Consider the following 57,671-nt stretch of genomic DNA (forward strand, 5'->3'; position numbering starts at 1 on the left):
AAAGCAAATTCCCATAGCATAAACAACACCAACTCTGACACATCGAGCAGGTAGCGGCTCAGTCCAACAAGCGATTATACAACACAAACAGCGTGTCGCATAAATACTAAAATGTTATATTTTCAAACTGATTGGAGTATTAAATGAATTCAGAAGTTAAAATCGATATCCTATTTGCTGGGCTATTATTGATTCCAATATTGATCCTTGCAATTCCTTATCTTAAAAACAAGTTAGTTCTCCTTTCTCGCGGTAAAGCTTTTTCAATTATCTCATTACCAATATCAGCATATTTAATTTATGACATATCAATTGAAAGCAATGTTTTCGGCTTAATCGGTTTGTGTGTAGCGTATATAGTTTTCTTTTCTACTTATGCCGCTTCGATATCACTATTGGCTGTTTCAACAAAAAACGAAAACTTGGCGTAATAAAAATATAACAAGGCACTCAAAAGGACAAAAAACAGTTGGCTTTTTACTCCTTCGTCGCTAATTTTAGCCAACTATTTTTTGCCTCTTAGTGAGGCGTTATAAAGCACGGAAGTTTTGATGAAAGCCTCAACTATTGAGTTCACAAGTTATAGTGGTAATCAAACACATATTGAATCAATCAACTACGATTTAGACTATTTAAAAGTAGTAGTTGTCGCTGATTCTAATTTACGAATTGAAGTATGTTTTCATCAGCCAATCGGATTTAGGTGTCTTGATGAAGGTGATTTATTAGAGTTTTGGGCAAGCAATAAAATAACGAGTAATTGGCTTTTACAAATACATGATTTTGGTTGGTTGGCTCAAGAAAGTAATCGCGCTGGCTTCTTATCCAAAGACACTATGTTAAGTGAGTATTTGATTAAAGGCAGCAATGAGTGTTTAAATGTTCTAAGCACAGATAAGCCAGTAATAAGTTTGGTATAAATGCTTTATAACAAGCTAATAAATAAGGACAAAAATCAGTTGACTGTTTTCGTTCCTCAACATTTTAGCCAACAACTTTTTGCCCATTATTAGGGCGTTATATGTCCAAAGGAAACAAATGAAATTTAATCATTTAGGCATACCAACCAAAGATAGGTTCGAAGGTGAAATTGATCTTCCTCATTTAAAGATGACGGTATCGGATCATGAAAATAATCCTTACGGAATTCAATGGCAACGGTACTGGGAAGGTGCACCATATCCAGATCTTGTTAAAACAGTGCCGCATGTTGCTTTTGTTGTAGATGACCTAAGAAAGGCAATAAAAGGTAAAAATGTAATTATTGAGCCTAATTCACCAAGTAAAGGGCTGATTGTAGCATTTATCGAAGAGAACGGTGCTCCAGTAGAACTAATGGAGTATGAGGATGAAAGCATATAACAAGTTGCTGCACTCGGAAAAATTACTCGCTGCGCTCCTAATTTTCCGGTGAGCAAGGCGTTACCACTGTCTGCTCATGGCACTCAGCCGATAGTCGGTATAGAGTGGTTTAACTTACAGTGTAAAGCAGTTATTTATATCGCTAACGTGGTAAGTTGAGTTGTTTCTGATTAATTCATCATTTTTGTCGGATGGCGTAGCTCCGCCACTTATCCGACCTACGTCAAAATGTAGGTTGGTTAAGCCGAAGGCGCCACCCAACAGGCTTTCAAATTCACTTTTTTCCGCAAATGGCACAAAGCTGGCATTGCTACAAATATACTACATAGATTTCATATAGAAACAAAGAAAAGACATAACTCATTGATTTTATTGGTAGCTCCTGCAACCATCACATTGAACACCTAATAAACTGATTAATAACAAAATAATAAAAACAAAAAGTAAGCAGTGTAACTTACAGTGTAACAAAAACACTTTCTCTGCGTAGATATTAAAATACAAAGTTAAATGTATATAAACCTGTAGGTTCAGATCATAAAATGTACTTTTTTAGTTAACTCAGGATATGTAGTTAACTTTTATAAAATTATATTTAAATGGCACTATTCAATACCTCTCCATTTTAAACTTACTTCGGGTAGACCCATTCTCTATTTTTATTTAGGTCTTTATAAACATCTTGGAAAAATGAGGTGTTTTTGGGTTTAATAGTAAAGGTATTATTTTCTATAATCTTATCCCTGAAAATATCTACTCCTTTACCTATTTGTACAACGTGCTTATCAATACAAAGCATTCGGTCATGTGCTTTTTGTCCAAACAATCGGTCCTTGCAAAGAGAAAAATTAATGTCGATTTTTCCCTCTCGGAAGTATGGCTTTTTTTTCAAGGTATTATCAATAAAGTCTTTTAAATCAGCTGAATTTATTACTGAGTTATACCTATCGCAAGCAGAGAAGATATCTAACTTATAATTTGTTTCATAAGATGCTAATTTTTGAACTAACCACTCAAGTGAAGACTTATTACCGTTTTGAAAATCTTGCATTAAATTTTCGGCTAAGTATCGGTCTATAACAGTTATTGTTTTTGAGTGACGAACAAGACTACAAAACCTAGTATTCCAGACAATATCAATATCATCATTCGCTGTAATGTCACTCTCGCAATACTTTGAACTATTGTTAAAGTTAATCGATTCATTCAGGTTACTAGGCGAGACTATTTCTAATTCATTACCTTCTTTTATTAAGCTTTTTTCTTCATAAATATCAAGGAACTCGCTAGCAATCAAGCCAGTATAAACACGATTTTTGTAAAATTTTCTTTCAAAATCAGTAATACCTTCTAAATCAGACAACCTATTTTTTTCAATATCAATTTTAAATGTTTTAAAACTTGTTAAAGCTATAATCCATTTTTGTTTATACTTCTCTGGAATAACCTTAAGCGCTTCTCTAATCTCTCTCATGCTATCATCAGACATAGCCAGACACCCATAACGCTCCCAAGAATTGAGAATACTTTCACTCATCATAGGGATCTCACGTAAAAGGTTATCTTCAAAAAGCTCTTCATCAAAATAAAATGGGGTAATCATCTACTCTCCAAATATTTCATTGAGTCTTTCTTCAAAAAAGCCTTCAGGCCAAGCTGTTGTAAAATCACCATCGTCATCTAAGCTAATTCGTGTTACTTGTGCGCCGGTTTCACCTACATCAACGTACAAAACAGAGATCATTTCTTTTGAGATTCTTTTTTCTCTGATTCGTCTTTGGATTCGAAGCATTAAGGCTTCGCTATGTGTTTCAACAATCCACTGGTTTTTACCTGATTCAACCGAATCAATAAATAAATCAGCTAAATGGGCTTGTAAACGAGGGTGAAGATGTATTTCTGGCTGCTCGACACATATACTATTTTTATCTGATACAACAGCTTCAAATATTATAGGTAAAACTTGGCCTATCCCAAATCCTACATCTTTAGGTGTTATTACAACGTTATTTCGTAAATCTTTTAATTGTAAGCTAATTAGAGGGCCTGTATTTATATCACCTAAATCTTTAATATCTATTTCATATGGGATATTAAATTCTTTTAAAAATTTATTAATTTTGTCTCGCTTTGAAACACTTAAAGATCTCAACGCCAAACCTAAATTTTGCTTTCCTAATCCCTTTTGATAAACATCAGTTTCACTGGAATAAAACTTCTTAGGAGAGCTTCTTAATGGTCCAAGGTATTTGAGACTATCAAGCACATAACCTATATCATCAGCTACTTTCTCAGTATATTCATATAGTATTGAGCTTGGCTCATTTCGACTTGCTGGTAAGTTATAACGTCCTGAAATATTGAATGGTTTCGTGAGTTCTGTATCCAGCTTTGTATATGAATTACCATCCGTAGATTTTAATTTATAGTTTTGGCTAATAGCATTGCGTAAACTTTTTGCACCATCTAATTTGTATAAAACTTCAGAACCGGCATCTATTGGAGCGCTAACAGTAAAGTTAACCTTTTCAATATTTTTATCCACAACTGAAAAATTAAACTTATTGAGAAAACTATAATTATTAAACGACCGGTATTCAAATTTAACGCTTCTTTTACTCGAATTCGAGAATAGTAAATTATATGAATAAGTATTCTTGAACTCTTCAGCATCATGATCACCATCATAGTGAAGAGAAAATGACATTTTCTTATTATTATCTTGAATATTAACTAATGACTCATAAGTGCCTAGCACAATCGAATCACCAGATGTAATTAACTCTCCTCTTTTAGATTCTGAACATAGAGTTTGTTTTAACATCATCAATGATTGAATTATCGAACTTTTGCCTGATGAGTTAGGACCAAAAATTAAAGTTATCGGCGCAAATGGTAACGATTGCTTACTCGCAAATGATTTAAAGTTTTCAATTTCAAAATTAGTAATCATGATTTTTTACCTTCAAAAACAGCACTTTCAACAATGATGTCGGTTAGGTGGAGCTTAGTGGTTTGTGCATCGGTTAAACGGGCTTTGAGTTGGTCGCAAAGTGCCATTAGTTCATCGACTTTGGTTACGATACGACGTTGCTCTTCTACTGATGGGAGAGGTACTTTTGTAGTTGAAAGTCTGTTAAGAGCCATCTTTTGAACTCCAACTTGTTTGGTCTTATCAAAAAATTGCTCTTGAGCGAAATCACTATCTAAATATTTAAACAAATAATATTTCTCGACCCCTATAAATGGGGTCAATCTAGCCGCATTTTCAGTTAAATTCATGCCGTTGAACCTAATCGGTATTAAGCCACATTTACCGATGGTCGCACCGACAATGGTCATGTATAAATCATCCGTAGTTATTATATAATTGCTGATTTGAGATTGGACATCTTCAGTAATATAGTGAAGATCGTCTTCTCTAATGCTGCCATTTCTCATATCAGATACTCGAATATAGATATAAGGGGTTACTTCCCTAGATAATACTTGCCCTTTAGGTAAACGTTTTCCGCCCCGAATTGTAACTAACTCACCTAGATTAACCCACTCCCAGCCTTTGGGTAACTCAAAGGGTTTTTCTTCGTCGGTAATTTCTGGCAGTGGCTTTTGCTTTTTAATTTTTTTGTCTTTAATCAGTTGGGCTTTTTCTGCTGCTATGCGCTCTAGGAGTTTGGCGGCGGGCTCGTCGGTTGGGTTTTGTGGGACGAGTTTGCCCATTACTGCTAGTTGTAAAATGGTTTGTTTTAGCGTGTCGATGCTGGCGGTGGTGGTAAATAGCGTGTCGAAGTGCTCGCTTAAACGTTGCCAGTTTTGTTGGAACTGTTCAGCTGTTTGTTCCGGTGTTGCGCCTTGCTCTGGTGCTTTCAGCAAGGCCTCTAACAGCACTTCAACTAATGTTTGATGTGCCGCAATACTATTTTCAGTTTGCGTCTCTAGCGCATCACACAAGCCCATTAACTCATCGACTTTACTAGCGATACGATGTTGTTCTTTCAAAGGCGGTATAGCAGTAACTAGCGGGTTTAACTTCTCTAATGAAATATTGGCAATATTCGTTGTTTGGCTAGCACTACCTATTAATTCACTCTTGATTAATGGACAGCGCAGTAAACACATTAAATAGCTAGGACTTAAATTATATGGTCTAATAACACTGAGAAACCCCCCGAATGAGGCTTTTTCTGAGGGGATTGAAGAAACATAAGATACCTTTCCTACTAACTCTCTGCTATTTGCCATAGACATAACAATGTCTCCTAGCTCAAGGTATTGCTCATCTCTTTTTACAAATCTGCTTTCGACAAAGAGCAAATCATCCCACTCTAATTTATCTTGCACGTTAGCTGTTCTCAAACAAGCAACCCTAGTAGGGCTCGCTTCTCTGTATTTTTCGCTGGCAGGAAATGTTATTCCACGGATAATAGATACAACATCGCCTAGTCGTGAATAACTCCAAGTTACTGGCAGTCCATACGGTTTTTCATCTTCGCCAATTTCTGGTAGTGCTTTTGGCTTTTTGATTTTCTTATCTTTTACCAATTGCGCTTTTTCAGCAGCTATACGCTCTAGTAATACTGAAGCGGGTTCGTCATTTGGATCTTGTGGCACTAATTTGCCACGTACTGCGAGATCTAAAATAAGCTCACGCAGTTTTTTAATACCGTGAAGTGAAAATTTTTTAGATGAGCCGCGACCTGATGACGATTTTTGCTCGATGGCCGTTGTCCAAATATCAAGATGTTCGGTTATGAACTGCTCTGCGTTTGTGTTTGGTGTTTTTGACTCAGCCATTACTTGCCCTCAACATCTTTTGAAAGGGCAGCTGACAATATGCCTTTAAGCTGATCGCGCAGGGCTTGTATGTCGGCTTGTTGCTTTGAGTAGTCGGCTAGTAGCTCTTCTAGGTTATGGCTGATTACTTCGCCTACATGTGGGTTTTTAATGTCGAGGTTATAGTTACGAGCAATAATATCGTCGATTGATACTTTCCAGGCCTGCTCTGTCTCAGTACGGCTGGCAAAGCCGTCTGCTTCGTTGCCCCACCATTCGAGCTCCGTTTTGAACTCTTCAAACTTCATTGGTTTGGTTTTGTTGTAGTTTTTAACGCCTGCTGGGTATGGGTGCTCGTAAAACCATACGTCTTTTGTTGGTGTCCCTTTGGTAAAGAATAGTATGTTGGTTTTAATACCGGTATACGGGTTAAACACGCCATTGGGTAAGCGTATTATGGTATGTAAGTTACATTCCTCTACCAATAGTTTTTTAATTTTGGTTTTTACGCCTTCACCAAACAAAGTGCCGTCTGGCAATACAACCGCAGCGCGACCTTTAGTGTTGAGCAGTTCTATAATAAGCTGTAAGAACAAATCGGCTGTTTCGCGAGTTTGCATGTCGCTTGGGAAGTTTTTTTCTATGCCGTCTTCTTCAGTGCCGCCAAATGGTGGGTTGGTGATGATGACATCTACTTGGTCGTCCCAGCTTGAAAGCGGTTTATTTAGTGTATTGCCGTGTTTAACTTGTACCGGTACTTCAATGCCGTGAAGCATCATATTGGTAGTACACAGTAAGTGCGGGAGTTGTTTTTTTTCTACGCCGTGTATTTGCTTTTGCAATATTTGGTGATCGTCGCCCGATTTAACATAGTTTGCTTTTACGTGGTCGAACGCACAGGCTAAAAAGCCACCGGTACCACAGGCAGGGTCCATGATTGACTCGCCTAGTTTTGGGTCGGTTACCGCCACTATAAATTTAGTAATGGCGCGCGGGGTATAAAATTCGCCCGCGTTACCTGCGCTTTGTAAGTCTTTTAGTATTTGCTCGTACAGGTCGCCAAATAAGTGGCGCTCTTTTGAGTCGGTAAAGTCTATTTCGTTAAGTTTGTTTATCACTTGGCGTAGTAGCGTGCCGTTTTTCATGTAGTTAAAGGCATCGCTAAACGCTTGGGTGACTACATAGCCGCGTGGGTTTTTATCTATAGGTGCAGTTAGGTTTTTAAGCTCAGGGAATAGCTTATCGTTTACAAACTCTAGTAGCTCATCGCCCGTTATGCCTTCGTTATCAGCCGCCCAGTTACGCCATAAATACTGCTCGGGGATTGGCTCGCGATAGTCGTCTAGTTCAAGCTCTAGCTCTTCTTCTTGCGCGTCGAATACTTTTAAAAAAAGTAACCACGACATTTGCCCAAGGCGTTGTGCGTCGCCATCGACACCGGCATCTTTACGCATAATATCTTGAATAGACTTAATAGCTGAACTGATAGACATAGTATTCTCTTGTTTGATTATTTTTATAAACAGCGGCTAAAAGCAAATATGAAAGCTGTTTAATTTAAATGGTTTAATGCTTTGCTGACGCTAATACATAGCAACAGCAAACATAAATTTAGGCTGTTTTAGGCGCTGGCATTTGGTAAATTTCGGCCTCGAGCTCTTTAAGTGCTTGCTCGTATTGTGGTTTGCCACCAAAGCCTTTTTTTACTATTTCACTTAGGCTGCCAATTTCGTTAAACGGCGCCACTTTAAGCGCTTGCATAGATTCTATTTCTTGCACGCCTACATCGGCGTATTTTAACAGAAGGTTCTCGAGTACGGTGTGCGCGGTACCCGAATATTTAGTGAAATAGTTACGCTTTTGTACGTTATCTGCGCGCTCTTTACGGGTAAGGGGTGGTTGGTCGTAAACTACATGGCAGATCATATCAAATGGGTCCATGTCTTTGCCGACTTCTTCCTCAAGCGCGGACCAAATAATGCCTTCTTCGGCAAGTTCATCTATTACTGCTTGCTTACGGTCTGACTCATTCCAACGTTTTACAAAGTCATCCAGTGAGCTGTATTGCTTGCTCATGGTTTTACGGGTGTAATCTATAAACGATTCGGTAACGAGTTTACCGTCGGTATCGTAATACTGTACTCGCTCTGCCACTTTATTAACGGTAACACCTGATACGCGGTACTTAACCATTTTGTTAGTTTCGTCGTCCCATTCGCCATCAAGCGTGCCATCGCCTTTGGGGTCGTTAATGGTGTCGTTATTGGCATCGGTTGTATCGTCAGTGGTTGATTGATCATCGAATACGCTATCAGGCTGCTCTTCGGCAGTTGTATCGTCTTGTGACTCAATATCAACGTCTTCGTCTTCAATATCAGTGGGCGTTACTTTAATTACTTTTTCGGGGGTGCCATCAAAGCGTTCATCGGCAAATAACTCGGTGGCTTTTTTAAAGTCGAGTATGGTAAACCACAGCTTGCCGTAGCGGTCATCAATACGGGTACCACGACCAATAATTTGTTTAAACTTGGTCATTGATTGGATGTTTTGATCAAGCACTACTAGCTTACAGGTTTTAGCGTCTACCCCTGTGGTCATAAGCTCTGAGGTGGTAGCAATTACTGGGTAAGGGCGTTTAGGGTTTATAAAGTTGTCGAGCTGGCCTTTGCCTAGTTCGTCATCGCCGGTGATCTTCATCACGTATTTATCGTTTTTAGCCATTTGCTCTGGGTTTAAGTTGGCAATGGCGCGGCGCATACGTTCCGCGTGATCTATGTCGTTACAAAACACGATGGTTTTAGCCATAGGGTCTGTACGTTTTAAATAGTTGGTAATGGTTTCGGCCACTAGTTGTGTACGCTCGTCAATCACCATTGTGCGGTCAAAGTCTTTTTGGTTGTATATGCGGTCTTGTATTACTTCTCCGTTGTTATCAACCTGCCCTTTTGTTGGTCGCCAGCCTTGTAGATCTACATCAAGGTCGACACGTACCACTTTGTATGGTGCTAAAAAGCCATCTTCTATGCCCTCTTTAAGGGAATAGGTATACAAAGCTTTATCAAAATAATCTTCGCTTGAAACTTCTTCAGTTTCTTTGGGGGTTGCGGTTAAGCCTACTTGAGCAGCCCCTTCAAAGTAGTTGAGTATTTCGCGCCATGCGCTATCTTCACTTGCGCTTCCTCGGTGGCACTCGTCAATAATAATGAGGTCAAAAAAGTCTGGCTCTACTTGCCTAAACGCTTTTTGAGATTCTTCTGGCCCTGTTAGCGCTTGGTATAGTGCTAGGTGTATTTCGTAAGCGGGGTCGATTGTTCTGCCGGTAATTTTGGTCATTGAAGTACCAAACGGCTGAAAGTCATTAATACGAGTTTGATCGACCAATATGTTGCGGTCGGCTAAAAACAAGATGCGTTTTTTAGCGCGTGATTTCCATAAGCGCCAAATGATTTGAAACGCAGTATAGGTTTTACCGGTTCCTGTTGCCATAACTAGTAATACACGGTCTTTACCAGACGATATAGCCTCTACTGTTTTATTAATGGCTTGGAGCTGATAGTAACGCGGGTGCTTACCACTACCATCGTCATAATAGGCTTGGTTTATTATAGGAAGTTGCGATTCTGTATAGCCCTTGTAGGCACAATATTTAGCCCAAAGCTCTTGTGGTGATGGGAAGTCTTCTAAGCGTATTTCGGTTTCGAGGTTATTCGCATCAGGCGTGCCTAGCTTAGTTTTATCGTGGAAAATAAAGCCATCGCCATTAGAAGCAAATATAAACGGTACATCAAGCAGCCTGGCGTAATCTAAGCCTTGTTGTAGGCCTTTGCCTACTTCATGCTTATTTGCTTTAGCTTCAATGACAGCAAGCGGCATACTGGGTTTATGGTAAAGGACTATGTCAGCCGATTTAACCGTTTTACGTACACCAAGTTGCCCACGGACTATTACTTTACCGTCACGTAATTTAACTTCTTGGCGTATTTGGGTTATATCATCCCAGCCTGCGGTTTTAACTGCGGGTAGAATAAACTTACTGATTATATCGGTTTCGCTGAGCTTTCTTTTATCCATACTTAAACCATCCCTAAATACTGTGCTACAAGCCAACAAGGCTTTGCGTACAACTCGTTGATTCAACGTGTTTCATGCTGTTTAGTGATGCTATATAAAATACGGTTAATAAGCAAAAATAAAAGGCATACAAAATAATGAGGCCGATAGCTGTATGCGTATATACAGTTCAAATGGTACATAAACATAAAAAGTCAAATCGATTATTTGCTACTTTATTTGTTCCCTACACCAAGTTAACCCATTAACTATCATAAACTTAATAAAATATGTGTTCTCTTATTTGTTCCCTAATGTTCCTTTACTTGTTCCCTTTGGCCATAAACCTATTTTGTTTAATAACTCACTCCTAGTTACGGTTTAAGCAAGCCTCACTTTTGACTACTAATTTATAAAAGTAAAGCTCGCACAAGCTTTATAGGTGTTGAAATGTTTTGGTTTTAAGTAGTTTTTAAATAAATGGGCGAGCAGTCCTTTTAGTGCTAGGTCTTATTAAAACTGCGAGCACTATCGTAATCATCTAGCCATTCATCTACAGTCTGATCCTGTGGCCTTCGTGTATTACCTCCCTTGTATTGCTTTATAGAAGGGGGTATGGCATTACTTGATACCGCACTACCTTGTTTACTTATATCGTAGTTAGGAACACTCGTAGTTTTAGTTGTAAGTGGTTCAAACGACTCGTACTTTACCTCTCCCGTAGTGTGACTAGCTTGTACCCATTGATGTATTTGGGCTAGCTCGTTTTTGCTGCCACCGCTATGCGACACTACTTGTTGCCCCTGAAGGCTGCCACTATTTAGCGCCACCAAGTTGCCACTCCTTTGCCACCTACTTGCCATTGAGTTGCCTTGCTCTAAACCCACAATTATTTGCTGATGAGTGACATTGGCAAAAGATAGCTCATTACCTTCGAGCTTATTTTTATCCCTAAGAGTTGCTTGCCAAAAATACTCACTCATTACATTTATCTTTTTGTAAAGCTCACACGGCCGCCTTGGTTTAGGCATAGCTAACCGGTTCCAAAGTTTCATTAATCCACTTTGCTTTGCTGCTGTAAACTTTTTACCTTTATAGCGTCCAGGTTGTTTTATCCTATTAAGTGACACGTTAAAAATTGTGTAGTAATCAGCATGCGTAGTTAGCTCGTAAAAGCGCAAAGTGATGCCATCATATTGACCTTTTTTATAACCACCTACAGTAAAGTTTGTATAGGCATATATTGGCTGCTGGGTAACTTGACTAATTTGGCTAACTAAGGAGTTAGCATGTTCATTAATCCAATCAGTTGGCACCGCTTCACCGCTTTTTGGAGTTATATTTAATTTACCGTTAGTAATACTTACAACGTCACCTCGGTTAATTAAATATTCAAGCTTAACCATGTACCCTCCTAGCAGCCCATGAGGTTATTAATTGGTTTTAAAAGCTCAGTTTCTTGCTCTGATGTGTATTCAGCTAATTTACGATGAACACGGCTTTTATTTATGGCCTTAATGATATTTTCAGCTATTTCTAAAGAGGAGAAACTGTATTTAAGATAAGTACCGATGCCATCTTTGTTTGGTATTTTTTCACGATTAAATTTAAAAAAATATTCACGTTCAAGATTCGTGAAATAATTTCTTCCGCTTTTTAAATCTACGTTATTCAAAATATCTAACTCAGTCGCGCCAACAGGGTGAGCAAGAATATATAGGGTAGCTCGCTCTTTTTTAGACTGTGGTTTTTTAGAGGCTGGATTGGCGGTTTTACTACCGCATACAGCACTCATTATGCAGCCCCTTTGTGGTGTTTTACACTTGGTAAGTTTTCAAGCCATTGCTTAATATCGCTCTCAAGCCAACCCACCGAGTTTAAACCCAGCTGCTTTCTTTTTGGGAATAAACCTAAACGCTCTTTGCGTCGAATGGTTGATCGGCTTAAGCCTGTAAGCTTGATTACTTCTTTGGTACGTAAAATTTTGTTGTTCATTGAAATCCGCCTTGTTTCTTTATAGGTCAAGGCGGATATTAGAGATTCAAAAAAAAAAGTTCCTGCAAGCTAAAGGTTGGTTTCAGAAACCTAACATAACTTTCTATTTTTTATTTTTTATTTTTAATTTATTAATTAATAATTATTAATTAATAACAGCTTAGTCTTGAACTTTTTTCAACCACTCATTAATTATTTTCGGGATTGTTTCATTTTCAAGTGGTGGCTCATGTGTACTTGGCCAAAATAGCGGTGCTTTATCAATAACAAGCTTTGCTATCTTGGCACCCTTTATTGTGCCTGTCGATGTTACACATTGGTTGCGGTATTGGGCTAAAACGGCTAGTGCCGCTCCAAGAACTTCTTCACGATCCTTGGCATAGACTTCAGCTCTACCTGGGCGCTTTAAAGGATACAAACTATTTCCTGAACAACTTTGATTTTCTGTACTTATCTTAATTTTTTTTAACGCTGAAAAAGCAAAAAAATCATCTCGCTTTATAAATAAATCATTAAACTGAGGATAGAAATATTCAATATAAGTAAATGGTATTTCATCTTTCGGAATATCTTGAGAAATCGAACACATTGCCCAAACTTGCCCATTTTCAGAAACTACTCTCTCAATTGGCTCTGTTACCTCTAGCTCATTACCAGTATTACCTCTGTTTGATAAATTTTTTGCTAGCAGTTCTTTAATTCGAGGATAAGCTTCCATTAAATCTAACTTGTAATAACCAACTAATTTATATACCTCATGCTCTTCGTTGTCATAATAAGGAAAACTATACTTAATACCTATATGCCTATCTTGAAAAAAAATTTTTGACTCCTTATTGTGATAACTATAAGGGCTCTCAACAGAGTGTTCTAAGTACTCACTAGAAGGATTATTTTTTTCGCACTTAAACCCATTTTTATTGTCAAAGTAGACATAAAACGAAAGCTCTTGTTTAAAATAACTCTCAATAAGTTCAATTAATAATGTTTGACTGGTATAGCGTGAGTTATTTTTCAACAACCAAATGGCGTGCTCAAAATCAATAAATTCATCCATAATATTATTTTCCTAAATTGCTTTTAGATGGGCATTTCCAGTAACAGAGTAATTACCCTTACTAGCTTCTTCAATATGATTAGACCACCAGCACATCATTTTTCTTCTGCGTTCTAAGTAATCAGTTCGGTTGTAGGCAGCACGAACTTTATTCTTATCTACATGTGCCAAAGCGGCTTCAATAACATCAGCATCAAAACCTTGCTCATTTAATGTGGTGCTAGCAAGTGCTCTTAACCCATGCGCTGTTTGCTTACCTATTAAACCCATGCGCCTAAGCGCTGCGCCTAAAGTTTCTCGGCTGGCATGCGCTCTAGGGTCTTTATCAGCAGGGAAAATAAATTCTCGATGCGCACTAATAGGTTTTAGGTACTCGAGTATAGCTAATGCCTGCGGTGATAAGGGAACTGTGTGTGGTTTGCGCTTTTTCATTCGCTCAACGGGAATATTCCATAGCTTATTTTCAAAGTCTATTTCATTCCAAGCAGCGCCGGCAGCTTCACCAGGGCGGACCATGGTATGTAGTTGCCATTCAAATAAGCACCGTGTCATCAACTTAATATTAGCGCTATTCACTATGCTAATAAGTTTAGGAAGCTCCTGGGGTGTGAAGCTAGCCATGCTGTTATGCTTGGCAGAATCAAACGCTTTACTTATACCACTTAGGTTATTTGTTTGTATTCGGCCTGTGTTAATAGCAAACTCCATAACCTCATTTACTCTGCGACAAATACGCCCAAGAATATCGAGCTTATCAGCTGCGGCTAGAGGCTTTAATGCCGCAATTGCTTGTTGTGCCGATAACTTGCTAATCGGCACTTTCCCTAAAGAGGGAAACAAGTGGAGCTCAAAACCTCTTCGTAAATTAAAAGCATATCGCGCGCTTACTTTTGGCTCTTTTAAGGCTATCCACTCTTTAACTACGGCTTCAAATGTACTTTTAGCTTCAGCAGCTTTATGGTTTGCAAATGCCTCTTTATGCTCTTTAGGATCTATGTTCTTTGCTAATAAGGCTCTGGCCTCATCTCTGCTCGTGCGAGCATCAGACAAAGTTACATCTGAATACATACCAAAACTAATTTGAGCTCTTTTTTTTGTGTAGGGTTTAGAGTAAGTAAATAACCACATTTTTGAGCCATTTGGCTTAACTCTTAAAGCAAGGCCTTTACCATCAGATAAAAGATATTCCTTTTCTTTTGGCTTCGCTTTTTTTACTTGGGTGTCATTTAATGGGGTAACTAATTTAGGCATTTAACGCTCCACTGTCGAACGGGTAACCAGCGCTTAGAAAACAAAAAAAGTTATAATTTAAATTCTTTCTTTAATTTTCATCTGGTTACGACTTTATGTTACACCAAGTACTGAATATTGGTTCGGTGTAACAAACAGTGTAACTAAAAATTTGAATTATGGCGACACCCTATGAACCAAGGTGAAATGCTAAAACCTTTCATACAAAGGGTCGAAGGGTAATTGTGGTGTGTAGTGAATCACCCTAAATAGTAGTTGTGGTAGCCCCTGCAGGAATCGAACCTGCAACTGCCCCTTAGGAGGGGGCCGTTATATCCATTTAACTAAGAGGCCACATCGAGCTTACAGCTTACAAAAATTATAACGGCATCTGGTTTTTTATATCAAGTATCAAATTAAGTTAATTGCTTGATAAATATATATCTTCTTTATTTAGTACGTAAAGCGGTATAAATGTTCGGCTGCTGGCGGCAAGGCGCTTATTTTCAATATTTATCACGCGAGCATTAATAACAACCCCATCGGCACGGTAAATTAAAGTACCCGATAAAACATGGCTGGCTATATTCGTACCTGCAAGCTTTCGAGTGTCTCGCGTGAATGTAAAGTCACCTTGATTGTTTACGGTAATTAAATTCGCTGTTTTAAAATCAACCGCACTATAACCAAATTTTTGCAGCTGATGTATAAAGGTTTCTGATAACTGATTACCTAACTGGCTTGCTGTAGTTAAACTTGCGTCTAAATCAACGAACGAGGTGACTGCAATCGCTGCATCTTGCGGGGCTACTTGCATAGTGTCGGTTAAATCAAGTGCCATTTGCTCTACGTAGTTAACTAAACTTTTATGATGCTTGTTTGGGTTAAATTGCGTTGTATCGGCGTATTGTTCTTGCTCGTTATTTTGCTGCATTTGCGCCATGATCTGGTTAAAATCAAGATTGCTTACCACTGTTTGCTCAGGCTCAGACTTGGCGGGTTCAGTCATATTAGATTCACCAAGTAAATTACAACCTGAAATAAATATTGATAACGCACTTATGCTAATTAAAGCCGAGCGTTTAGCTAAGTTAACCATGGTAAACCTCACTTACTCGCTTGTTTTAGCATGATGCCATCAGCACTGTTACTGCTATTTAACGCATCAATGACCGATTGCGGAATAAAGCCCTGTGCAGAGCCTACAACCGCTTTACTCGCTAAGCCAACAATTCGTGCATTTACTAATATACCGCCTTGATGGTTTACTAGCGTACCCGCTAATACGTAACTAAAGTTTTGTTCTTGGTTTAGCTCTAAATAATCGCGGCTAAAAACAAAATCGCCACCAGGGGTTACACGCATATAATCGGTGGTTTTAAAATCAATGACCGGCACACCAAAATTATGCAGTTCGTGCATAAAACTCTCTGCGATTTGGTTACCTACTAAATCAGCATTGTTGTAGTCACGGTCTAAAAAAACAAAACTCGATACCGCCAATGGCGTTTTAGTATTTACGTACTGTAAGTTTTCCGCCATGTCTTGCATGATGCCACGCACATAGTGATTAATATTTTTACGTGTTGGTGTATTTACTTGTTTGTTTTTATTCATCACTGCAGCTTTATTTTGATACAGCGAATCTGTATTTGTTGGTGCAGCTACAGGGCGTTGCTCAAAAAACATAGGCGCATCGTCGTTAATTTGCGTGTCACTATGGTTTGTCATTTGTGAACAACCAAAGCCCAGTGGCAAACATAAAGTTAATAGTAGGCGTTTCATGTGTGCTCCTAATTAATATTCACTGCGGTAAATAAAGTCACCGCGCTGCTGTATTTTTTCATTACTCCACATCACATTGATGGGAATTTCAGTGCTTGCGGCAGATACAATTTGATTAGTTTGCATATTTACCATGCGAGCATTAACAATATAAGCATGTTCTTGACGGGTTAGAGTACCGGTGATCACAAAGTCAATAATCTGACGCTGCTTTAAATTACTGGTACTGCGACTTAACACTGAATCAGCGCTCGCTGATAAATTAAGCTGGTTTTCAAGCCGGTATTCAACTGTGTTGTACCCTAACTGAGTAAATTGGGTTATTAAGCTTTCTTGAACTTGCTGACTAAGCCCTGCTCCCTGCCCTTGGGCAATTTGTGAATCCAAAGCATTGGCTAAATAAAAGCTGCTGACCGCAATTGATGCGGTGCTTTTAAAAGGCTCTTTGATATGGCTAAGCTGGGCACTCAAGCTATTCACGTACTGGTCGAGCGTATAAGGTGCCATGACTGCTTTAGGCGCATCAGTGCTTATACTCGGCTTTGGCTGGGGTGTTAAGCTACAGCCCGCTAAATTTAATAATAGTAAGGGTAACAAAAGGCGCATAGTTGCCATCCTCTAAAAACATAATAGTTACAAAGCAATTATTATGCCTAATACCCTAGATACATATTTATTTTAATGGCTGTTGGGTGTAATGGCTCACAATGCAGTTGATTTGGCGCTGTTTAAGTTTATCGCAATCGGCAGCGGCATTGGCTTGATTTTGATAAGCCCCAAGCTTTAAACGGTAGTAAGTCATGCCACTCACGTTAATAGTTTCTACATTCGCCACAAATTCGCCCTGAAATAACGAAGATGCACTGGCCTTTATTTGATTTAAACTTTGGCTAAGTCGCTCTTTGTCGGTAACGGCTGCCACTTGTAAGGCAAATAAGGCTTTAACGGCTTGTTTTTCATCAGCTGTATTCGATGCCACTTTAGCTTTTTGTACAACTTTTGGTGCTACTGTTTCAGCCGAAGTTTTAGCTGTTGGTACTACAGGCGTATTTATTGATGCAGAGCCTTGTTTTGCTACCGCATTTAATTGGCTTATTAATAACTTTAAGTCTTGTTCAATCACTAATAAACGTTCAACACCTGCTTTGGCTGCTTGCCATTGCTGAGACGATGCTTTTAGCTGCGCCAACTCTTCCTCAGAAAGATTGGCACTCGCTTGCATTGGCTGAGGAGATTCTGCAGTTTTGGGGGTGCTGCATCCTGATATAAAAAGAGCAGCAATACAGGCAATTAGTATTGAGTAGCGTTTATATAAATTAGCATATTGCATGGTTAAACCTTATTGTTATTAGTGGCTAATAAGTTGCGCTTGGACTTGGCAGTTCAAGCCTTTTACTTTTAATTCTGCACATACTTGTTCAAGTTCCCCTTGCGCAGACTCGGCATAAGCGACGGCTAAAATATACCGTTTTTGTTTTTCGTCTTTAATATAAAAAGCATCTCGCTTTGATTGCTCATTTAAATGACGTTTAATAAGTTGATAATACGCTTTCATAATTGGCAATGATGAAAACCCACCCGCATTAGCAATATACGCTGGCGTTTGTGTTTTTTCTTTAAGCTCAAAGTCAACGCCCATTACGACTTCGCCTTGCGCTGGTAATTTAACCACCACCTGTTGCGTATCTTTTAAGGATTTACGTTGCTTAAACTCATCATCTATAACCGCTTTATATTCGCCAGGGCGTAAATCGGTAAACAAATAATAGCCATCATAGGCAGCTTGCGTTTGCGCCACTTGCTTACCTTGTTTGTCGAGTAATTTTACGGTAGCAAAAGGCTGTACTTCACTACTGCCTTGCTCATCTTGTTTGTAAACAATTCCCTCTAATTCACTACTGTTATTAAGCGGTATTTCCATATATTCAACAAAGCCGGCACGCGGCGTAATAGAAAAGCCATCGTTGGCGGCAACTAAAAAAGGATCGCTAATACTATCTGGCTCTATCACTATGTCGGTTGTTCTATTTGCTGGCATACCTTTAAGAATCGCTAAACCATTTTCGTTGGTTACAGCTCGGCGATAGTTTTGAACTCCTTTTACCTTAACGCCCTCAATTCCCTTTTCTCCATCATCTTGAATATTGTTATTATTTGAATCAAGAAAGACTCTAACCATTAAAGTGCCAGAGTTTGCGAGGCTTCTTTTACTTAAAAAGTACTCGTCAGTGTTCGTATCAAAACCAATACTAAAGCGACTAAATAAACCTAGTCGCCAATTATCATCATCGTCGTAACTCATTGTGCTATTTAAGCTAAAACTATCGCTTTGCCAATTTAGACCCAACTCCATAGAAACTAAATCATTTATACGGGAGTTTCTTAGTGTGAATTCAGATTGTAAATTCTGAGATAAACTACGGCTTAATTCTGCTTGGTAACCCAGTATAGTTGAACCGGAGTCTGCGCTGTAGTCAACACTAAAACGAGTGTATGTTTTACCAAATCTATGTTGAAGACGCATACTGCCAAGTGTTGTTGCATCATCTAAAGAATCAAACTTTCGCCAAATTAAGTTGTTACTAACAACGGTACCGCCTAAATTATAAGATAAGGTATTATCAACACTTAAATATGAGTCGCTAAACTCTCTGTTGTTATAGGCGAGCGTATTTTGATAACTCAAACTTCCAAATGATTTATCAAACAACTTTCCTGCCGTATATAATCGATAACTTTCAGTTTTCGCTGTTTCTGTATCACCAACTATTTTCTCATTGTTTTGAGACAGACTTAAACGTACCGATTGACCAATTAATTCACCTCTAGCAGCTACCTCTAGCTTATCTTCATCGTTATTATTTTTTTCATAATCTAGATTAAGTAATACTTTATCAAATATACTTAGGTTTGAACCAAAAGCATAATTGTTAACATTATCACCCGAATTGCTATTTAATATTGATGTACCAGCATAAACCGATAAATAATCAGTTAATCCCGTTTCATAACGACCCGCTAGCTGCCAACCTTTGCCCTCTGTCGAATAAAGTGATTGATTAAATAACTGCTCACCTTGCTCAGTAATCGACAACTCATAAAACGATTCATCTGCTGACAAACTATTACCATCTATAAAATATTGCTCTGTTTTTCGCTCTACTTGCCCTTGTGGGCCGTAAAAAATCAGCTCAAAATTATTAGCACCAAACAATAAATCAATATCTTCAAATAAATAACGCCCATCAGCTAAACTAAACTGCTGCGCTAGCAGTACATCATTACGGTATAACTCAACATCCCACCCTGGTTGAATAGCACCCGTTAAATTAATTTGATTACTATTAACCTGTTTAAAAAGTGGTTTGTTATCAACTTTTACTCCTCTGGCGTAACTACTATTAAATTGTTTACCGACTTGAGTTGCTAATACATCTCCAAATTGAACAGTTGTCGCATTTAAGGGACCTAATAACCGTGCATCTTTACTTTGACGGCTAAATGATAATCTTGAATCTGATAGTAAATCTTGTTTTCGCCCTGCAAAAAAATACTGAGCATTAAAATAGGCTAAGTCATTTGACCCTAATACAGAGTACCCTATCGCTGAATCCGTATTACTCTTGGTTGCACTAAGCTGCACATCAGCAAGAGGAGATGAAATTGCACTGTATGGACTGGCCTTCCACTGTAATATAGCTTGACGAGACTCTATATTAGTAACAGTTTCTCGCTGCTCTCTTTCGCGTTTTAATTCTATAGGTAATTTGGTAGGGGAGCTTACATATAGCTCAAGTGCTGAATATTCAATATCAATATCTAACGAAAACCACTGCGCTAGCAAGTTACTATCAACAAACATATCGCCGTTATCAGCATAAGCTTGTTGGCTGTTAAATGAATATCTAGCGCCGTTAATTTGTGCTGTGTTTGTATTTAGGTCTAGATAAAACTGATTATCTTCACGAATAAACCACCCTTGAGCAATAAGGTCATCGCTATTTATATCGATAGCAAAATCCAGGCTTTCTGAAAAACTTAATAAATCTATTAATACACCGGTTTTACTTTTCACCCCGAGCATTTCACCCAGGTAATTTTTTTTCACGAACGATGAAAAAAATAATAACTCACCTTCGGGGATGCCATCACCTTGCTGCACATTAAGCTCAGGCTCTGTTCTTTCATTTAAAGCTTGTTCAGTGTTGTATTGCTGCCATTTTTTATCTATTTTTTTTATGCTAGCAAGAATGGCCTGATTGTCAGGCTCTGCTGCTAATAATGGACCAATTGATAAAAAAATGATCAACAACCACTTTAAGCGTTTAAAGTAATACATCGCCTATTTCAAATTACCGATAATTGCATTATTGATTGGCGCAAACTTTTCACTAAAAATAGTATCGCGATATTCTTTAAGCCCTGTATAAATGACGCGAATTTGGCCATTTTTCGGGATATTTTGATCTGCAAAAATTGGTATCGTCGCCGTTGTTCTTTTTAGTTCTGGGTAAATACTAAAATCGTTTAACATGGCGATCTTTTTCTCTGTATCCGTTCCTTTTTGCTTAAAGAAAACTTCTAGCTTACCAAAAGAACTAAAGTCACCCTCTCGCTTAATTTCAATCTCAAGCGCCTTTTTTTCTGGGCTGTGTATAAGCTGTAAATTACTGATATTTACATTGGGTTTTTCAGCACCTTTTCGCAAAATAACGGGAATCGTGTAGCTTAAGAGTAAGTTTACCTTGATGCCTAGTCTCTGTTGCTGACTTTGAGCTTCATTAGGGAGTGCTTTAAAGGCTAGATGAGAGCGGTATTCCTGCTCTGCTAAACCTTTCGGCTTTCGAATAGCAAGCTTAACTATTTGCCTTTCTCCTGGCGCTAATCTAACTTGCGATGGGCTGATCCTAACCATATTTTTAAGTGAAGATGAACTTTCTTGATCAGCCGCTAAATTAGCATACCCTCCGCCAGCTAGTGCAACTTTGTCTTGCCACTCCAACCTGTAGGTTTTAGGTTCATTAGAGTTATTAACAACAATAACTTTAGCAACACGCTGACGCTCATCAAAATTAACTCTTGTTGGAGAAATAAGTAAGTTTGCATAAGAATGAAAGCTAATTAAAATAAAGCTTACTAAGATAAAAAAAGTTTTTATTATTGTCATTTAATCAATATCTCTAGTTGTCTAATAATTTAACGTCACTTCAATTGTAGTATCAAAGATACCATCTTTATAAGTATTTCCGTCACCTGAGGTACTTAATTGCCCCCCAACTCTCAATAACGCAGTCCCTGTGGTATCGGTTGTAATAGTCGCATTGTATATGAGTTGATTTAAAATAAGTGATGCACCACCGAAAATATTATTTAAAGGTTGGTCGTTTATAAAGTCACTTACATTTACTTGAATGCGAGCTGGATACCCTTCGAGCAACAATTCAGCTGCATGGCCTTTTTCAAGTAAATATATCTTATTGGTTAAGGTATTTGTATTACTAGGCAACAAAGTTATAGAGCTAACACTTTGATTATCACTAATAACAATTTTACCAAAGTTCAATTGCTCAAGTGGTGTTACCTGCGCGTACGAACCTGAAGTTAAGAAAGCTGCTAGAATGAATAAAATTAATTTCATAAAATAGCCTGCTTTACAATAAAGCAGGCTTTGCTCATTAATAGTTTAATTCTAATGTGAATGAGCCACTGTAAGTGCCATCAATGTAGTCACTCGTAGGTGTAGTGGCATCTGTAGTTAATGTAGCACCAACATTAAATGTCGCTTCACCATTTGCGTCTACCTGAATTGTAGTTGTCGCTGCACTGTTAGGCGTCGCGCCAGTTAGCACATAATACGTTGGAGTACCCAAAGTAAATGCTGCAGTACCAGCAGGTGCTGCATCAGGTGAAATAGCAGTTTCTGTCGGATTTGTAATTGTCAGTGAACCGAAAGGTGACACGCCAGAAACAGAAAAAGCGGCTGGTGCACCTGGTACTAAAATTGCGATTTCAGCATCTGCAATCGATGTAGAAGCTGTTGTAGGTGAGGTCGCTGGGTTTGCAGCTAACACAAGGGTAGCTGTTTCAGTTGTTGTTAAATCCGCTGAGGCACGAATTGTTCCAAAATCTAGTGCCGAATCGTTAGTCAAGGTAAAAGCATTTTGAACTGTAACACCTGCTTGAAACGAAACCGATTCAGCTACAGCACCGAAAGAAAGAACTGCCATTGACGCAGCCAACGCTGCTTTAGTAAATATTTTGTTCATAGTTTTCCCTTAGATATAAATTATAAACCTGTCAGTCAGGTTATGTTAAGTATCGGCCAAAATCACTAAAAAGTTAGAAAATATTTACTTTATTTTGATTTATAATAACAGGATGCAGAAATAAACGTTAAAAACCTTAAACACCCTCTGAAAATGCCGCTAAGGTACACTTATTACCTATTTTGTAAAAAAACAAACACAGCTGCGCTGCTTGCTGCTGATTTTTCAAAGGGCCTGCTACAACATCATAAAACGTAGTGGATTCTTTTTGTTGTTCATTAATGCGGTATTTTAAAATACTGTTTAATTGAGGGTATTGCTCTTTTAGTCGCTGCACTTGCCTTTTGGCTCCAGTAGAAATTAAATAGCGACCAATTTGCACACCGTAAATCGCTTTATTTGTACTGGTAGTATTATCAGCTAAAACGGTTTCTGATGAGGGTTGTAAAGGTTGCTTAGAGCCATACTCAACACGTTTAATTTTCTCTTTCATCGGCTCTGGTACGGTATCAATATCTGTTTGTGCAGAAAGTGCTTGAATCAATAACGATAAGTCTTCTTCCATGGTGCTTAAGCGCGCTATTTGCTCTTTGTTGTTATCCCATTGCTCTAGGTAAGGTTTTATATCTTTTTTACTAACAAGATCGTCGCTTTGAGGGTTTGAGAGCATTAGTTGGTTGCTGCACCCAACTAATGCAAATGGTATTAGTAATATTATTAAACGAAGTTTCACTTTAGGCACCTATTACAAAAAACTAGCTATAGCTATTATGCAATAAAAGCGCCAAGTAAATTATTTTATAATCTGATTGGTTTATCCGTGTAATTACTCACAAAGCAATCAACTTTATAAAATTTAAACACTTCACAATCATCCTCGGCGCTCTTAAAGTTATAGTATTCACCTAACTTTAATCGGTAATAGGTTTTATTATTGACCTTGGCTTTTTCCACGTTAGTAGTAATTTTATCTCTGAATAGAGGCGCCGCTTTTCTATTAATTTTCTTCCACTGCTTAGCAACACTCTCTTCTGAATCAAGCGACGCTACCTGCAAAGCAAATACCTTTTTATTAGTATCAACCATTGCCACTTTTGTTGCCTTCGATATTTTAGAAGCGACCTTTTTATTCATCCTTGGATTAATAGCTTTCACTGGCGAACGAACAGAGCGGTTACTGTAGCTTTTTGAAGGGGCTGTAATCATTTTTTTAGGTACACTTGCATAGCGACTGTTATATCGCTGATTTTGTAGATCGTCCCTATTAGTTGGTTTTGCGTAGCGATTACTATATCTTTGCTTTGGGCGCTCAACTTTATCTGACGTGCTTGCGTAGTTATTACCATACCTGAGGTTTGGCGATGTATTAGCCTTAATTGATGAGCGTGCATAGCGATTGCTAACAGCCTGATTTGATTGCGCTATTGCTTTACTATTAATAATATCTAAATTATCAACTAAATATGTAAGCTCGCGTTCTAATTTTAATAGCCGCTCAATACCAGAGCGCGCCTGTTGCCATTGCAAGGCGGCATCTTTTAGCTGTGCAAGCTCAAGTGCGGTAATGGTTACATATTCGGGCGAGTCTTTAACTTGTTCATTTAACGATGTTTTATCAGGCGATATTGTACAGCCACTCCCTATTAACATAAGTAAAGCTATAACTAGATATCGGTGATACTTTATGCTGTATTCACACATTGATTGTTTCTCTTTCAACAGTTTAGACCACTAAATTGAGCCAATTTGCGATTGGCTTAATAAAGCACGTTAACTACAAAACAACTTGGGTTAACATAAAGATTACAACACAAACCCAGATCTGTCTGTATAACTGCAAAAATAGTTATAGTTAAAATTATGTAAAAGTGATTTTACAATCAAAAAAAGCGCCATATAGGCGCTTTAAATAATGATAAGTTTATTTAGATTAATGTTTTAATGAAGGTTTTAAGCTCATCAGCAAATTCATCACGGCGCAAAGCAAATTCTATCGTCGCCTTCAAATAACCAACTTTACTGCCACAGTCATGGCTTCGGCCTTTAATAGCATAAGCGTCTACTTTTTCGTCTTGCATAAGCATCGCAATTGCATCTGTTAGTTGAATCTCATCCCCTGCACCTTGAGGTGTCTTAGCTAATAATGGCCAAATATTTTTGCTCAACACATAACGACCAACCACAGCAAGATTTGAAGGTGCCTCGTCAACGGGAGGCTTTTCTACCATGCTCTTAATGGGTGAGCTTTCACCTTGGTTTAACTCAACATCACCTAAATCAACAACACCAAATTTATCTACGTCATCTTTAGGAACTGGTTCAACCATAATTTGGCTGTGTTTACTTTGCTCAAAACGAGAGATCATCTCTGCTAAGTTATCTTTCGTTAAATCACTTTCTACTTCATCGATAATAACGTCGGGTAAAATAACCACAAAAGGTTCATCCCCTATAATAGGGGCTGCACAGTTAATAGCGTGACCTAACCCTTTTGCCTCACCTTGACGCACATGAATAATTGTCACGTCGTTAGGGCAAATAGACTGTATTTCGGCAAGCAATTGCCGCTTTACACGTTTCTCTAACGTTGCCTCTAATTCAAAGCTAGTATCAAAATGGTTTTCGATTGAGTTTTTACTCGAATGCGTTACTAACACTATCTCTTTAATGCCAGCGGCAACGGCTTCGCTAACAACGTATTGAATGAGTGGACGGTCTACAACTGGCAGCATTTCTTTTGGAATTGCTTTAGTTGCCGGTAACATACGCGTTCCAAGGCCCGCTACAGGGATCACTGCTTTCATTATGCTCTCCTTATTTTTTAAACTGAAAATGGGTACTGAATCGCTTCATGGCATTGATAGCCAACCACCTCAAAGTCATCACGTGTTACCCATGTTTCAATGTCTTCGAGCGACTTAATCTCTGGGTTGATTTTTAATTGGGGAGAAGCAAATGGCTCGCGCTTTAATTGCACATCTCGCATTAAATCAAGCTGGTTCTCATAAATATGAGCATTGGTAATTTTATGATATGCCTTACCCGCTTTATGGCCGGTAATTTGCGCAACTAACGCAAGTAATACAAAGCATTGAATTTGATTGAAATTAAGCCCTAGTGGAACATCACAGCTGCGTTGGTAAGACGTTAAATAAAGGGTATCGCCCAATAACGAAAACGTATGCGTATGCATACATGGACGCAGGCAACCAAGTTCAAATTCACCCGGGTTGTAAAATGTAATAATTTCGCCGCGATCATCTATGCCATTTTTTAAATTATTAATGACTTTTGCCAGTTGATCCAGTGTTGAACCATCAGGGCGTTGCCAACCACGCCCTTGAACACCATAAACTCGCCCCATATCATCCTCACCTTTGCGGTTAGGATTATTGAGCCACGCATTATTTTCATTGGCGTTGGCATCCCAGGTTTTACAGCCTATATTACGAAACTGTTCAGCACTGTCGTACCCTCTTAAATAGCCTAACAATTCGGCAATCGCCGCTTTGTAATAGCTCTTTCGAGTAGTGATCATAGGAAACTGATTATTAGCCACATCGTATTCTAAATCAGCGTTTATAACCGTTAAACAACGCGTACCAGTGCGTTTATTTTCAACCCACTGTCCTTGGTCAACAATGCGCTGACATAATTCTAAATATTGTTTCATCTAACTTCTTCTTTTAAACTTTTGCCGCTGTTTGCGATTGTGGTTGTTTATACGCCCAAATCAGTAAGCCTAACCCGCCAATTATCATCGGTAACGATAGAATTTGCCCCATTGAAATAAAGTCGGCAAATAACCCCAATTGAGCATCGGGTTGGCGAAAATACTCAATACAAAATCTAAATACGCCATAGCCTAATAAAAATACACCCGATACACTTCCTGCAGGGCGTGGGCGTTTAATAAACCATAATAATATGACAAACAATACAAAGCCTTCAAAAAAAGCTTCATAAAGTTGTGATGGGTGACGTGCAAGCGGGCCTCCTGTTGGGAATACCATAGCCCATGGTACATCGGTAGTGCGACCCCATAATTCGCCATTAATAAAGTTACCAATACGCCCGGCAAGTAAACCAACAGGCACTAAAGGTGCTACAAAATCGCCAACTTGTAATAAGGATTTTTTACGTGTCCAAGCAAAAATAGCAACAGCAGTGATCACCCCAAGTGTGCCGCCATGAAACGACATGCCACCTTGGTCGATTCTAAATAAATATAAGGGGTTTTCAATGAAATAGCTAAATTGATAAAACAGAACATAACCAATACGACCACCTAATATAACGCCCAGCATGCCGTAAAAGAGTAAATCACTGACTTCGTCTTTAGTCCAACCCGAACCCGATTTTTTCGCTTGACGATTAGCAAACCACATCGCAAACGCAAAACCAATTAAGTACATTAACCCATACCAACGAACGCTAAGTGGTCCAACAGAAAATATTATTGGATCAATTTGAGGAAACTCCAGTGCCATAAAAATAAACCTTTAGCTAAAAACCATTTTAATAGCGATGAAAACCAGTAACATCGCGAAAACTTTCTTAATTGTATTCACAGGTAAGTAGTGCGTTGCCTTAGCCCCAATAGGCGCTATAAACCATGAGGTAACAACAATCCCAAATAAAGCGGGTAAATATACAAACCCCATAAAACCATGCGCTAAGTCAGTTACTTGCCAACCAGCGCTGATGTAACCAATAGAACCAAAAAAAGCAATTACAATACCACATGCAGCAGCGCAACCAATTGCCTTTTTAATATCAACCGAAAAATAATGCAACATAGGCACAAGTAATGCGCCACCACCAATACCTATCAATCCAGACAAAGCGCCCATTACCGTACTAATACTACCCAGTACAGGGCCTGTGGGCAGAGGATGTTCTGCGCCCACTTTATTACGAGCAGAAAGTACCATTCTCATTGCAATAAAAACCACACTGACCGCAAACACCGTTCTTAACATTTTCTCAGGGATAAAGCTGGCAGCAAAACCACTAACCAATGCGCCAATGGCCACACCCGACATAACCCAGGGGGCAATTTTCCAAGGCACATTATCATTTTTATGATGAGCTAATGCTGAAGAGGTAGAAGTAAATAAAATTGAAGCTAAAGATGTTGCTATGGCAATAACTAACACATGATCAGCAGCGGCTACATCAAAACTAAGCAGCAAACTACTTAGCACTGGCACAATAATTAAACCACCGCCTATACCTAGTAGCCCTGCTAAAAAACCAACAACGCAACCTAATAGCGCACAACTTGCAACTAGAAGTCCTAGTTCATACATAGTTATCTCTAATACATTTAATTATATGTATATTTTAATTGATTATATAAACAATTACAGCTCTATCATTTAGGTGTATAAAATAAATTACCTAGCTGATGCTCTATCATAAAATTACGGGTTAAACGTAGCACTTGTTTAGCGTTAGGCTGTGCTAAACATTCACTTAGTAAATGTTCCATGTCGCTTACATTTAAGCGCCTTAGCACCCACTTTACTTTGTTTAGTGACGATAAGTTCATGCTTAAGCGCCTATACCCCATAGCAATCAGTAATATTGCGCCTTCGGGGTCGCCGCCAAGCTCCCCACATAAACTAAAAGGTAGTTCGTAATGCTCACACTCATTGGCAATATTATTTAGTACGCGCAATACCGCGGGGTGATAAGGATTAAACAAATCGGCTACACGTGCATTTGCCCTGTCTACGGCTAATAAGTATTGAGTTAAGTCGTTACTACCGACTGAGCAAAAATCAACTTTTCTAGACCACTCTGGTAGCATAAATACACTCGAAGGTACCTCAAGCATAATGCCAATATCTGGCTTTTCTATTAGTTGCTCTGGAAATGCTTCGCTTAATTCATAATAAGCTTGATTAAACAGTGCCAGTGACTCTTCAACTTCATCAGTGCCACTGATCATCGGTAACATTATTTTTAAATTACCTAAGCCAATATTGGCTTTTAACATCGCTTTGAGTTGATCTAAAAAAAGCTCGGGGTGGTCTAAGCTAATTCTAATACCACGCCATCCTAAAAATGGGTTTTCTTCGGTGATATTAAAATAATCTAAAACTTTGTCGCCACCAATATCTAAGGTACGCATAACCACCGGATTAGGATAATAGCTGCTAAGTACTTCGCGGTACCACTTTTCCTGTTCTTGTTGCGAAGGAAACTGCCCCTTTTGCATAAACCACGCTTCGGTTCTGTAAAGGCCAACACCATCACAAATATGGGCACTATTTTGTTGGGTATTAAGCTCAAGCCCTGCATTAAGCAATAAACTAATATGCTCGCCGTCTAACGTGATTGCTGGCAGTGCTTGTTCTTCTAAAAATCGATTGTTAAGCAAGTTATCTTGGTATTGTAACTCGGTATACTCATCAATAAGCATTTGCGAAGGCGAAATATATAAACGCCCAGAAAAGGCATCTAAAATCATTTCTTTGCTATCAAACTGCAATAGCGGTAAATCTTCAATACCCCAAATCGCAGGCACACCCATAGCACGAGTTAAAATAGAGGCGTGGCTATTAGCTGAACCATTAATGCTCACAACCCCAGCTAAACGCTCATTGGGCACCTCTGCTAACATCGCAGGGGTTAATGTATGCGCTATTAAAATGGTGTTTTCAGGGTAGTCTTTTATTGCGTGCTCGGTATTCACTAAATGATGCAGCACCCGTAAGCCAATGTCTTTTACATCAACTGCACGCTCTTTAATGTAAGGGTCTTGCATTTCGTTAAACTGCGCAACTAAACGTTCAATCACAATTTTTAATGCACTTTTTGCACACCACCCCTCTTGTAATTGCGCTTCTACATTATGACCTAAGCTTTTAGCATCTAATAATTGCTGATAAACATCAAATACAGCCAGCGCTTCTTGCGGTATGGTGTCGCTTAATGTCATCGATAAGGTACTAAACTCTTTACGGGTTGCAGCAACCGCTTGGGTGAATAAACGCCGCTGTTCATTAACATCGCTATTTTTAGTAAGCTCTATAGACTTAAAGTTAAGTTTAGGAATAACAACAAATGCTTTACCTATGCTGATCCCTGGTGCACTAGAGACGCCTTTTAATACAGACGTTTGATGGGAAGACTCATCTTGGCGCAAAACTTCTTTTATTTCGGCATGGGCTAATTGCGAAGCTAACTGCGCAGAAAGCGTTATTAAAAACGACTCTTCATCTTGAGAAAATACCCGCGCCATTTTTTGTTGGACAACAATAACACCTAAAACTTTTTTTTGATGAACAACAGGCACAGATAAAAAAGCGTTATAGCCTTCTTCGTTAACTTCTGGGGAGAGTTTGAAACGAGGGTGCGATTTTGCAAAAGCAATGTTAATTGCTTCTTCACGTTGAGCAACAAGCCCTACAAGTCCTTCGGTAAAGCCTATCCGAAATTTGCCCACAGCATCAGGGTTTAAACCTTCAGTGGCCATCAATACAAAATTATCTTGGCTGTAATCAGCAAAATAAATGGAGCAGCACTGGGTATTCATGGCATCTTTTACCATTTTCACAAAGCACACTAACGCACTGTCTAAATTCGCTTGTTGCGAAACAGACTCAGCTATCGCTCTGAGTGTTGCCAGCATACACTGCTCCTTTTTATGTAAAACTACCTTTTATTTCGCCAGTGATCTTTTTGTTGCTCTCGCTTATTAAAGGGCATAGCAAAGGGAGCAAACTCCTTCATAACACGTCGATAAACGTCCCGTTTAAACGACACAACCTGTCTAACCGGATACCAATAACTTACCCATCGCCAATCATCAAATTCAGGATGATGGGTTTTCAGTAAGTTAACATCTTCATCTTTACAGCGCAGTTTTAGTAAAAACCATTTTTGTTTTTGCCCAATACACACCGGACTTGAATCGCGGCGGATTAATCGTTTGGGTAATTTATAGCGTAACCAATGTTTTGAGCTTGCAACTATTTCTACATCTTCTGGTCGCAAACCTACTTCTTCGTGTAATTCACGGTACATAGTTTGTTCTGGTGTTTCACCATCATCAACACCACCTTGGGGAAATTGCCAAGAATGTTGACCATAACGTCTGGCCCAAAACACTTGCCCCTGATTATTGCAAATCACAATTCCGACATTGGCACGAAAACCTTCGGCATCAATCACCTTAGTGCCTCATTTGTAAGTCGATTTTTTATGATTGTTCCACATTAGTTGCAATACGGCAAATACTATTACGCGCAAGCCTCGTGAACGCCTTCGCGCAAGGTAAATTAATGACGAAATCCGTTGCATATTAATAACAAACAGCTCTGGCATGAATTAATACATAAAAACCACACTGTTTGTGTTGGTTACTCACAGCTTGTGCATAACTTTCATAAAACACGCTCATTTAGCAAACAAATCCACAATACAAGATCAAAAAAGTGATGTTCTCCACAGAATCTGTGGATAAACATGTTTATACATCTGTATTTATCCTTACAACAATTATAGACCTTAATTAAAACCGAACACTAAAAACAAAAAAAACAATATATTTCAGCTGCTTATCTAAAACTATAGTTTTAAAGCAGTGCATAAAATTGCACCAACCACACCGCGTACAAAAATCAACCAACCGCTAAAGATATCCACTACCAAGCTAATTTGCTATCATGACACTGCTATTTATTCAACTAAATTAACAGTATGCAACCTTTAAAACCTCATTCAATTAATCAACTAATGCAACGTGTCAATAATATTGCAGGGCTTACACTTGGCCAGTTAGCACAGCAGTATCATTTTAAAACACCTGATGATTTGTTACGTGAAAAAGGCTGGACGGGCCAACTGATTGAATATGTATTAGGCGCAACGGCCGGTTCAAAACCGCTCCCCGACTTTGAAGATTTAGGTATAGAGCTCAAAACATTGCCCATTTCATATAAAGGCAAACCATTAGAAACCACGTTTGTGTCGGTTACCCCACTAATGAATGTAACCGGTATGACCTGGCACACAAGTAGCGTACGTAAAAAGTTGAATCATGTTTTATGGCTACCTATTTTAAGTGAGCGCGATATTGCCCCGTTTGATAGAACCATAGGCAGTGGCTTTTTATGGCAACCTAGTGCGGTACAAGATGCACAATTACAGCGTGACTGGGAAGAGCAAATGGAGCTTATAGCCCTTGGCCGGGTAGATGAAATATCAGGACATTTAGGGGATGTAATGCAAATACGACCAAAAGCAGCGAATAGCCATATTGTTACCGACGCTATAGGCCCAAACGGGAAAATAATTAAAACCCTGCCGCGTGGCTTTTATTTAAAAACCAGTTTTACCGGTGAAATTTTAAAGCAGCAATTTCAGCTTTAATTGATGAAAAGTAATTAACGTTTGGCTTGTTTAACTTAGACATTCGCACTGCTTGCTTAACGCCCGTAGCTCGATGCTCGTAGCCCGTTCCTTTGTCTCTTTTTTGCTATTTTTTACAAAAAATCCCCGCCTAAGCGAGGATTTTTATAATCTTAAATATCAGAACCTAAAAAATTACTGACCTTTAACTTCTTTTAAACCATTGTACGGTGCTTTAGCGCCTAATTGCTCTTCAATACGTAGCAATTGGTTGTACTTAGCAACACGATCTGAACGGCTTAATGAACCCGTTTTAATTTGACCTGCAGCAGTACCTACCGCTAAATCTGCAATGGTTGCATCTTCAGTTTCACCTGAACGGTGAGAAATAACCACTGTAAAACCTGCATCTTTTGCCATTTTGATTGCTGCTAACGTCTCTGTTAGTGAACCAATTTGGTTAAATTTAATTAAGATTGAGTTAGCAATACCGTTATCAATACCGCGTTTTAAAATCTTAGTATTGGTTACGAATAAGTCATCACCCACTAATTGAACTTTATCGCCCATTAGTTTAGTTTGGTGTGCAAAGCCATCCCAATCAGACTCATCTAAGCCATCTTCGATTGATACAATTGGGTATTGCTCAGTTAAATCTTTTAAGAAGTGGTTAAACTCTTCAGATGTGAATTGCTTACCTTCACCTTTAAGGTCATAGATATTTGCTTCTTTGTTATAAAACTCAGAGGCCGCACAATCCAGTGCAAGGGTAATATCTTTACCAAGCTCATAACCGGCATTTGCAACAGCCACTTTAATGGCTGCAAGCGCAGCTTCATTTGATGCAAGGTTTGGTGCAAAACCGCCTTCGTCACCTACAGCTGTTGAATGACCATCTGCTTTAAGTACTTTAGCCAGACTATGGAATACTTCAGCACCCATACGTAATGCTTCACGGAAGTTAGTAGCACCCACTGGCTGAACCATAAATTCTTGAATATCCACTGAGTTATCAGCATGCTCACCGCCATTGATGATGTTCATCATTGGTAGTGGCATAGAGTAAACACCTGACGTACCATTTAAGTCAGCAATGTGCTCGTATAGCTCTACTTTTTTAGATTGTGCAGCCGCTTTTGCGTTGGCAAGCGAAACCGCTAAAATAGCATTAGCACCTAGTTTTTCTTTATTTTCAGTACCATCTAAATCAAGCATTACTTGGTCTACATCACTTTGAGCAAGTGCATTTTGACCTTTCAGTGCTGCTGCAATTTCATTATTAATAAAGCCAACCGCTTTTAATACGCCTTTACCTAAGTAACGCGCTTTATCACCATCACGTAATTCTAATGCTTCGCGAGTTCCTGTAGATGCACCTGAAGGTGCAGCAGCACGGCCCCACGAACCATCAGCTAAATATACTTCAGCTTCAACAGTTGGGTTACCACGCGAGTCCATAATTTCACGACCGATTACTTTTACGATTTCTGACATCTTGATTCCTCTATATTCCCAAAATGGTGAGTGCAGCTAACCTGAGTTGGCTAGCCTTAGAAACAAAAAAGGCCGCGCATCATGCACAGCCTTTTTAAATTACGAAGACGCTTTTTGGTAGGTATGAGCCGCAGCTACAAACCCTTCAAATAGCGGGTGACCATCACGTGGTGTTGAAGTGAATTCCGGATGGAATTGCGCCGCAATAAACCAAGGGTGATCTTTGTTCTCAATAATCTCTACTAGTTTTTTATCTTCAGATAAACCAGTAAAGCTTAAACCTGCTTGCTCAAGCTGTGCTACAAAGTTGTTGTTAACTTCATAACGGTGACGATGGCGTTCAACAATCTCGTCGCTACCATACACTTCATGTACTTTAGAGCCAGGTGTTAAATGACACTTTTGTGCGCCTAAACGCATAGTGCCACCTAAATCAGACTTTTCGTCACGTAATTCAACATTACCTTCGGCATCTAACCACTCGGTGATTAAACCAACCACTGGCGACTCTGAGTTTGCGTTAAATTCAGTTGAATTTGCATCAACTAAACCGGCAACATTTCGTGCGTATTCAATAAGCGCAACCTGCATACCTAAACAAATACCTAAGTAAGGCACTTTGTTTTCACGAGCATATTTTGCCGCTAAAATCTTACCTTCAACACCACGACCACCAAAACCACCTGGCACTAAAATAGCATCTAAGCGAGAAAGAACATCCGTTCCTTTGGTTTCTAAGTCTTGTGAATCAACGTATTGAATATTAATAGTTAAACGATTTTTTAATCCTGCATGCTTTAATGCTTCGTTTACTGATTTGTATGCATCTGGTAATTCAATGTATTTACCTACCATACCAATTGTCACTTCACCCGTTGGGTTAGACTCTTGATACAATACTTGTTCCCACTCAGCTAAATCAGCTTCAGGCGCGTCTAAATGAAAACGACGACATACAAAGTTATCTAACTCTTGCGATTTTAATAACGCAGGGATTTTATAAATACTGTCTACATCAGGCAGTGAAATAACTGCTTTTTCTTCAACGTTTGTGAACAATGCAATTTTTGCACGCTCGTTATTTGGCAGCTTACGGTCTGAGCGACAAATAAGAATATCTGGTTGAATACCTACCGAGCGTAACTCTTTAACTGAGTGCTGAGTTGGTTTTGTTTTCACTTCACCGGCAGGGCCTAAGAAAGGCACTAAGGTTAAGTGAATAAAAAGTGCGCGTTCACGACCAATTTCTGTACCCATTTGACGAATTGCTTCGATAAATGGTTGTGATTCAATATCGCCTACCGTACCACCAATTTCAACGATTGCTATATCATGGCCTTCTGCGCCATCATAAACACGTTGCTTAATGTCATTGGTAATATGAGGAATAACCTGAATAGTTGCGCCAAGATATTCACCACGTCTTTCGCGACGTAGTACATCTTCATATACGCGCCCTTGCGTAAAGTTATTACGGCTGGTCATTTTGGTGCGAATAAAACGTTCGTAGTGACCTAAATCAAGGTCCGTTTCTGCGCCGTCTTCGGTAACGTATACTTCACCGTGTTGAATTGGGCTCATTGTGCCTGGGTCAACGTTGATGTAAGGATCCAGCTTTAGAATGGTAACATCTAAGCCACGGGCTTCTAAAATAGCGGCCAATGATGCTGCTGCAATACCTTTACCCAACGAAGAAACAACTCCGCCAGTAACGAAGATAAATTTTGTACTCATGCGAACCCTAGAATATCAGGAATTAAAAGGAATATAATACCCAAACAAGTGATTTTGGAATATAAACAAGACGGGGCGAAATTGTACCAAAACATAGCTGAGCAATCCAGCTATAAATGGCAAATCTGTGCACAAAAAACAGACATTTTTTATGTCCCTATTTATTTAATTTTTTTTATCGCATCCCATGCCGCATCCATTTCTTCTAAAGACGCAGACTCAATACATTTACCCTGGGTAATTAAGTAATTTTGCACCTTTTCAAATCGTGCAGAAAACTTATCGTTGGCACTACGAAGTAATTGCTCCGGATCACGTTTAACATGGCGCGCTACATTCACGGTAGCAAACAACAAATCACCTAGCTCTTCTGCTGTATGCGCTGAGTAAGGGTTATGAGCTAAGGCTTCTTTGACTTCCTCAACCTCTTCACTCACTTTATCTATAGCTCCATGATAAGTAGGCCAATCAAAACCTAAAGCGGCTACACGTTGTTGAATTTTTTTAGCTTTTGTTAAGCTAGGTAAACTGTTTGGTATATCTTGCCATAGTGCTGAGCTTTCATCTTGAGGTTTAGTAGCACGCTCTTGTGCTTTTATTGCTTGCCATTGCGCGGCTAATTCGGCATCAGTTGTGGGTGTGTCTTGCGCTGTAAATACATGCGGATGACGACGCACTAGCTTTTCATTTAACTGGGCCACCACATCATTAAAATTAAATAATTGCTGCTCTTGCGCTAGTTGCGCATAAAACACGATTTGAAATAACAGATCACCTAGCTCACCTTTGAGTTCACTTAAATCGCCGCGCTCAATACAATCAGCCACTTCATAAGCCTCTTCAAGGGTATGAGGTACGATTGACGCAAACGTTTGCTTGAGATCCCAAGGGCATCCGCCCTCAGGGTTTCTTAGTGTTTGCATTATTTCCAGCAGTTGGCTTAAAGCCTCATTATTAGCCTGATTACTGCCCTCGTTTTGCACTGTGTACCCCTTCGATCTGATGTAGCTTAGACAGCACTTTGTTTGTGCCCTGTAAGTCATGTACCTCAATTTGCATCACAAAAATAGCTGTTTGTGTGCTATCAACCGTGTTTACGTTCATATTGAGCACATTAACTTTTTCATTGGCCAGTGCAGAACTGATGTCACGAATTAGCCCAGAACGATCACTGGCTTCAATACGAATAGTTAACGCATAAGAGCTACTAATATCATCTGACCAACTTACTGAAATAACGCGTTCTGGGTGCTTGCTTTTTAAATTACTAAACGAGTCACAATCCTCTCGGTGCACCGCAATACCGCGCCCTTGAGTAATATAACCAATGATTTCATCACCAGGTACTGGGCGACAACAACGAGCAACATGGCTCATTAAACTGCCGACCCCATCAACCACAATACCGTTTTTATCACCGGTCACTTTACTAGGCGATTTGAAACGAATTACCGGCTCATGCTCTGTTCTGTCGGTAATAAAGTTAAGCATTTGGTTAAGGCGAATATCGCCTGCGCCAATGGCGACCATTAAGTCATCAAGTTCTCTAAAATTAAACCGCTTTATAGCGGGGTCTAAATCTTTGTAAGTTAGCTCTAATTTTTGTAACTCATTATCAAGAATCTCTTTACCCGCACTTAAATTTTTATCGCGGTCGAGCTGTTTAAACCAATGGTGGATTTTGGCTCTAGCGCGAGACGATTTAATATAACCCAGCGACGGATTCAACCAATCACGGCTTGGGTTTGGCTGCTTTTGGGTTAGTATTTCAACTTGGTCACCAGTGCTTAACTGATGAGTAAATGGCACTATTTTACCAAATATTTTTGCACCAATACATCTATGCCCTACATTGGAGTGAATGTAGTAAGCAAAATCAAGAGGTGTTGCCCCTAGCGGTAAGTCAAAAATATCTCCACGAGGGGTAAATACATAGACGCGGTCTTCAACCACTTGGTTTTTAAGCTCTTGTGCTAAGTCGCTACCATCGACCACTTCTTCTTGCCATTGCAGTAACTTACGCAACCAGCTAATTTTTTGCTCATAGCCTGAACCACGCCCTGGTAATGCGCCTTCTTTGTACATCCAATGCGCGGCGACACCCAGCTCTGCATCTTGATGCATGTCGTGCGTTCGTATTTGAATTTCAACGGTTTTACCCTCAGGACCAAACACAACCGTATGAATAGATTGATAGCCATTTTGTTTTGGGGTCGCAACGTAATCGTCAAACTCTTTATTTAAATGACGCCAATTAGTGTGCACTATACCTAGAGCACCGTAGCAATCTTGCAATCGTTCAACCACAATTCGCATGGCGCGTATATCAAATAGCTGATCAAACTCGTAGTTCTTTTTAGCCATTTTTTTATAAATACTGTAGATATGTTTTGGCCTGCCGTACACCTCAGCTTTAATACCCGCTTCATGGAGGCGTTGTTTGACCTGTTCAACCATATCAACCATATACGCTTCACGGGCAAGGCGCTTATCATCGAGTTGCTTAGCAATATTTTTATAAATATCGGGGTGCAAATAACGAAAAGCTAAATCCTCAAGCTCCCATTTTAATTGACCAATACCAAGACGATTGGCAAGCGGTGCAAATATATCAGCGGTCTCTTTAGCGGCAACTACTCGCTCTTCTTCTGCGGCATCTTTGACGTTGCGTAAATGGCAAACCTGTTCGGCTAATTTAATCACCACAGCGCGCACATCTTCCACCATGGCAAGCAGCATCCGGCGAATATTATCGACTTGCACAGTGCCGTTGCCTTGATGAGCTAAGGTACTTATGGTAGCCATTTGTGACACACCTGTAAGCAGTACTGCAACATGGTTGCCTAAATGCTCTTCTACCGCATCAATGCTCACTACATCATTTAAATAATAAGGGGTTAAATAGGCGGTGGCTAAAGAGTCAGCATCTAAATTTAACTCAACTAAAATCTCCACCATTTCTATAGCGGTATTTTGTCGCTCGCTGTTATCGCACGTTTGGCAAAGCTGCTGCGCTTTGTTGAGTAAGCTGATTTTTTCTTGAGACAAATCAAGAGATTCTACGCGTGAAAAAAAGTCACCCGCTTTATCATGTTGATGAGATTGACGTGTCGCTACCATAATGCGCTTTACCTCCGTTGAAATAACGCCATAGTTTCGATATGCCCCGTGTGAGGAAACATATTCATTAGCCCTATTTTATTCAACTCAAAGCCGGCTTGCGAAATAATAGCGCTGTCACGGGCTAAAGTAACAGGGTCGCAAGAGACATATAAAATCGCTTTAAACTGCGTTAATGGAAGCTGTTCTAAAACTGCCATAGCACCAGTGCGTGAGGGGTCGAGCACTAAAACATCTAATTCTTTATTAAACCATGGCGCTTTTTTAATGCTAGTGGTTAAATCAAAGCAATGAAACTGAGTATTAGTAATAGAGTTAGTGTGCGCATTTTGCGTTGCTAATGCAACCGCCGAAGCCACGCCTTCAATTCCTGTTACTGTTTTAGCCTGTTTGGCTAGCACTAAAGAGAAGTTACCAATACCACAAAATAAATCCAGAACATTTTCATCGCCTTGAAGTGCTAACCACTTTGCAGCTTGAATTAACATCGCTTGATTTACACTCGCGTTAACCTGGATAAAGTTACTGAGCCCAAACTCAAACGTTATATTTAGCTGTTCAAGCTTATAAAATGGCATAGCTAAATGTGAATGATCAATGGTGTCACTGTCACTTTGCCACACTAATTGCCAATTATGAGCTGCCACACTTTGCTCAACAAACGCTTTATCTGTGGGCGAAATCGCTTTTGTATGACGAATAACAATAAAAGATTGTTCATCAGCGGCACATAACTGTAAATGACTAATACTGTGCAGCGTCTTGTGTTGATTAATGACTTTATCAAATACATTAAATACATCGGCAAATACGTCACTTAATACTGGGCACTGATTAATACTAACAATGCTTTTAGAGCCACGTGCCCTATAGCCTACCCGCATTTTTTTTGCGGCCTTGTCGAACATAACAGCAACCCGAGCACTGCGTCTATAGTGGGTTGCTTGGCTGAGCAGCGGAGCTTGCCAGTTCAAATTAGTTAATTTTGCAAACTTGGCAAATAATTGATTCACCGCCGCCTGCTTTTCAATTACCTGTTGTGTGGCATCTAAATGCTGTAGCTGGCAACCACCGCATTGGCTGTAGTGTTCACAAATAGGCGCTGTACGATATTCACTAGCTTTAATTATTTTAAGCGTATCAGCTTGGCTGTAACGTGCTTTATCATCAACTAACTTGGCTTTTACTCGCTCACCAGGTAATGCTCCACTAACAAAACACACTTTATTATTGTACTTAGCAATACCACGGCCATGGTGATCCATTGCTGTAATATCGAGTTCTAGCGATTGCTGTTGTAGTGGTTTTTTCTTTGCTTTGAATATTTGTGCCATGAGGCATTACCTTAAAGGTTGATGAATTACGTCTCTACTTTGAGAATAGCTATGAGTATGTATATACTCACATTTAATAAAAATGATAATAATGCTCAGATTATGACCAAACTAGGCTTGCGCGATTCTGTTTTAACACTCACCCTGATCCCCACAGTGATCATTGGGCTATTACTAGGTGGTTATTTTACAATAAATCGTTACATTGAGCTTGATGAAATTTTATATCAACAAGGCACAACAATTTCTGAGCCTTTAGCGATTGCTCTTGAACAACCTTTACTGGAAAAAAATAAAAAACTACTTAACCGTGTTATTCGTTATACACACAACAAACACTCACCAGCGGTTAAATCAATTGCTATTTTTAATGATAACAACCAACTTATTATAACCAGTAATTATCATCGCTCGTTCGATACCTTAATTGAGCAAACACAAATTGACAGCTTTAAAGCCACACATGTTCAGCAAACTGAAGAATTAGTGACTTTCTTTACCCCTATCATTAACCATACAACACCCAATAGCGACTGGGATACTTCTGAGTTTCAAACCACATTAGGTACCGTGGTGATCCAACTTAATCGCGACAAGGCCGTTATTGGTCAGCAACGCGCATTATTAGTTAGCGGTATTATTATTATCTTTGCTTTAGTATTAGCTGCTATTTTAGCACTAAAACTTAGTCGTATGTTTATGACACCGCTAAATAAGTTAGTACTTGCTACCGACAGGTTAATTGAAGGGAAAAGACAAACAGGGTTAACTGAGCCCATGAATGGTGAGTTTGAACTATTGCGTGAAGGACTCAATACCATCTCCCACTCTATGGTGATGCAAAAAGACGAAATGCAAAAAAATATTGATCAGGCAACTAGCGATTACCGCGAAACACTTGAACAATACGAAACGCAAAATATACAGCTCACTATGGCTAAAAAAGAAGCCCAAGATGCTAACCGCGTTAAGTCTGACTTTTTAGCAAAAATGAGTCATGAATTGCGTACACCACTTAACGGGGTAATTGGCTTTACTCGCCAGCTTTATAAAACACCGCTAAATAAAAATCAAAAAGATTACCTTGATACCATTGAGCTCTCAGCAAACAGCTTACTGACCATTATTAGTGATATATTAGATTTCTCTAAATTAGAAGCAGGCGCTATGGAGCTTGAATCGATTCAATTTCAATTACGCGACAGCGTAAACGAAGTGATGACATTACTGGCACCTAGCGCTCACGACAAACAACTTGAGCTCTCTATTTATATAAATCCTCAGGTGCCCGATCACTTAACCGGTGACCCCACACGGTTTAAACAAGTGCTTATTAACTTGTTAAGTAACGCGATTAAGTTTACTGAAAAAGGTGCGATTAAAGTCGATATTAGCCATCGTTTATTAGATGAGGAGCGCACGTCCATTTTAGTGTCGGTTGCTGACACCGGGGTGGGCATTCCTGCCGATAAACAAGACGCGTTATTTACCGCCTTTGGTCAAGCCGACTCCAGTATCACCCGCAAATTTGGTGGCACTGGCTTAGGGCTTATTATTACTAAACATATTGTTGAGGCAATGAATGGCCGTATTACCTTAAATTCAGCTCCAGGTAGTGGCACATGCTTTACTTTTAATGGCGTATTTAGATTACCAAACCACGTATTCACCAACGATTTGCCTACCCAGTCATTAATTGGTAAGCGTGTGCTTTACTTAGAGCCACATAAACATACTCATCATGCCGTACTTTCATTATTACAAGAGTGGAAAATCAGCGTCACCCCATGTCATAGCGAAAGTGAATTTTTAGAGTGTATCGAGAAATCAGAGATTAATTTTGATATATGCCTTATTGGTCACATGGCATCGGTTGACGATATGCAGCGCTTAAAAAGCTATGTAAAAGCGGTTAGGGAATCAACCGATTATTTATATTTAATGCTTAATACTGTATCGCATAATATGCGTGAAGCTTTTATAGGCAGCGGCGCAGATGCCTGTTTAAGTAAACCGCTCAACCATCGTAAATTATGTGAGTTATTAGCCGCACCATATCGACTTGATCACCCGGCGCATAACATAGATCAGCATGAACAAACTCTACTGCCATTAAAGGTATTAGTGGTAGATGATAACGACGCTAATTTAAAATTAATATACACCCTACTAAATGAACAGGTTGAATTGATTGATACCGCGCATAATGGTTCACAAGCTTACAGCTTAAGTAAAAGTCATAAATATGATGTGATTTTTATGGATATTCAAATGCCGATAATGGACGGCATTACAGCCTGCAAACTCATTAAAGAGTCATCTTTAAATGAAGATACACCTATTATTGCCGTAACTGCGCATGCACTTAATAGTGAAAAAGAACAATTATTAAAAGATGGTTTTGAAGGCTATTTAACTAAGCCAATTGACGAAGATATGCTCAACCAAATTATTTGCGATCATAGTCCGCAGTTACCTGTAAGCCGTGATAAGTCAAAAAGCACATTTGAACATAGCACCGCGCCTTTTGATAGCACTCGGCTTGATTGGACGTTGGCGCTGCAACGTGCAGGCGGTAAACCCGAATTAGCCAATGAGATGCTTAATATGCTGTTATTAAGCGTGCCCGAAACCCTAAACTTATTAAATCAAGCAATCGTCAGTAATGATTGCCATCAAGTACTCAGCGTGATCCATAAGTTTCATGGAGCGTGTTGCTACACCGGCGTACCAAAGCTAAAAACCTTAGCTGAAACGATCGAAACATCACTAAAAAATGAATGCGTACTTGATAATATAGAGCCCGAACTGTTTGAACTTCAAGACGAGCTGGAAAACTTACTTGTTGATGCCAACATTGATAACAACAATAAAAAAGACGAGCTATAGCTCGTCTTGTCTATTGTTATTTATGATTCTAAGCGCGAGCTTCAAGCATTAAGCGTTTCATGTCACGCACTGCTTTATCTAAACCATCAATCGCTGCACGGGCAATAATAGCGTGACCAATATTAAGCTCGTAAATCTCTGGCATCGCTGCAATTGGCTTCACGTTGTGATAATGCAAACCATGGCCGGCATTAACAATTAAGCCAATACTCGCTGCATACTTAACGCCTTGGCGGATGTGCTCAAGCTCTTTTGCGGTGTCTTCATCATTAGTTGCATCTGCATAGGCCCCAGTATGAATTTCAACATAAGGTGCACCACAGGTTTTTGCCGCGTCTAACTGCGCTTTATCAGCATCTATAAACAGTGATACTTTAATACCGGCTTGCGTTAGGGTTTTAGTCGCTGCGGCTATTTTATCAATATTACCCGCTACATCTAAGCCACCTTCGGTAGTAAGCTCTTCACGTTTTTCTGGTACTAAGCAAACATATTCAGGTTTAACCTCAAGTGCAATCGCAATCATTTCATCGGTTACTGCGGTTTCAAGGTTCATACGTGTTTGAATGGTTTTAGCCATCACATACACGTCGCGATCTTGAATGTGTCTGCGGTCTTCACGTAAATGAATCGTAATGCCATCTGCACCGGCATGTTCTGCAACACTGGCTGCATGGGCTGGATCTGGGTAAGAAGTACCTCGAGCTTGGCGAAGCGTTGCAATATGATCTACGTTCACGCCTAGAAGAATATCTTTCATGTTTGTACCTGTGAAATTTGTTTATTGAGAGCTAATAAATAACTCACGACTTTTTAATGGCTTATTGCCCAATAATGGCTTTAATAAATAACGACTTAATTGCTTTGCCATATATAACACATCCGCTTGGCTAAAGTCATGATTTGCTATGGCATTAAGTTGTGAACCGGTGAATCCAGAACGCGAGTCATGTTGCACTGAAAACCCTACTTCTGCGAAGTAGCTATACGTTTGTGCCTCGTCAATTGGCTCACCGTCAGCGTCAAAACTAAAATCGACTCCATATCCTAGCAGCTCTAACAGTTGAAATTCATAAGAACGCAGTACCGCTTGCATGTCACTACCGCTATTAAGGTTTTCTAGGTGTGTTTTATAAAGTTGAAAAACTTGATCAATGGGCTCATTAATCGGCACAATGCGATTAGTTAGCTCATTTAAATAAAAGCCACAGTAAAGCTTATCACCGGTTAGAAATAACGGGTTGCCGTAGAGCTCAAATTTATTAATATATTTTAAATCGTATTTGCCATTGTAATGGACGAGTAAGGATTGAAATGGTTGTAATTGGGCTTTATGTTTAGTGGCCTGGCGACCACTAACTCGAGCGAGCATTCTAAGCTGACCAACGCCTTCTACCAGCATATCTAACATTACTTGCGAGTCACTGTAGGGACGTCGGTGTAATAAATAGGCTTTGTAAAAGTCGCTGTCCATATTAGGCTATTCGATACTTATTAATCTTCACCGTAGCCTAAGCTTCTTAAGGCACGTTCATCGTCAGCCCAGCCCGATTTTACTTTAACCCATAATTCTAAAAATACTTTATTTTCAAGCATTTCTTCTAGGTCTTTACGCGCTTCACGGCCGATCACTTTTAGCTTTTCGCCTTTGTTACCGATAACCATGCGCTTTTGCGTTTCACGCTCAACCAAAATAAGGCCATTGATGTGCCAAATACCGTTTTCTTGCCATTTAAACTGCTCTATTTCCACAGTCACTGAGTAAGGTAGTTCCTCACCCATAAAGCGCATAAGCTTTTCACGGATCACTTCAGCAGCCATAAAGCGCATTGAGCGGTCAGTAACGTAGTCGTCTGGAAAATAAAATTCGCACGGCGGTAAACGTTTAGTCACTTCATCTTTGATCAGGTTAATGTTTTTACCCTGAGTCGCAGATACAGGCATAATGCCTATAAAATCAAACTTATCGCCTAACCACTTCATATGTGGCAGTACAAGGTCACGATCTTTTACCTGGTCAATTTTGTTAATAACTAACAATACCGGCTTGCCACTTTGGCTCACTTTGTTAAGTACCATCTCGTCATCGGCATTCCAATGAGTGCCTTCAACAACAAAAATAATCAGTTCAACATCGCCAATTGAGCTCGACGCTGCACGGTTCATTAAACGGTTAATGGCGCGTTTTTCTTCAACGTGAAGACCTGGGGTATCTACGTACACCGCTTGGTGTTTACCCTCAGTATGAATACCCATAATACGATGGCGCGTGGTTTGTGGCTTACGTGAGGTAATACTGACTTTTTGCTCAATAATTTCATTAAGCAAGGTTGATTTACCCACATTAGGACGGCCAACAATCGCAACCATGCCACAAAATGTGTCTATTTCGCCTTCATGAGGCTGTATTAAGGTATCAAGATTCATTTTTAAGTATCTTCAATGCTTTTTCGGCCGCTTTTTGTTCGGCTTTACGCCTTGAGCTGCCAACAGAAATAATGCTATCCATTCCATCAACGATACATTCAACCGTGAATGTTTGATTGTGTGCCTGACCTTTAGTATCTACTACAGTATAGCCAGGTAATGATAGCTTACGAGCTTGCAAATACTCTTGCAGCAGGGTCTTAGGATCTTTTTGATTAAGCCCTGGTGAAATAGCATCTAAACGTGATTCATACCACGCTAAAATAAGCTCGCCGCAGCGATCAATGTCTGAATCTAAAAATACAGCACCAATTATGGCTTCAACTGCATCTGCAAGGGTCGACTCGCGTCTAAACCCGCCACTTTTTAGCTCGCCTGGGCCTAAACGTAGGTAATCACCTAGCTCAAACTCAAGGCCAAATTCAGCTAACGTCTGGCCGCGAACTAAAGTCGAACGCATGCGGCTTAAATCGCCTTCACGTGCTTTAGGAAATTTAGCGTACAAGGCATTGGCAATTACAAAGCTCAAAATCGAGTCGCCCAAAAATTCGAGTCGCTCGTTGTGTTGACCTTTATGGCTGCGGTGCGTCATTGCTTGCTCAAGTAGGCCTTGATCAGCAAATGTGTAGCCAATTCTTTTGTATAACTCTGTTACATTTTTTTTCATTGTTACTGAATATTACCTAGGCGTTCAAAACGAACACCAGTTGGAACCCATCCTGGTAAAATGTCATCTGGGCCATTATCAAATTCAAAACTCATCCATATAAAGACAGCTTTACCCACCAAGTTTTCTTTTGGTACAAAGCCCCAAAAGCGACTATCTTGGCTGTTATCGCGATTGTCACCCATCATAAAGTAATGATCAGCAGGCACCACCCATTCATCCGCAGGAGTGCCCAATTGCTGGTAGTAACGCCCTTTTCGTTCAGGCGATTTTGGGTTAATTAAAATATCATGGCTAGACGTAGTTAAATCTTCATTTAAACGCGCTAAAGCCATTGGGCCTTGCATAAATTCATCATCATTAATTAATTTAAAATCAATTTTATTGAATTCGTTGCAAAGAAACGCGCCTTTTTGAACTTCGCCTTCTTCACATTTTGGTTGAATATATAAACGCTTATCGCGGTAAACAATTTTATCGCCAGGTAAGCCTATAGCACGTTTAATATAATCAACTCTTTCATCTAATGGGTATTTAAAAACAACAATATCGCCACGCTCTGGTTCGCTCACATCCACTAACTGGCTGCGCCATACTGGGTCTTTAATTCCATAAGAATACTTTTGCACTAAAATAAAATCGCCTACTAATAAGGTTGGCATCATTGAACCCGATGGGATCTGAAACGGCTCAAAAATAAACGATCTAAAAATAGTGATAGCAGCAATCATCGGAAAAATCGACTTTGCTGTTTCAGTAATGACTGGCTCAGGCGCAATCAATGCTGCTGTTTCTTCATCAAGTTGGCCACCGGCAGAAGTTTGTGCAATTGCCAAACGCTCCTGCCTTTTAGGGGCAAACATTAAGTGATCTATTAACCATATTAGGCCTGAGCCTAAGGTTAATAACACCAATAAAACTGAAAAGTAGCCAGCCATTTATTATCCTTTATTTTTATTTACCAACTTTTAAAATGGCTAAGAACGCTTCTTGAGGCACTTCAACGTTACCAAGTTGCTTCATTCGCTTTTTACCATCTTTTTGTTTTTGAAGTAATTTTTTCTTACGACTCACGTCACCACCGTAACACTTCGCGATTACGTTTTTACGTAGTTGCTTTACAGTTGTACGGGCGATTACATGCTGACCAATTGCTGCCTGAATCGCAATATCAAACATTTGACGCGGTATAAGCTCTTTTAACGCATCAGCAAGCTGACGACCACGAGACTGCGCGCTTTCGCGGTGTACAATAATAGCTAGAGCATCGACGCGCTCGCCATTAATAAGTATATCTACACGTACCATGTCTGAGGTTTGGAAGTGCTTAAAGTTATAATCAAGCGACGCAAAACCACGACTGGTTGATTTTAACTTATCAAAGAAATCCATTACCACTTCAGCCATTGGCAGTTCATACGTTACTGCAACTTGCTTGCCGTGATAGCTCATTTTAGTTTGCATACCGCGCTTATCAACACATAACGTGATTACGCTTCCCAAGTACTCTTGTGGTACTAAAATATTTGCTTCTACTACTGGCTCACGTATTTCTAAAATATCGTTTACGGCTGGTAGGTCAGACGGGTTATCTATTTGTGTAGTGCCCTCTTTAGTCACTACCTCATAAATAACCGTTGGTGCTGTGGTGATTAAGTCAATGTCGTATTCACGCTCTAAACGCTCTTGAATAATTTCCATGTGCAGCATACCTAAGAAGCCACAACGGAAACCAAACCCTAACGCGGTTGAATTTTCTGGTTCAAAGAATAACGACGCATCGTTTAAGCTTAGTTTGTTAAGTGCATCACGGAACGACTCGTAATCATCTGACGCAATTGGGAACATGCCCGCGTAGACTTGTGGTTTAATTTTCTGAAAACCAGGTAAGCGCAGTGGTGCCGCATTTTTTTGATGAGTAATAGTATCGCCTACTGGTGCACCGTGTATTTCTTTAATACCGGCAATAACAAACCCTACTTCACCTGTGCGTAAAACACCGGTGTTAGTTTGTTTAGGCGTAAAAATACCCACATGATCTGCGGTATGTACGTTCTCGTTTGACATGATTTTAATTTTGTCGCCAGCGCGTAATTCACCATGCTTAATACGCACTAGCGATACAACGCCTTGGTATGGGTCAAACCAAGAATCGATAATTAGCGCTTGTAATGGTGCGTCTTTATCACCAACTGGTGGCGGTACATCTTTAACGATCATTTCAAGTACTTCAGCAATACCCACACCTGTTTTGGCGCTACATTGCACGGCATCAAGGGCATCAATACCAATAATGTCTTCAATTTCTTCGGCTACACGTAATGGGTCGGCTTGCGGTAAATCAATTTTATTCAGAACCGGTATAACTTCTAAGTCCATTTCAATGGCGGTGTAACAGTTAGCTAATGTTTGTGCTTCAACACCTTGGCCGGCATCAACAACCAATAATGCGCCTTCACACGCTGCTAGTGAGCGTGATACTTCATAAGTAAAGTCAACGTGCCCAGGAGTGTCGATAAAGTTGAGCTGGTACGTTTCACCATCGTTTGCTTTGTAGTTTAACGTTACACTTTGCGCCTTAATGGTAATGCCACGTTCACGTTCAATATCCATTGAATCTAGAACCTGCTTCTGCATTTCACGGTCGGTTAAACCACCACAAACTTGGATCAAACGGTCAGAAAGGGTCGATTTACCATGGTCAATGTGGGCGATGATCGAAAAATTACGGATATGCTTCATAAACTGGATTCTAAACTTCTATTTTAAAGGACTAAGGTCGCATGCCTAAATAACTTGAAAATACTTGCTGTGCATTTTCAAGTTACTGTGGCATAAAAACGCAATTTTACATTTAATTGGCGTCAATCACCATCTATTTGAGTTAAAGGGAGACTAATTGGATGAATTTTTATCACTTTAATCTCATGTCTAAGTGATTTTACCCATGTTTTAGCAATTAAAAAGCCGGTGATGCCACCCAATATCGCTGCTAAAATTTGCCAGCCTTCGGCCAATAATATTAATTCACTGCTTATTAAGGCGAAGATTAAACTCAAAAACAAGGGCAACATGTAAACGGCAAAGGCATGTTTTACAACATGGCTGTCATCCAGTGACAGGGTCACTTTTTGCCCCACCTCTAATTGCGTTTCAAATTTATAGGGCAAGGTTTTTTTGGCGGTACCAAATAACTTGCTAAACACCTGTGAGCCACAACGTCCATTACAGCCTTCACAGGCCTGTTTTTGTTGGGCTTCTAAATGCGCAACGTGGCCACTAAGGGCCACGACGGTTAACGTTTGTTCTATCATAATTTAGTTTCTATAATGCCCGTGATACCGACTCTGCAATCGCTTTAGCACTCGTTGTTGGGATATTCCCCACCACAGACACATCAAAATTTCCGCCGTTGTGCACATATATAGTGGTTGCACCCGAGGTCAGTGCTCCGCTTAAACGCTTGCCCGGTAGTGGTCGTTGTACAAATACTGATACCTCAACGAATCCATCAGAAAATAAATAGTAGTCTGTTAATTCATTGTTTAAGTCGAGCTTATGTCTATCTGACTTGAGTAGTTCAAACCCTTCAGGTAGCCAACCAATAGTCCAATTCATGGCATTTGCTTTGCTTTGTTCAGCAATTGAATTAGCGGGTAATGGGGTTGGAAAATTACGATTAAGTACTTCTAATAATAAGCTTGCCGGTTGCTCAGTTACACTGATATGGGTAAGTTGTAATTGCTCAAGTGCTTCGCCTTGATGATTAACATAAGCGGCTTTTAATAATAACGAAGACTCAGTATCAATCCAAATCCAATAGTTATATTTGTCATCGTTTTTAGATTCAATTCGAACCAGCTGAGCAGGACGCCCCGCAATACGGCCTTTACCACCAAGCACAAAATCATAATGCGCACTTAGGCGATTAATATCTTTAAATAAAACTTCTGGGATGGGACCTGCAATTGAGTCGGTTGTTAACGAGTAAGGTTCTGATTGTGGCTCAAAGTAGGTAACTTGGTCGTCAATACGGATCATTTCAAGGCCAGCGCCATTGAGCAAACTTAAATGCTCAAGCTCTATATCACCTTGTTTAGCATGCACCCAGCGGTAGGGCTCCATACTTTTACCTTTAACAACAACAAAAGAGGCGTCGAAATTACGAGTGTGAACTGCACTGGCCATTTCAAGCAGTAAATCTTTAGCGGGGTTTGTGTCATTGGCAAAAGTGTTAAAACTTAACACCAATGACATAATAAAAGTGATTACTTTCATCTAATTAGTTTTTTTCCTCTGGCGATGTTTCATCTGTTTTAGCTGTTTTTAACGAATGAGCAACACGCGCTTGACGCTGATGTTCAAGTACTAATGCGCCAATGCGTTGCTGTTGAAGCTCGCGCAAGCCTTGCTCTGCGTTATCAAGTGCTGGTGCTGATGAGTAGCTTACTGGCGACGCCATGCCGGTTAACGGCGTGGTTTGCAGTAAAGGAATTTCATTTTGTGGAGCATCTTCACCTTGCGGTAAGGTGTTCACGCCAACAATAGTAAACATTGCTACACTTGCTGCAATTGCCAATTGGGCAACCGGTTTACGCCAATTAAACGCCACTACTTTGTTGTCTGTTTCGGTGCTTGAAGGGGTTGCCACACTGTCAGACTGGCTAAAGTCTGCATAAACGGGCTCACTCTCAAGTGCTAACGAAATGCGATCGCTAATATCAAAGTCCATATTATTGTTATTTTCTTTAGCTCGCATTGCATCACCGATTAACGCGTAACGGCCAAACGTAGCAACATCATCTGATGCAATAGCGGCATCATTTAAAGTTTGCTCACCGTCAAGTAATGCTGATAACGATTCGTTATCTAAGCGGTTAACGTGTGCTTTTGTCATACTAAGACTCGCCTATCAATGGGTTTAATTTATTATCAATTGCTTCACGGGCACGAAAAATACGCGAACGTACCGTCCCGACTGGGCAATCCATCACCACGGCTATTTCTTCATAGCTCATACCCTCAATTTCTCTAAGAGTAATCGCGGTTTTAAGATCTTCAGGCAAACTATCAATCGTATTAAAAATAACAGCGCGTACTTCTTCGCTTAATAGTAAATTTTCAGGTGACGCGTTAGAACGCATTGAATCTGCACCTTCATAAAACTCGGCATCCTCAGCATCTATATCATTTGCTGGCGGTTTACGCCCTTGAGCCACTAAATAATTTTTAGCACAATTAACGGCGATACGGTAAAGCCAAGTATAAAAAGCACTGTCACCACGAAAGTTTGGAAGGGCACGGTACGCTTTAATAAACGCCTCTTGTGCTACATCAGCAATGTCACCTTGATTTGATACATAACGTGAGATCAAACCGGCAATCTTGTTCTGATACTTCTTAACTAATAGGTTAAAGGCGTTTTTATCTCCCTGCTGAACCCTTTTCACTAACGCTAAATCTAATTCCTGCTCGCTCATTCGAGCCGGTACTCCTCTGATTGATTCTTGCTTATTATTCATAGTGTCGCCATTGTTCACACCTACTCTGACCCTTAGATGAATAAAAAGTTCTGACTCATATTGTTTTTTTATAAAATAGCTACAAATTACGCGTTTATACGCTAAAACCACTTAGTAGTAGTTCAACAAATATGGTACAACTATAAGTATTAAAAATAAATATTGCTCTATCTGAGCATTGTAACCGCAAAGTACCTCACAGATGAACCAAAATAAACATCACATTACCGATGTCGCTATTATTGGTAGCGGCGCAGCAGGCTTATCACTTGCTTTATCTTTGGCTAATTACTGTAACGTTACCGTGATCAGTAAAGGTGAATTAACCGAAGGTTCTACTCTTTATGCCCAAGGCGGAATTGCCGCTGTTTTTGATAAAAAAAATGACAGTATAGAGTCTCACGTTGAAGATACCTTAGATGCAGGTGGCGGTTTGTGTGACAGAGAAGCTGTTCATTACACTGCCAGTAATGCGCATGACTGCCTACAATGGTTGATTGATCAAGGCGTACCTTTTGATATGGAATTTGATAGTAAAGGTAAAGAGCGCTTTCATTTAACCCGCGAAGGGGGTCATAGCCATCGACGCATTTTGCATGCTGCCGATGCCACTGGCAAAGCAGTGCAAACAACGCTGATTAGCCAAGTTCAAGCGCACAACAATATCACCTTGTTAGAGCATTACAATGCGATTGATCTAATTACAGATAAAAATATCGGTAAGACGGGGTCACATGTTCACGGTATGCATGTGTGGAATAAAAAAGCCAAAAAAGTAGAAACTATTGGCGCAAAATTTGTTGCCCTAGCTACGGGTGGCGCAAGTAAAGTGTACCTTTACACCTCTAACCCTGATGTTTCTAGTGGTGATGGCATTGCAATGGCGTGGCGTGCGGGATGTCGCGTTGCTAACATGGAATTTAATCAATTTCATCCAACCAGCCTTTATCATCCAGAATTACAAAACTTTTTAATTACCGAAGCAATGCGTGGGGAAGGTGCCTATTTAAAACGCCCTGATGGCACTCGCTTTATGAAAGAGTTTGATGAACGAGAAGAACTCGCTCCGCGCGATATTGTAGCGCGCGCTATCGACTTTGAAATGAAACGCCTTGGCGCAAATTGCTTATATTTAGATATTAGCCATAAAGACAAAGATTTTATTATTGAACACTTCCCTACTATCTACGCTAAATGCTTGAGTGTAGGGCTTGATATAACCAAAGAGGCAATCCCTGTCGTTCCCGCAGCACATTACACCTGTGGTGGCGTAATGACCGACTTTAACGGCAAAGCGGATTTAGCAAATTTGTACGCTGTGGGTGAAGTGGCTTATACCGGCCTGCATGGTGCTAATCGCATGGCGAGTAACTCGTTATTAGAGTGCATTGTGTTTGCCCATGCAGCAGCAAAAGATATTTTGAGTAAAATAGAGACCGCACCCGCGCTGGTTGATTTACCTAGTTGGGACGAAAGTCGTGTATCTAATTCAGATGAAGAAATTGTCATCACTCACAACTGGCATGAGCTACGATTGTTTATGTGGGATTATGTTGGGATTGTACGCTCAACTAAACGCCTTGAACGTGCGCTTCATCGTGTTGAGTTACTACAACAAGAAATACACGACTATTACGCAAACTTTAGAGTAAGTAATAACTTACTTGAATTACGTAATTTGGTGCAAGTTGCCGAGCTTATAATTAGAAGTGCAATGGAACGTAAAGAAAGTCGTGGACTACACTTTACCATTGATTATCCAGAGCAAAATGAGAACCCAACGCCCACTATTTTGACCCCTCCGCGTAATTAATTGCTTCAAGCGTTGCCCGTTTTAAACGCGCATAACTTTGTTCATCAACACTATTGGCTGAAATAATCAGCCAATAGTTTTTACTAAAACCATTAATATACAACCACACACTCTGACCAAGTAACCGGCTTTGTTTACTAATTACACCTTGAATTTGCCTGCCAGAGCCTTCAAAGCGAAATTGATTCGGCTCTAAAAGTATAATGCCCTGCTGTGGCTGAGCAGCGACGATTTTTCGCCAAACGATAATGCCAGCAACACTATTAAGTGCAATACAAAAAAGAGTTGCCATCACCGAGTTCATAAATAGGCACAACACTAAAGTCAGCACACAACAAAAGACCACAATAGATTTGTGGTCTGTTTTATTATCTGTAACAGTAAATCTATACACGAACTCGGTCTAAAATTAGCTGAACCATGCTGTTTAGCTCTGCGTCTTTACATTCTTCATGGCCCATAAACCAAGCGAATAAATCTGGGTCTTCTTGGGTTAATAGACGCTGAAAAATCGCTTGCTGTTTAGCATCTAACGAATCATAAGCTTCTTCAACAAACGGCATAAACAAAACATCTAGCTCTAACATGCCACGGCGACAAGCCCAACGGATACGTGCTTTACTATGTATTTCAACCATTTTAAACCTCATATTTAATTAACTCGAGTTTACCAAATATGCGTTAATTTAACAGCACTAAGTTATAAAAACATCGTCTGTTAGTCGCTGTACCATACGCTTTAACTACGTTATTATGTGACCTCATTTGTTATTGCAAAGAAGGTGTTTATGTCTCAGGTTTATGCATGTCCTTTATCACATCAGGTTATTAGCCTCTCAGGCGCAGATAAATTATCGTATCTCCACGGACAAATCACTCAAGATCTAAATAAACTTAATAACAGCAACTTTTTGTGGGCAGGTCACTGTAGTGCAAAAGGTAAGTTATGGGGTGTATTTAAGCTATTTTCTTATCAACAAAGTTACTTTTTAACAGGCTCAAGTGCAGAAGTAGAGCACTCTCTTGCTGAATTAAAAAAATATGCTGTATTTGCAAAAGTTGAAATTAATAAAGCCTCAGAGCGATTAATTGGTTTACTTGGTGATGACCTAACAGACTTACTCACACAATTGGATATTCACTTTAGCGATGACGCCACAGCCTGTGACTTCGCCCATGGTAAAGCACTGAAACTGGCACCAAACCGCGTTTTATTGATGGTTGATAGCCAATTTTGCCTACCTGACGACGTGTCAACTCTCGACAACGATGCCCTATGGCAACAAGCGTCTATACTCGCTGGTGAACCGCAATTAAGTGTCGATGCGATTGATGAGTACGTACCGCAAATGGTTAATCTGCAAGCCATTAACGGCATTAGCTTTAAAAAGGGTTGCTACACAGGCCAAGAAACCGTTGCACGTATGAAGTACCTAGGCAAAAACAAACGTGCTATGTATATCGTTTCTGGGCAAAGTGAAGGGTTACTCGAAGCACCCGACATTGAAACTCAATTAGGTGAAAACTGGCGCCGCGCAGGTAAACTTATTGCGCAAAGCTATAATGAACAAACACAGACTTTAACTGGTTTGGTCGTGTTGCCAAACGATACTGATATCGATCAGACTCTTCGTGCAAAACACACCCCTTCGGTAGAGCTAAACATTCTGCCTCTACCTTACTCTCTTGAAGATGAATAATAGGAATGACTATGATCGTTGCAGCAAATAAAGTGGTAAAAATGCATTACTCTGTTTTAGATAATGACGGAAATACCATTGATAACTCATTTGGCGGTGAGCCATTAATTTTTATCGTTGGTACAGGCTACCTGATCTCAGGGCTTGAAAATGCGCTGCAAGGCAAGCAAGCTGGCGATACACTAAGTGTAAAAGTAGAACCAGAAGAAGGTTACGGTGAGCGTCATGATCACTTAATGCAAGCCGTACCAAAATCAATGTTTGAAGGTATGGAAATTGAAGTGGGCATGCAATTTCGTGCAACCACCGATGACGGCGACCAATCAGTAATGATCATCGATATTCAAGATGAAGAAGTCATTGTTGATGGTAACAACCCACTTGCCGGTATTACACTTAACTTTGATGTAGAAATTTTAGAAGTACGCGATGCAACAGCCGAAGAGCTTGAGCATGGCCACGTACATGGCGAAGGCGGTTGTGGTCACGAGCACTAAGCCCTAATTCAGTAATAAAAAAAGCGCCTGAGGCGCTTTTTTTATAGCATATTATTATGCGTACGTAATTTAACTTGAGGCTCTGCTGCTGGTACTTCGCCTGGGGTTATTTTATCTTCAAGCGCAGCAACTAGCCCCTCTTGGTCATTCGTGCCTAAGCGATACTGAGTGCCATCTTTAAGCGTTAATTGCACCGCACTAAAGCCTGATACCGAATAAATCCAACCATCATGTGTAATGCGAATACCAATACCATGACGGTATGAGTTTTGTACTGCCTTTACATCCACTATGTCTTCTAATGCTAATTTTTGGCCGGCAACACCTGGACCAAATGCCCAGCTAACATGGGTATCATCAACTTTAATAGTTAAACCGTGGAACAAAAAACCCACCAGCACTAAAATACCCGCAAATACGATTAATGGGGCATCGGCACCGATTAAGTTCCATGCAAGTACAACAAAACCACTGATCCACGCTAATACTACAAATATAAATACCGCATACTGCTTATGCTGATACATAACACTCTCAATTAAAAAGTTAAAAAAATTAAAAACTGTACACTAAGGTTGCACTGAGCTCTGAATCGTATTTAAGCTTATCTTCCTCAGGCTTAGAATTATAACGGTACATATACGCAAATTTAAGCGATACCGCGCCAACCACTTGGCTAATTAATGCCGTTTCTGACTTTAACCGTGAATTAAGCCCAGACAATGACTGCTCTATACTAATATCCTGATTAAATCGGGTGCGCTTAGATACCAACCGTTCCCACTGCATTGCAATACGAAGTAAATAGCCCATTTTGTCTTTGTCGTCTTCAAGTGCTGTTGACTCATCATCAGCAACTGAGCGGTATAAACCTGGGCCAATATCTATATCTACTTTATTTTTAACCCCTTGATAAACACGTGCACCATAACCAGTTGCTACAGTGCTTTTAAAATCAAGGCCACTAAATTCATCTTCCTCGTAATCCCCATAAATAAAGAATGACGAGTTTTTAACCCCTACTTTATAGTTGCCTTGTGCAGATACAAACACGCGATTAGCAGTCACATCAGACTCACCTGTTTCTTCATTTTCGTCACGTTTGTAGAGGGAGTCTATTTTGAATTGATTTCGCCAGTTTTCAAAATCTTGATAAAGATTCCCTTTAAGCTTAAAACTGGTGGAGTTGGTATTGCCTTTACTTAAAATAAAACCAAATTCGGTATCGCCATACAGTACTTCGCCTTTGTGTAACTCATGAATCTCTTCATCTGAAAGCTGACCATACTGATGAAAATCTTCAAAAGGATCAACAGCCCAGCTAAAGCAGCTAAATAATAAAAGCAGTAATACAAAGGAGTTTCGCAAAATACGTTCTCTTGCAAATGGCAATAACAAAAAAGCGGAGAAATGGTTATTCACTTTCTTTCCACAAAATATGACAAAAAGGTGCATCTTTATCAAGGCTAATTAAAATTTTCGCAAATAATACGTCTTCATTATCAAACTCAAGGCCTACTAATACTTGAATAAAATGCTCAGGTTCAATTTCTAAGGCAACAAAGTCTTGCCACTGTTCATCAGGCTCATCTTCTTCAATAAAGCCTAGCTCTTCACGGTACAGGTTAAATTCTTCAACATCTTTATCGCTTAAATTATTGGGAGCCAGCTCTAAAAAAATATCATAAGCTTGATGAGTTGCTTCTTCTACCGTAAATAAACGTGGACCTGACATGAATGGTTAACCTCTGAGCTTTTAAGTGGGTATCATAATATCAAAAGTTGTTGGAGTTTTGATAAAAAAAACACGTTAAATACTGACTTTTTTATTTATTCCTAATACTTATGGACAGATTAACGATTAGTTAGCGTAAGGCGTTACCCTTAAAAATTAAGTTAATCGTTAAAGATAACAGACCCCATTTACTTAAAAAAATTCAGTTTGTTTTTATTCATCTTCATCCACTTTACTTAACATCAATAAAAACATAAGCTCAAGCAACAGGTCAGAGGAGTGCACAATGATAAAATTAGAAAAAAAACAGGGTATCGCTACGGTTACATTGCATCGCGAAGAAAAACAAAATGCCTTAAGCTTTGCTATGTTTGTTGAGCTTAATAAAGTGATTAAAAATATAAAAAAAGACGCCAGTATTCGTGCGGTTGTATTAACCGGTGAGGGTGAACACTTTTGTGCAGGACTCGATATCAATGCGGTTATGGCCTCACCATTCAACATTATAAAGCTCCTATTTAAATGGCTGCCTGGTAATCAAAACCTAGCACAAAAAGTAGTCTTAGGTTGGCAATCATTGAGTGTGCCTGTAATTGCTAAAATTAACGGAAATTGCCTCGGTGGTGGGCTACAAATAGCGCTCGGGGCTGATTACCGGATTGTTCATCACGATGCCAAACTCGCCATTATGGAAGCGCGCTGGGGGTTATGCCCCGACATGGGCGCTAATGTTATGCTTGCAGGACTAGTAAAACGCGACCAAGCACTTTGGCTAGCAAGCCATGCTGACCCCATTAGTGCTCAACACGCTTTTGAACTCGGTTTAGTAACAAAAACAACCGACGATACAGATAAAGC

55 protein-coding genes and 1 tRNA gene (1 of these 56 only partly in view) are annotated in these 57,671 nt (G+C 39.6%); 9 read left to right on the forward strand and 47 right to left on the reverse strand.

Going from position 1 to position 57,671, the window contains the following annotated elements; genetic code table 11:
* Positions 1 to 143 precede the first annotated feature (143 nt).
* The 3 genes from B1F84_RS11050 to B1F84_RS11060 all read left to right on the forward strand — a co-directional run bounded on the left by B1F84_RS11050 (position 144) and on the right by B1F84_RS11060 (position 1,362).
* Positions 144 to 431, forward strand: a complete 288-nt coding sequence (locus B1F84_RS11050; protein WP_131691426.1) for a hypothetical protein — start codon at positions 144 to 146, stop codon at positions 429 to 431.
* Positions 432 to 551: 120 nt separating this feature from the next.
* Positions 552 to 920: a hypothetical protein gene (locus B1F84_RS11055; RefSeq protein ID WP_099294321.1), complete on the forward strand. Its 369-nt coding sequence runs from the start codon at positions 552 to 554 to the stop codon at positions 918 to 920.
* A 118-nt stretch (positions 921 to 1,038) separates the two neighbouring features.
* A complete protein-coding gene (locus B1F84_RS11060) occupies positions 1,039 to 1,362 on the forward strand; it encodes a hypothetical protein (protein WP_131691427.1) in 324 nt (107 codons plus the stop codon).
* A gap of 631 nt (positions 1,363 to 1,993) precedes the next feature.
* Here B1F84_RS11060 and B1F84_RS11070 read toward each other — a convergent pair.
* The 27 genes from B1F84_RS11070 to rppH form a co-directional block, all read right to left on the reverse strand.
* Positions 1,994 to 2,965, reverse strand: coding sequence for a hypothetical protein (locus B1F84_RS11070; protein ID WP_131691429.1), 972 nt, complete (start codon positions 2,963 to 2,965; stop codon positions 1,994 to 1,996).
* Positions 2,966 to 4,315, reverse strand: coding sequence for an AAA family ATPase (locus B1F84_RS11075; protein ID WP_131691430.1), 1,350 nt, complete (start codon positions 4,313 to 4,315; stop codon positions 2,966 to 2,968).
* On the reverse strand, positions 4,312 to 6,156 hold the full coding sequence (locus B1F84_RS11080; RefSeq protein WP_131691431.1) for a restriction endonuclease subunit S: 1,845 nt from the start codon (positions 6,154 to 6,156) through the stop codon (positions 4,312 to 4,314). The genes B1F84_RS11075 and B1F84_RS11080 overlap by 4 nt, the downstream gene beginning before the upstream one ends.
* Entirely contained in the window at positions 6,156 to 7,628 is a 1,473-nt protein-coding gene (locus tag B1F84_RS11085; RefSeq protein ID WP_131691432.1) for an N-6 DNA methylase, read from the reverse strand. The genes B1F84_RS11080 and B1F84_RS11085 overlap by 1 nt, the downstream gene beginning before the upstream one ends.
* A 118-nt stretch (positions 7,629 to 7,746) precedes the next feature.
* On the reverse strand, positions 7,747 to 10,206 hold the full coding sequence (locus B1F84_RS11090) for a DEAD/DEAH box helicase family protein (RefSeq protein WP_131691433.1): 2,460 nt from the start codon (positions 10,204 to 10,206) through the stop codon (positions 7,747 to 7,749).
* 482 nt (positions 10,207 to 10,688) lie between these two features.
* Positions 10,689 to 11,591 (reverse strand): hypothetical protein, encoded by a 903-nt coding sequence (locus B1F84_RS11095; protein ID WP_131691434.1) that lies wholly within the window; start codon positions 11,589 to 11,591, stop codon positions 10,689 to 10,691.
* 8 nt (positions 11,592 to 11,599) lie between these two features.
* Positions 11,600 to 11,980 carry a hypothetical protein gene (locus B1F84_RS11100; protein WP_131691435.1) on the reverse strand — a complete coding sequence of 127 codons (381 nt, stop codon included), beginning with the start codon at positions 11,978 to 11,980 and terminating at the stop codon, positions 11,600 to 11,602.
* Positions 11,980 to 12,180 (reverse strand): AlpA family phage regulatory protein, encoded by a 201-nt coding sequence (locus B1F84_RS11105; RefSeq protein ID WP_131691436.1) that lies wholly within the window; start codon positions 12,178 to 12,180, stop codon positions 11,980 to 11,982. The genes B1F84_RS11100 and B1F84_RS11105 overlap by 1 nt, the downstream gene beginning before the upstream one ends.
* Positions 12,181 to 12,340: 160 nt before the next feature.
* On the reverse strand, positions 12,341 to 13,237 hold the full coding sequence (locus B1F84_RS11110) for a hypothetical protein (RefSeq protein ID WP_131691437.1): 897 nt from the start codon (positions 13,235 to 13,237) through the stop codon (positions 12,341 to 12,343).
* A 12-nt stretch (positions 13,238 to 13,249) separates the two neighbouring features.
* Positions 13,250 to 14,488 carry an integrase domain-containing protein gene (locus B1F84_RS11115; protein WP_131691438.1) on the reverse strand — a complete coding sequence of 413 codons (1,239 nt, stop codon included), beginning with the start codon at positions 14,486 to 14,488 and terminating at the stop codon, positions 13,250 to 13,252.
* Between the two features lie 258 nt (positions 14,489 to 14,746).
* Positions 14,747 to 14,821: transfer RNA gene (locus B1F84_RS11120), tRNA-Arg, on the reverse strand.
* Between the two features lie 67 nt (positions 14,822 to 14,888).
* Entirely contained in the window at positions 14,889 to 15,566 is a 678-nt protein-coding gene (locus B1F84_RS11125) for a FlgO family outer membrane protein (protein WP_131691439.1), read from the reverse strand.
* 8 nt (positions 15,567 to 15,574) lie between these two features.
* A complete protein-coding gene (locus B1F84_RS11130) occupies positions 15,575 to 16,252 on the reverse strand; it encodes a FlgO family outer membrane protein (RefSeq protein WP_131691440.1) in 678 nt (225 codons plus the stop codon).
* Between the two features lie 12 nt (positions 16,253 to 16,264).
* Positions 16,265 to 16,858 carry a FlgO family outer membrane protein gene (locus tag B1F84_RS11135; protein ID WP_131691441.1) on the reverse strand — a complete coding sequence of 198 codons (594 nt, stop codon included), beginning with the start codon at positions 16,856 to 16,858 and terminating at the stop codon, positions 16,265 to 16,267.
* A gap of 67 nt (positions 16,859 to 16,925) precedes the next feature.
* On the reverse strand, positions 16,926 to 17,582 hold the full coding sequence (locus B1F84_RS11140) for an SPOR domain-containing protein (RefSeq protein WP_131691442.1): 657 nt from the start codon (positions 17,580 to 17,582) through the stop codon (positions 16,926 to 16,928).
* Positions 17,583 to 17,600: 18 nt separating this feature from the next.
* Complete coding sequence (locus tag B1F84_RS11145) at positions 17,601 to 20,561, reverse strand: MSCRAMM family adhesin SdrC (protein ID WP_240701997.1); 2,961 nt, start codon at positions 20,559 to 20,561, stop codon at positions 17,601 to 17,603.
* Positions 20,562 to 20,594: 33 nt separating this feature from the next.
* The gene (locus B1F84_RS11150) at positions 20,595 to 21,419 is read right to left on the reverse strand and encodes a fimbria/pilus periplasmic chaperone (RefSeq protein ID WP_131691444.1); all 825 of its coding nucleotides are present in this window, start codon (positions 21,417 to 21,419) and stop codon (positions 20,595 to 20,597) included.
* Between the two features lie 21 nt (positions 21,420 to 21,440).
* Positions 21,441 to 21,890: a DUF4402 domain-containing protein gene (locus tag B1F84_RS11155; protein ID WP_131691445.1), complete on the reverse strand. Its 450-nt coding sequence runs from the start codon at positions 21,888 to 21,890 to the stop codon at positions 21,441 to 21,443.
* 37 nt (positions 21,891 to 21,927) lie between these two features.
* Positions 21,928 to 22,518 (reverse strand): DUF4402 domain-containing protein, encoded by a 591-nt coding sequence (locus tag B1F84_RS11160; RefSeq protein WP_131691446.1) that lies wholly within the window; start codon positions 22,516 to 22,518, stop codon positions 21,928 to 21,930.
* 136 nt (positions 22,519 to 22,654) lie between these two features.
* Positions 22,655 to 23,188, reverse strand: coding sequence for an SPOR domain-containing protein (locus tag B1F84_RS11165; protein ID WP_240701998.1), 534 nt, complete (start codon positions 23,186 to 23,188; stop codon positions 22,655 to 22,657).
* Between the two features lie 128 nt (positions 23,189 to 23,316).
* Positions 23,317 to 24,168 carry an SPOR domain-containing protein gene (locus tag B1F84_RS11170; protein WP_131691448.1) on the reverse strand — a complete coding sequence of 284 codons (852 nt, stop codon included), beginning with the start codon at positions 24,166 to 24,168 and terminating at the stop codon, positions 23,317 to 23,319.
* Positions 24,169 to 24,443: 275 nt separating this feature from the next.
* The gene (galU, locus tag B1F84_RS11175) at positions 24,444 to 25,322 is read right to left on the reverse strand and encodes a UTP--glucose-1-phosphate uridylyltransferase GalU (protein ID WP_131691449.1); all 879 of its coding nucleotides are present in this window, start codon (positions 25,320 to 25,322) and stop codon (positions 24,444 to 24,446) included.
* 17 nt (positions 25,323 to 25,339) lie between these two features.
* On the reverse strand, positions 25,340 to 26,191 hold the full coding sequence (locus B1F84_RS11180) for a thymidylate synthase (protein WP_008111794.1): 852 nt from the start codon (positions 26,189 to 26,191) through the stop codon (positions 25,340 to 25,342).
* Between the two features lie 13 nt (positions 26,192 to 26,204).
* A complete protein-coding gene (lgt, locus tag B1F84_RS11185) occupies positions 26,205 to 27,008 on the reverse strand; it encodes a prolipoprotein diacylglyceryl transferase (RefSeq protein ID WP_131691450.1) in 804 nt (267 codons plus the stop codon).
* 12 nt (positions 27,009 to 27,020) lie between these two features.
* Positions 27,021 to 27,830 (reverse strand): sulfite exporter TauE/SafE family protein, encoded by an 810-nt coding sequence (locus tag B1F84_RS11190; protein ID WP_131691451.1) that lies wholly within the window; start codon positions 27,828 to 27,830, stop codon positions 27,021 to 27,023.
* 65 nt (positions 27,831 to 27,895) lie between these two features.
* Entirely contained in the window at positions 27,896 to 30,160 is a 2,265-nt protein-coding gene (ptsP, locus tag B1F84_RS11195; protein ID WP_131691452.1) for a phosphoenolpyruvate--protein phosphotransferase, read from the reverse strand.
* 23 nt (positions 30,161 to 30,183) lie between these two features.
* The gene (gene rppH / locus B1F84_RS11200; protein WP_008111786.1) at positions 30,184 to 30,702 is read right to left on the reverse strand and encodes an RNA pyrophosphohydrolase; all 519 of its coding nucleotides are present in this window, start codon (positions 30,700 to 30,702) and stop codon (positions 30,184 to 30,186) included.
* Positions 30,703 to 31,230: 528 nt separating this feature from the next.
* Between rppH and mutH the strand changes: the two genes are divergently transcribed.
* A complete protein-coding gene (mutH, locus tag B1F84_RS11205) occupies positions 31,231 to 31,902 on the forward strand; it encodes a DNA mismatch repair endonuclease MutH (protein WP_131691453.1) in 672 nt (223 codons plus the stop codon).
* A gap of 174 nt (positions 31,903 to 32,076) precedes the next feature.
* On the opposite strand, the gene eno is transcribed toward mutH, so the two are convergent.
* The 5 genes from eno to rlmD form a co-directional block, all read right to left on the reverse strand.
* Positions 32,077 to 33,375: a phosphopyruvate hydratase gene (eno, locus tag B1F84_RS11210; RefSeq protein ID WP_131691454.1), complete on the reverse strand. Its 1,299-nt coding sequence runs from the start codon at positions 33,373 to 33,375 to the stop codon at positions 32,077 to 32,079.
* A 99-nt stretch (positions 33,376 to 33,474) separates the two neighbouring features.
* On the reverse strand, positions 33,475 to 35,109 hold the full coding sequence (locus B1F84_RS11215; RefSeq protein WP_131691455.1) for a CTP synthase: 1,635 nt from the start codon (positions 35,107 to 35,109) through the stop codon (positions 33,475 to 33,477).
* 161 nt (positions 35,110 to 35,270) lie between these two features.
* The gene (gene mazG / locus B1F84_RS11220) at positions 35,271 to 36,092 is read right to left on the reverse strand and encodes a nucleoside triphosphate pyrophosphohydrolase (protein ID WP_131691456.1); all 822 of its coding nucleotides are present in this window, start codon (positions 36,090 to 36,092) and stop codon (positions 35,271 to 35,273) included.
* The gene (gene relA, locus B1F84_RS11225; RefSeq protein ID WP_131691457.1) at positions 36,073 to 38,229 is read right to left on the reverse strand and encodes a GTP diphosphokinase; all 2,157 of its coding nucleotides are present in this window, start codon (positions 38,227 to 38,229) and stop codon (positions 36,073 to 36,075) included. The genes mazG and relA overlap by 20 nt, the downstream gene beginning before the upstream one ends.
* An 8-nt stretch (positions 38,230 to 38,237) precedes the next feature.
* Positions 38,238 to 39,563 carry a 23S rRNA (uracil(1939)-C(5))-methyltransferase RlmD gene (gene rlmD, locus B1F84_RS11230; RefSeq protein WP_131691458.1) on the reverse strand — a complete coding sequence of 442 codons (1,326 nt, stop codon included), beginning with the start codon at positions 39,561 to 39,563 and terminating at the stop codon, positions 38,238 to 38,240.
* Positions 39,564 to 39,665: 102 nt separating this feature from the next.
* On the opposite strand from rlmD, the gene barA reads away from it, so the two are divergent.
* A complete protein-coding gene (barA, locus tag B1F84_RS11235; protein ID WP_205988856.1) occupies positions 39,666 to 42,452 on the forward strand; it encodes a two-component sensor histidine kinase BarA in 2,787 nt (928 codons plus the stop codon).
* Positions 42,453 to 42,480: 28 nt separating this feature from the next.
* Here the strand turns inward: barA and pdxJ are convergent, their stop codons facing one another.
* From pdxJ to rpoE, 10 genes are all read right to left on the reverse strand, one after another.
* On the reverse strand, positions 42,481 to 43,212 hold the full coding sequence (pdxJ, locus tag B1F84_RS11240) for a pyridoxine 5'-phosphate synthase (protein ID WP_008111769.1): 732 nt from the start codon (positions 43,210 to 43,212) through the stop codon (positions 42,481 to 42,483).
* A 21-nt stretch (positions 43,213 to 43,233) separates the two neighbouring features.
* Positions 43,234 to 43,926 carry a DNA repair protein RecO gene (gene recO, locus B1F84_RS11245; RefSeq protein ID WP_131691460.1) on the reverse strand — a complete coding sequence of 231 codons (693 nt, stop codon included), beginning with the start codon at positions 43,924 to 43,926 and terminating at the stop codon, positions 43,234 to 43,236.
* A 20-nt stretch (positions 43,927 to 43,946) separates the two neighbouring features.
* Positions 43,947 to 44,879 carry a GTPase Era gene (gene era, locus B1F84_RS11250; protein WP_008111765.1) on the reverse strand — a complete coding sequence of 311 codons (933 nt, stop codon included), beginning with the start codon at positions 44,877 to 44,879 and terminating at the stop codon, positions 43,947 to 43,949.
* The gene (rnc, locus tag B1F84_RS11255; RefSeq protein WP_008466504.1) at positions 44,869 to 45,546 is read right to left on the reverse strand and encodes a ribonuclease III; all 678 of its coding nucleotides are present in this window, start codon (positions 45,544 to 45,546) and stop codon (positions 44,869 to 44,871) included. Before rnc ends, era begins: the two co-directional genes overlap by 11 nt.
* A 2-nt stretch (positions 45,547 to 45,548) precedes the next feature.
* On the reverse strand, positions 45,549 to 46,484 hold the full coding sequence (lepB, locus tag B1F84_RS11260; RefSeq protein ID WP_008111762.1) for a signal peptidase I: 936 nt from the start codon (positions 46,482 to 46,484) through the stop codon (positions 45,549 to 45,551).
* Positions 46,485 to 46,500: 16 nt separating this feature from the next.
* Complete coding sequence (lepA, locus tag B1F84_RS11265; RefSeq protein WP_008111760.1) at positions 46,501 to 48,288, reverse strand: translation elongation factor 4; 1,788 nt, start codon at positions 48,286 to 48,288, stop codon at positions 46,501 to 46,503.
* Between the two features lie 122 nt (positions 48,289 to 48,410).
* Positions 48,411 to 48,860, reverse strand: coding sequence for a SoxR reducing system RseC family protein (locus tag B1F84_RS11270; RefSeq protein ID WP_131691461.1), 450 nt, complete (start codon positions 48,858 to 48,860; stop codon positions 48,411 to 48,413).
* Positions 48,861 to 48,870: 10 nt separating this feature from the next.
* Entirely contained in the window at positions 48,871 to 49,824 is a 954-nt protein-coding gene (locus tag B1F84_RS11275; RefSeq protein WP_008111756.1) for a MucB/RseB C-terminal domain-containing protein, read from the reverse strand.
* A gap of 4 nt (positions 49,825 to 49,828) precedes the next feature.
* Positions 49,829 to 50,443, reverse strand: a complete 615-nt coding sequence (locus tag B1F84_RS11280) for an RseA family anti-sigma factor (protein WP_008111755.1) — start codon at positions 50,441 to 50,443, stop codon at positions 49,829 to 49,831.
* Position 50,444: 1 nt separating this feature from the next.
* Entirely contained in the window at positions 50,445 to 51,026 is a 582-nt protein-coding gene (rpoE, locus tag B1F84_RS11285; protein WP_008111753.1) for an RNA polymerase sigma factor RpoE, read from the reverse strand.
* Between the two features lie 244 nt (positions 51,027 to 51,270).
* On the opposite strand from rpoE, the gene nadB reads away from it, so the two are divergent.
* Positions 51,271 to 52,881: an L-aspartate oxidase gene (gene nadB / locus B1F84_RS11290; RefSeq protein ID WP_131691462.1), complete on the forward strand. Its 1,611-nt coding sequence runs from the start codon at positions 51,271 to 51,273 to the stop codon at positions 52,879 to 52,881.
* Here the strand turns inward: nadB and B1F84_RS11295 are convergent.
* Together B1F84_RS11295 and B1F84_RS11300 are read right to left on the reverse strand one after the other, a co-directional pair.
* Positions 52,856 to 53,212, reverse strand: coding sequence for a hypothetical protein (locus tag B1F84_RS11295; RefSeq protein WP_131691463.1), 357 nt, complete (start codon positions 53,210 to 53,212; stop codon positions 52,856 to 52,858). The genes nadB and B1F84_RS11295 overlap by 26 nt on opposite strands.
* Before the next feature lie 55 nt (positions 53,213 to 53,267).
* A complete protein-coding gene (locus tag B1F84_RS11300) occupies positions 53,268 to 53,519 on the reverse strand; it encodes a succinate dehydrogenase assembly factor 2 (RefSeq protein ID WP_010387788.1) in 252 nt (83 codons plus the stop codon).
* A gap of 150 nt (positions 53,520 to 53,669) precedes the next feature.
* Between B1F84_RS11300 and B1F84_RS11305 the strand changes: the two genes are divergently transcribed.
* Entirely contained in the window at positions 53,670 to 54,581 is a 912-nt protein-coding gene (locus B1F84_RS11305; protein WP_131691464.1) for a folate-binding protein YgfZ, read from the forward strand.
* Positions 54,582 to 54,592: 11 nt separating this feature from the next.
* Positions 54,593 to 55,078: a peptidylprolyl isomerase gene (locus B1F84_RS11310; RefSeq protein ID WP_008111743.1), complete on the forward strand. Its 486-nt coding sequence runs from the start codon at positions 54,593 to 54,595 to the stop codon at positions 55,076 to 55,078.
* Between the two features lie 41 nt (positions 55,079 to 55,119).
* Here B1F84_RS11310 and B1F84_RS11315 read toward each other — a convergent pair whose 3' ends face one another.
* The 3 genes from B1F84_RS11315 to B1F84_RS11325 are packed head-to-tail and all read right to left on the reverse strand — an operon-like array spanning position 55,120 to position 56,813.
* Positions 55,120 to 55,605 carry a hypothetical protein gene (locus B1F84_RS11315; RefSeq protein ID WP_131691465.1) on the reverse strand — a complete coding sequence of 162 codons (486 nt, stop codon included), beginning with the start codon at positions 55,603 to 55,605 and terminating at the stop codon, positions 55,120 to 55,122.
* Between the two features lie 28 nt (positions 55,606 to 55,633).
* Positions 55,634 to 56,446 carry a DUF481 domain-containing protein gene (locus B1F84_RS11320; protein WP_131691924.1) on the reverse strand — a complete coding sequence of 271 codons (813 nt, stop codon included), beginning with the start codon at positions 56,444 to 56,446 and terminating at the stop codon, positions 55,634 to 55,636.
* A 46-nt stretch (positions 56,447 to 56,492) separates the two neighbouring features.
* Positions 56,493 to 56,813, reverse strand: coding sequence for an HI1450 family dsDNA-mimic protein (locus tag B1F84_RS11325; protein WP_131691466.1), 321 nt, complete (start codon positions 56,811 to 56,813; stop codon positions 56,493 to 56,495).
* Positions 56,814 to 57,099: 286 nt separating this feature from the next.
* On the opposite strand from B1F84_RS11325, the gene B1F84_RS11330 reads away from it, so the two are divergent.
* Positions 57,100 to 57,671 carry the 5' portion of a crotonase/enoyl-CoA hydratase family protein gene (locus tag B1F84_RS11330; RefSeq protein ID WP_076918316.1) on the forward strand. It continues 220 nt past the right edge of the window, so only the first 572 of its 792 coding nucleotides appear in the window; it begins with the start codon at positions 57,100 to 57,102; its stop codon lies off the right edge, out of view.

Source organism: Pseudoalteromonas sp. DL-6 (assembly GCF_004328665.1).
Lineage (GTDB): Bacteria > Pseudomonadota > Gammaproteobacteria > Enterobacterales > Alteromonadaceae > Pseudoalteromonas.

Excerpts from the sequence above, each read along its gene's own strand:
- B1F84_RS11050 (WP_131691426.1), top strand. The coding sequence starts at position 144 with ATGAATTCAGAAGTTAAAATCGATATCCTATTTGCTGGGCTATTATTG.
- B1F84_RS11055 (WP_099294321.1), top strand. The coding sequence starts at position 552 with ATGAAAGCCTCAACTATTGAGTTCACAAGTTATAGTGGTAATCAAACA.
- B1F84_RS11060 (WP_131691427.1), top strand. The coding sequence starts at position 1,039 with ATGAAATTTAATCATTTAGGCATACCAACCAAAGATAGGTTCGAAGGT.
- B1F84_RS11070 (WP_131691429.1), bottom strand. The coding sequence starts at position 2,965 with ATGATTACCCCATTTTATTTTGATGAAGAGCTTTTTGAAGATAACCTT.
- B1F84_RS11075 (WP_131691430.1), bottom strand. The coding sequence starts at position 4,315 with ATGATTACTAATTTTGAAATTGAAAACTTTAAATCATTTGCGAGTAAG.
- B1F84_RS11080 (WP_131691431.1), bottom strand. The coding sequence starts at position 6,156 with ATGGCTGAGTCAAAAACACCAAACACAAACGCAGAGCAGTTCATAACC.
- B1F84_RS11085 (WP_131691432.1), bottom strand. The coding sequence starts at position 7,628 with ATGTCTATCAGTTCAGCTATTAAGTCTATTCAAGATATTATGCGTAAA.
- B1F84_RS11090 (WP_131691433.1), bottom strand. The coding sequence starts at position 10,206 with ATGGATAAAAGAAAGCTCAGCGAAACCGATATAATCAGTAAGTTTATT.
- B1F84_RS11095 (WP_131691434.1), bottom strand. The coding sequence starts at position 11,591 with ATGGTTAAGCTTGAATATTTAATTAACCGAGGTGACGTTGTAAGTATT.
- B1F84_RS11100 (WP_131691435.1), bottom strand. The coding sequence starts at position 11,980 with ATGAGTGCTGTATGCGGTAGTAAAACCGCCAATCCAGCCTCTAAAAAA.
- B1F84_RS11105 (WP_131691436.1), bottom strand. The coding sequence starts at position 12,180 with ATGAACAACAAAATTTTACGTACCAAAGAAGTAATCAAGCTTACAGGC.
- B1F84_RS11110 (WP_131691437.1), bottom strand. The coding sequence starts at position 13,237 with ATGGATGAATTTATTGATTTTGAGCACGCCATTTGGTTGTTGAAAAAT.
- B1F84_RS11115 (WP_131691438.1), bottom strand. The coding sequence starts at position 14,488 with ATGCCTAAATTAGTTACCCCATTAAATGACACCCAAGTAAAAAAAGCG.
- B1F84_RS11125 (WP_131691439.1), bottom strand. The coding sequence starts at position 15,566 with ATGGTTAACTTAGCTAAACGCTCGGCTTTAATTAGCATAAGTGCGTTA.
- B1F84_RS11130 (WP_131691440.1), bottom strand. The coding sequence starts at position 16,252 with ATGAAACGCCTACTATTAACTTTATGTTTGCCACTGGGCTTTGGTTGT.
- B1F84_RS11135 (WP_131691441.1), bottom strand. The coding sequence starts at position 16,858 with ATGCGCCTTTTGTTACCCTTACTATTATTAAATTTAGCGGGCTGTAGC.
- B1F84_RS11140 (WP_131691442.1), bottom strand. The coding sequence starts at position 17,582 with ATGCAATATGCTAATTTATATAAACGCTACTCAATACTAATTGCCTGT.
- B1F84_RS11150 (WP_131691444.1), bottom strand. The coding sequence starts at position 21,419 with ATGACAATAATAAAAACTTTTTTTATCTTAGTAAGCTTTATTTTAATT.
- B1F84_RS11155 (WP_131691445.1), bottom strand. The coding sequence starts at position 21,890 with ATGAAATTAATTTTATTCATTCTAGCAGCTTTCTTAACTTCAGGTTCG.
- B1F84_RS11160 (WP_131691446.1), bottom strand. The coding sequence starts at position 22,518 with ATGAACAAAATATTTACTAAAGCAGCGTTGGCTGCGTCAATGGCAGTT.
- B1F84_RS11165 (WP_240701998.1), bottom strand. The coding sequence starts at position 23,188 with ATGCTCTCAAACCCTCAAAGCGACGATCTTGTTAGTAAAAAAGATATA.
- B1F84_RS11170 (WP_131691448.1), bottom strand. The coding sequence starts at position 24,168 with ATGTTAATAGGGAGTGGCTGTACAATATCGCCTGATAAAACATCGTTA.
- galU (WP_131691449.1), bottom strand. The coding sequence starts at position 25,322 with ATGAAAGCAGTGATCCCTGTAGCGGGCCTTGGAACGCGTATGTTACCG.
- B1F84_RS11180 (WP_008111794.1), bottom strand. The coding sequence starts at position 26,191 with ATGAAACAATATTTAGAATTATGTCAGCGCATTGTTGACCAAGGACAG.
- lgt (WP_131691450.1), bottom strand. The coding sequence starts at position 27,008 with ATGGCACTGGAGTTTCCTCAAATTGATCCAATAATATTTTCTGTTGGA.
- B1F84_RS11190 (WP_131691451.1), bottom strand. The coding sequence starts at position 27,830 with ATGTATGAACTAGGACTTCTAGTTGCAAGTTGTGCGCTATTAGGTTGC.
- ptsP (WP_131691452.1), bottom strand. The coding sequence starts at position 30,160 with ATGCTGGCAACACTCAGAGCGATAGCTGAGTCTGTTTCGCAACAAGCG.
- mutH (WP_131691453.1), top strand. The coding sequence starts at position 31,231 with ATGCAACCTTTAAAACCTCATTCAATTAATCAACTAATGCAACGTGTC.
- eno (WP_131691454.1), bottom strand. The coding sequence starts at position 33,375 with ATGTCAGAAATCGTAAAAGTAATCGGTCGTGAAATTATGGACTCGCGT.
- B1F84_RS11215 (WP_131691455.1), bottom strand. The coding sequence starts at position 35,109 with ATGAGTACAAAATTTATCTTCGTTACTGGCGGAGTTGTTTCTTCGTTG.
- relA (WP_131691457.1), bottom strand. The coding sequence starts at position 38,229 with ATGGTAGCGACACGTCAATCTCATCAACATGATAAAGCGGGTGACTTT.
- rlmD (WP_131691458.1), bottom strand. The coding sequence starts at position 39,563 with ATGGCACAAATATTCAAAGCAAAGAAAAAACCACTACAACAGCAATCG.
- barA (WP_205988856.1), top strand. The coding sequence starts at position 39,666 with ATGACCAAACTAGGCTTGCGCGATTCTGTTTTAACACTCACCCTGATC.
- pdxJ (WP_008111769.1), bottom strand. The coding sequence starts at position 43,212 with ATGAAAGATATTCTTCTAGGCGTGAACGTAGATCATATTGCAACGCTT.
- recO (WP_131691460.1), bottom strand. The coding sequence starts at position 43,926 with ATGGACAGCGACTTTTACAAAGCCTATTTATTACACCGACGTCCCTAC.
- era (WP_008111765.1), bottom strand. The coding sequence starts at position 44,879 with ATGAATCTTGATACCTTAATACAGCCTCATGAAGGCGAAATAGACACA.
- rnc (WP_008466504.1), bottom strand. The coding sequence starts at position 45,546 with ATGAAAAAAAATGTAACAGAGTTATACAAAAGAATTGGCTACACATTT.
- lepB (WP_008111762.1), bottom strand. The coding sequence starts at position 46,484 with ATGGCTGGCTACTTTTCAGTTTTATTGGTGTTATTAACCTTAGGCTCA.
- lepA (WP_008111760.1), bottom strand. The coding sequence starts at position 48,288 with ATGAAGCATATCCGTAATTTTTCGATCATCGCCCACATTGACCATGGT.
- B1F84_RS11270 (WP_131691461.1), bottom strand. The coding sequence starts at position 48,860 with ATGATAGAACAAACGTTAACCGTCGTGGCCCTTAGTGGCCACGTTGCG.
- B1F84_RS11275 (WP_008111756.1), bottom strand. The coding sequence starts at position 49,824 with ATGAAAGTAATCACTTTTATTATGTCATTGGTGTTAAGTTTTAACACT.
- B1F84_RS11280 (WP_008111755.1), bottom strand. The coding sequence starts at position 50,443 with ATGACAAAAGCACACGTTAACCGCTTAGATAACGAATCGTTATCAGCA.
- rpoE (WP_008111753.1), bottom strand. The coding sequence starts at position 51,026 with ATGAGCGAGCAGGAATTAGATTTAGCGTTAGTGAAAAGGGTTCAGCAG.
- nadB (WP_131691462.1), top strand. The coding sequence starts at position 51,271 with ATGAACCAAAATAAACATCACATTACCGATGTCGCTATTATTGGTAGC.
- B1F84_RS11300 (WP_010387788.1), bottom strand. The coding sequence starts at position 53,519 with ATGGTTGAAATACATAGTAAAGCACGTATCCGTTGGGCTTGTCGCCGT.
- B1F84_RS11305 (WP_131691464.1), top strand. The coding sequence starts at position 53,670 with ATGTCTCAGGTTTATGCATGTCCTTTATCACATCAGGTTATTAGCCTC.
- B1F84_RS11310 (WP_008111743.1), top strand. The coding sequence starts at position 54,593 with ATGATCGTTGCAGCAAATAAAGTGGTAAAAATGCATTACTCTGTTTTA.
- B1F84_RS11315 (WP_131691465.1), bottom strand. The coding sequence starts at position 55,605 with ATGTATCAGCATAAGCAGTATGCGGTATTTATATTTGTAGTATTAGCG.
- B1F84_RS11325 (WP_131691466.1), bottom strand. The coding sequence starts at position 56,813 with ATGTCAGGTCCACGTTTATTTACGGTAGAAGAAGCAACTCATCAAGCT.